Origin of the sequence: Paenibacillus sp. yr247, from assembly GCF_900103825.1 — a bacterium.
In the GTDB taxonomy this organism is placed as follows: domain Bacteria; phylum Bacillota; class Bacilli; order Paenibacillales; family NBRC-103111; genus Paenibacillus_E.
Map to the genome: position 1 here is coordinate 171864 of NZ_FNIF01000005.1, position 57137 is coordinate 229000.

The following is a 57137-nucleotide window of genomic DNA, read 5'->3' on the forward strand; positions in this document are numbered from 1 at the left end:
CCGTTGTTGGCTATGAGCTGCCTGCGCTGCGCGAACAATTTTATTTACAAGCAGCCGGCGGTGTCGATTTAATTAAAGACGATGAGATTTTATTTGAAAATCCATTAACTCCGCTGGAGAAACGGATTGAGGTATGCCTTGGAGCAGCCGCACAAGCCTCCAAGGAAACAGGTCAAAAACTGCTATATGCCGTAAATTTGACCGGCCCCACCTCCAAACTTGCCGCTCAAGCCAAAAAAGCGATCGGAGCCGGAGCTAACGCTTTGCTGTTTAATGTATTAGCCTACGGTTTCGATGTCCTGCATGAATTAAGCTCCGACCCGGAGATTACGATACCAATTATGGCGCATCCAGCCATGGCTGGTGCGACTTATCCGTCACCGCACTACGGGATATCCCCCTCTGTGCTTCTTGGCAAGCTCATGCGCCTGGCTGGTGCAGATTTGGTACTGTTCCCTTCTCCTTACGGTTCTGTCGTGATGCCACGAGAAGAAAACTTGGCTATCAAGCATGTGCTGTTAACGAATGATTTACGTAAAGATTACGCCTTTAACGCTTCAGCCGAGGTGCAATTGAAACTAGCTGCCAGCTTCCCTGTTCCTTCCGCAGGCATTCACCCTGGTCTTGTTCCTCTTATTCTGCGCGATTTTGGCAGAAACGTCATTGTAAATGCAGGCGGAGGAATTCATGGACATCCACTCGGTACGATTGCTGGTGGACAAGCCTTCCGACAGGCGATAGACGCAACCTTACAAGGTATCAACCTTCGAGATTACGCCATTTCACATCCGGAATTACAAACAGCTATTAACACTTGGGGGATTAGAGAATGAGTAAGGAACGCGTTATTTTTTGCGACTTTGACGGTACCATTACCGTGAACGATAACATCGTAGCCATCATGAAGCATTTCAATCCAACCGGTTGGGAAGCTATCGTACAACGAATTGTGGACAAAACCATCTCGATACGTCAAGGAGTCGGAGAGATGTTCTCCCTCCTCCCTACTTCCCGTAAGGATGAGATCATCGAATACGCCATCGGAAACGCTGTGATCCGGGATGGCTTTAAAGAATTTGTGGACTACTGTAAAGAGCATGGCATCAAACTTCTGATTACGAGCGGGGGCATTGATTTCTTTATCTATCCGCTGCTCAAGCCCTTCCCGATTCCAACTGAGCATATTTACTGCAATGCCAGCACATTCGAAGGAAGCGTCATTGAAATTTTATGGCCAAATCGTTGTGACGAGCACTGTGCAACAGACTGTGGGATGTGTAAAACAAGTATTATTCGGTCTTATGATTCAGAGCGTTATGAGCGGATTATCATTGGGGATAGCATTACGGATTTCGAGGGAGCTAAGCTGGTCGATACGATTTTTGCACGCTCACATCTCATCGAAATGTGTGAGCAGCTGAAATATCCTTATCACCCATTCGACAACTTCTTCGATATTATGAAGCAATTGGAGGCTGAACCTGTAACATGAGTATTTTACTAGAAGAGAAACAACGCGCATTCGCGGATTTACGTAATATTAAAGCCAATTTAGCGGCCAGAGGATGGTTTCCTGCGACCAGCGGTAATTTATCCGTTCGTGTAGGGGGCTTCGAGCCTGACGCATTCACATTCGCCATTACCTCCAGTGGTAGAGATAAGTCCGTTCAAACACCAGAAGATTTTCTGCTCGTAAATGAGAAAGGTCAACCCACGGAAGCCACAGGCCTGAAGCCATCGGCAGAAACCTTGATTCATAGTGAAATCTACCGATTGACAGGCGCCGGCGCCATTTTTCATGTACATACCATATTCAATAATTTGATTTCTGAGCTATTTTGGGAACGTAAAAGCATACCCGTAGACGGTGTAGAGCTTATCAAAGCTTTCAACATCTGGGATGAAGAAGCTCACATCGAGATCCCTATTTTGCCAAACTATGCGGAAATCCCTCGGATTGCCGAGCTGGTGGAAGGATCAATAATTCCGCGCATTCCCGGCATCGTGCTGCGTAAACATGGCATTTATGCATGGGGGGCCAATGCTTTTGAAACTAAGCGTCATCTGGAAGCTTTCGAGTTTCTTTTTGAATATGTCTACCGCTCCCATTTGCTTCAAAAAAGCTTATAGCATCTTGCCATCATCGATCGTAAGTCAGGCTCTCCCCATTTGGGTGAGGTCTGGCTTTTTTGGCGAAGGATTGTGAATATTCGTATGCTCTTAATCATTGCGATATGGCAGTCACAATAAAAAAAGTCCTATCTTCCATGAGAGAAGATTAGGACTTTTTTATTCATCTGGATTGTCGAAAGCGCTGTGAATATTCCTTCGCTTGATCGACCGTGGCTACTCGATTTCGGCTCCATTCCAGCAGTATCCGGTCAATATAGCGGAAATGAACTTTCCCCGCAAATACGGCTTCTTTCAAAGCCGTCATGATGAGCTCTTCCTTGTACAAATCCTTATCCAACCAACCGCTGATTGTTTCCAGCTCCATCGGGGTTAAGGGACGCGCAAATTCTTTTTCAAAAGTTGTGAAAATGCTTTTGGCACTCTCATCGGACTGAATTGATGTACGGCTGGCAGTTAACTGAGCCATCTGCTGCTCCGCCACCAGTTTGGCCAATTTTCTGTATAACGGCGTAAGATTATATCGTTCACTGCGAATACCTGTCGTTTCTTCTGTATCCTCATCGATCGCGATGAACTGCTCATGAATCAATTTCTGCAGGCTAGCAATCACCAGATCGGGTGAAGCGGACATGCGGGATTGAATTTCATCGGTGGTTGGAAAGTCATTCTTTTCCTTTTCCAGAAATGAAATCAAATGAATCAGTGTCATCACTTCAATTTCGCTCAAATTTAGAGCAGGGTAATTTTTCAGAAATAGGAGAGGGACCGAAACACTGCCCTCCTGAAAGCCTGCCAATAGGGCAGCCTCGATCTGAAGCTGCTGCGTACTAGACTGTTTACTCATCCGATCCCCTTTCTACCCATGGTCGATAAAATGGTTTACGGATACAAACGATATAGGAGACGCGGGAATGGAATCGTTTCGCGAACATGATCCAGACCACAGATCCATGCAACCGTACGTTCAAGTCCAAGCCCGAAACCAGAATGCGGCACTGTACCGTATTTCCGAAGGTCTAGATACCATTGATATGCTTCTTTCGATAAATCATGCTCCTGGAAACGCTGCTCCATTAATTCCGGATCATCGATTCGCTGACTTCCTCCGATAATTTCTCCATAGCCCTCAGGCGCAATCATATCCGCACAAAGTACGACTTCAGGACGGTTAGGATCTGGTTTCATATAGAAAGCCTTAATTTCTGTTGGCCAATGGGTAATGAACACAGGTGTTTCATATTGTGCAGCAATCGCAGTCTCATGCGGAGCTCCGAAATCCTCGCCCCATTTGAATTCATGCCCGTTCTTTTGTAGAAAATCTACAGCTTGGTCGTATGTAATTCGCGGGAAGCTGCCTTGAATTTTCTCCAGCTTAGATGTATCTCTCTCCAAGGTTTCCAGCTCTTGTGCACAATTTTTGAGTACGGATTGAACGATATAAGATACGAATTGCTCCTGTACCTCCAGGTTCTCGGCATGATCAACGAAAGCCATTTCAGGTTCAATCATCCAGAACTCAATCAAATGTCGGCGTGTCTTCGATTTCTCTGCGCGGAACGTTGGTCCAAAGGAATACACACGGCCAAGCGCCATTGCAGCCGCCTCCATATATAGCTGTCCGCTTTGGGTTAGGAAGGCATCCTCATCAAAGTATTTGGTGTGGAATAAATTCGTTGTTCCTTCACACGAGGAAGGAGTTAAAATCGGTGGATCAACCAAATGGAAGCCACGCTCATTGAAAAATTGCTGTACTGCTTGAATAATTTGGGCGCGAATCACGAGCACCGCACGCTGACGGGGACTACGAATCCAAAGATGACGGTTATCCATCAAGAAATCAACGCCATGCTCCTTCGGTGTAATCGGATATTCTTCCGTCACTTGAATAATTTCAACACCAAGTACATCAAGCTCATAGCCGCCTTTACTGCGAGTATCCTCTTTCACTTTTCCTGTTATGTACAGTGAGCTTTCTTGTGTTAACTTGGATGCGGCTTCCCAAACGTCTTCACTGACATCACTTTTGACCACAACTCCTTGTATATATCCCGAACCGTCTCTTAGTTGTAAAAACTGAATTTTACCGCTGGAACGTTTCTTGTTTAGCCAACAGCCAATCGTAACTGACTCGCCGACATGATGTTTAACTTCGCCTATCGTACATTTCATACTGCTTTTGACCCTCCCTAGAGTTTTCGTTGAAAACTAACTTAATGAATCATATCCTTTGAGATTCCGGAACTCTCCAGCCTACTGAATACTTTTCTATTGTACACTATTTTCATAAAAGAATCAGTCCGTCGATGACCGAATTAGTCTATACGTATCCCGAGCAATCATCCACTCCTCATTGGTTGGGATTACGAGCACTTGTACTTTGGAGCCTTTTGTCGTAATGCGCCGCTCCTGCCCTCTTCCCTTGCGGTTTGCTTCTTCATCGAATTCCACGCCAAGGAAGGTCAAACGCTCGCATACCCTCTTACGAAACAGCTCCGAGTTTTCTCCGACGCCTGCCGTAAAAACGATTGCATCGATGCCATTCATCGCCGCGGCATAAGCGCCGATGTATTTGCGAAGCCGATACTCATACATCTCAAAAGCAAGCGCGGCGTTCTTATCGCCCGCCTCCAGTGCTTCCACGATCTCCCGCATATCGCTGGAAATCCCCGAGATTGCCTGCAGTCCGCTGTGCTTGTTCAGCATGGAGCTGATCTCGCCCAGCGTCAAATCCTCCTTGCCCATTACATAAGGCACGATAGCGGGGTCGATATCGCCGCTGCGCGTGCCCATCATCAACCCTTCGAGCGGGGTCATCCCCATGCTCGTATCCACCGACTTGCCGCCCAGTACGGCAGCGCAGGAAGCTCCGTTACCGATGTGACAGGTAACGAGCTTCAGCTGCTCCAGCGGGCGGCCTAGGAAGGCAGCGGCGCGTTCGCTCACGTAGTTATGCGAAGTGCCGTGAAAGCCATAGCGGCGCACCTTGTGCTTCCGGTACAGCGCCATTGGCACCGGGTAGAGATAGGCTGGCGCCGGCATGGACTGATGGAAGGCGGTGTCGAACACGACGGCCTGCGGCACGCCGGGCATGTTCGCTTCCACCGCCGAGATGCCAAGCATATGCGCCGGGTTATGGAGCGGTGCCAGATCGAAGAGCCGCTTAATCTCCTTCTTCACTTCGTCATTGACGAGGACGGAGTTCTTAAAGGATTCACCGCCGTGAACGACCCGGTGCCCAACGGCGTCAATCTCCGACGTCGACACCAGTACGCCGTGTTCGGGGTGAACAAGCAGCCCGAGCACCTTGCGAATGGCTGTCTTATGTTCGAGAATCTCACTAACCTCATGAACCTCAGCTTTACCTGTCGGTTCATGCGTCAAAATGGCCGTTTCCATTCCGATGCGCTTTATTCGACCTTTTGCGAGAATAGATTCATCTTCCATTTGAAAAAGCTGGTATTTGAGTGACGAGCTCCCGGCATTTATAACGAGAATATTCACAGACGGTCACCGTCCTTGTCGTAGCGGAAGAAGCCTTCTCCCGTTTTTGCGCCCAGATGGCCAGCGCGTACCATTTGTTTCAATAGGAAAGAAGGACGGTATTTAATGTCCCCATAATCACGGAACATGCCTTCCAGCGCATCATGTACGGAATCTAACCCGAAACGGTCGCACATTTCTAAAGGGCCGTATTTGAAATCATACCCGATACGCATCGCGCTATCGATATCTTCTGCGGAAGCCACTCCCTCAGAAAGCGTGTGCAAAGCCTCGTTAATTAACGTGCAAATCAACCTTGTCGTAATGAAGCCAGGCGACTCATTGACCTTAATGCTTTTTTTTTGAATGAGATCATCCACGAATCGTCGCGTCTGTTCGAAGGTTGCATCCGACGTTTTCATCGCACGAATAATTTCTACGAGGTTAATCTTTGCTACGGGATGCAGAAAATGTAGTCCTATCACACGCTGAGGATTCGTTGTGACTGCAGCAATCTCTGTCACACTAAGGGTGGATGTATTTGTTGCTAAAATAATGGATGAATTGCAAATTTGATTCAGCTGGAAAAACACATGCTTTTTGGCATTCAGGTCTTCCGTTATTGTCTCAATCACCATATCGCAAGTAGCCATGTCTTGAAGTGAATCGGCTTTTTTAATTTTGGCTAAAATCAGCTTTTTCTCTGCTTCTGTCAATGCCCACCGTTCTATTTGCTTATCAAGGCTGGCCGTAATCTGCTCAATCGCGCGGTCCAGCTTATCTGTTGTTTTCTCAGCGAGTAAAACTTCCAGGCCGCGGGCTGCGAGCATTTCAGAAATCCCCTGTCCCATCGTTCCCCCGCCGATTACACCAATCGTTTTGAATACCATGCCATGTTTCTCCTTCTCAACTGCTTCGTCCTTTATCATTCTCAAGGGAATCTTCCCTATATCCTCGAAAACCCTATCCTATCATACAATTTTTGCTTCCTAATTTCATTAGTATACACTAAACGTTCTTGAGACTTTCTCAGCTTTGAAACAATTCCGGTATGAATGGAAGACGTTACCTTTTTACTTATCCACAACTAACTTATGGGTATAAATAAATTCGGAGCTAGAATAACAAAAAAACCGCTGGCCTCAAGGCCAACGGTCGTGCTTATGCAGTCTGTGAAAAAGAAGCATCAAACAATTTACGGAATGTATCACCTGAAAGGACTTCTTCTTTCATCAAAATCGCAAGAGAATGTTCGAACACACCCCGCTGCTGCTCTAACAGCTCCTTCGTGCGAATCATGAGCGCATCAAGGATAACGGTATTCTCTTTCATAAGCTGATCTTTCGTAACCATCTCACGGTCGATGATACCAAGGGAAGTAAGACCGGAGTCCATCATATTACGGACCATAGAAAGTGCCTGCTCGAAGTCATTTCGCGAACCAGTACTGCGTCCGCCATAGAACATTTCTTCAGCCGCGGCACCGCCTAAGGAAATCATGATTTGCTGCTCGATATAATCTTTGGTGTATAAATAATGGTCCTTCGGTGGATTATGACGAACATATCCCAGTGCTTTTCCGCGCGGACTAACCGTAACTTGAGAAACGGAGCCAGGGCGTACAATTTCTGCAATAATAGCATGGCCCAATTCATGATAAGCAACGCGTTCTTTCTCTTCTTGCGCCGTTTCTTTATCTGTTCTTTCACCCATCATCACTTTATCAATCGCGGAAGCCAAATGGTGCTGCTCGATAGCCACTTTATCTTCTCTCATCGCATAGATGGCTGCTTCATTCAGAACGCCCTCTAGCTGCGCGCCGGAGAAACCAAACGTTTGATCCGCGATGACATCCAAAGAAACTCCTTCAGACAGCGGTTTATTTTTCACATGAATATCGAGAATGGAGAGACGACCCTTCTTATCCGGCAGGTCCACCTCAATATGACGGTCAAAACGTCCTGGACGCAGTAAAGCACTGTCCAGCATTTCTTTACGATTCGTAGCTGCCATGATCAAAATACGGGGAGCATCGTTCGTATGAATGCCGTCCATTTCTGTTAATAACTGGTTGAGCGTTTGGTCGTATTCTCGTTGTTGACCACCATCACGCTTACCACCGATAACATCAATCTCATCAATAAAAATAATCGCATTATCTTTGCCTTCTTTAACTGCACGTGTTCTAGCTTCCTTAAAAAGGTCACGTACTCGACTAGCACCAACACCAACGTACATTTCAACAAATTCGCTTCCTGAAGCAGCCAAATAAACAGAATTCGTATAATGAGCGGCTGCTTTAGCCATTAACGTTTTCCCTGTTCCCGGAGGCCCTGTGAGCAAAATCCCTTTGAGTGGACGAATACCTAACTTCTTAATTTCTTCATGTTTAATAAGAAAATCAAGGGCTTCTGTCAATTCCTTCTTCGCCCGATCTTGTCCGCCGATTTCATCAAAAGTTAAGAACGAAGGCGTGCGATTCTTGCTCTTACGTTCACCGCCGGCAGAAATGCCTACACCTCCGCGGCCTTTGATCATATAAAACAAGGATACGCCGAATACACTAACAAACAAGATAGGAATCACATTAATGCCTAAAAAGGCTAAAAAGATGAGTAGAACCGGTATAAATCCTATTCCTATTTCTTTATACATTTTACTCATTCGGCCACACTCCTATCTGGGAAGTCCTAGGTAGCATGATGAATTTCGTAGCCTCACCATCCGTCAATCGAATGTATACGTACGATTGATCCATTTCACTGTCAACTTTCATACCTGGCACATCCGCTGCATATTTCTGTAGTGTCGTTGGAATGTCTGCGTAATGCTTTGTTTCCATCGCTTGTGCTACCTCGAATAAAGCTTTGGACCACCACTGATCCAATTTCTCAGACGGTTTGCTCTTTATATCAATACTCACAGAACGTTTACCAATAATAGAAGCGCCATCCTTATGGATATGATCAACAACATTTCTTAAATTTGCGTCTGAATTTAAAGTCAATTCTATGTCAACACTATTATTGTCCAATTTCATCGTCGAGCTTGTCACACCGGGAACCTTGCTAATGATATCAGATAATGGATTCTCCATAGCTAAACTTGTATAGGCGAACCAACCACCGAATAAAACCCCGGCAGAGATAATAACGCTCATCACGACAGGTAAGAGACGCAGCTTCATCAGTCAACGTCCCCCTTTCTATACGTATTTTGTTTCTAACAATGCAATACACATAGTATATCATTTGATATATAAATTAGCTTTATGAAATGAGTGGAAACAAGAAAACTCAGCCTAATGCAGGCTGAGTCGGTAGGTATCCATAAAGCGTCCATCTTTGAATTTGTAATAATCATAGAAATAGCGCGTTCCGCTATCGTCCTTCTTTTTATAAAATACTTCCCAGACATAATCTTGACCTAGCTTTCCAGGCATCACACGCTCTATTTCATAATCTGCACCTTTTTTGAGCATCGTATCTCGCACTTGCGCTTCAGTGAAAGCTTCAGCAGCCATCTCGGCATGCACGTCTTTATCCGAAACCCAAACAATGACACTTTGACCTAATTTGTCTTCTCCATAGACAATTTGAAAAGGCTCATCACCATAGAAAAAATCAACATTGGTTGCTTTCGTCAAAATGCTCTTCTCATACGCAGTCTCAACCGCTTTGCGTTTGCCGTCCCAGTGTTCATTCTGAACATTTAAGTAGAAGCGGCTGAGCACTACACCAAGTGTTAAAATAATAAATACAAAGAATGTTAGTATTCTTGTTCGCTTCGCATTCATAAACGCCGCTCACCTCCCCAAACGAACCTTACTGGCCCCTCTCTTAGCCAATTAACTTATCGAAACATTGTTCAAATTCACGCTTAATTTTCTCTTCATCCAATGTTAAACATTCACCCTTACGGACGATCCAATGTCCATCCACACACACATCCACTACATCTTTTGCACTTGCAGAGTAAACAATATGTGAAACGAAGTCTGTCTTCGGCAGGAAATGCGGTTGATCGATATCCAGTGCAATGAAGTCTGCCTTCATCCCTGGTTGAAGTACGCCTATATTATCTAACCATAATGATTCTGCACCCATTTTTGTTCCCATAAGAAGCGCTTCTGCAGCAGGAACAGCTAGCGGATCGCCAGATACACCTTTGTGAATCAGCGCGGCGAGTCTCATTTCTTCGAACATATCCAAGTTATTATTAGAGGCCGCTCCATCCGTTCCAAGTGACACCTTCACACCAGCACGAAGCAGTTCAGGTACTCGGGCCACACCGCTGGCGAGCTTAAGATTGCTTCCAGGATTATGAGAAATGCGTACGTCATACTGCTTAAGGATGCTAATTTCTTCATCTGTAAGATGAACACCATGCGCTACGAGAGTCGGCCTGCTGAACACACCGAGTTTCTCTAGATGTGCGACAGGGCGAAGTCCATACTGATCCACATTCGCTTGTACTTCACGGCTTGTCTCGGACATGTGTGTGTGAATAGGCAGGTTTAAATCATGGGCAACCTGTACGATACGCTCAATATAATCAGGAGGACATGTATAAGGCGCGTGCGGAGACATCATTGTCGTGATTCTCCCATTCGCCCCACCATGCCAGTTTCTTGCAAACTCGGTGGCATCTTTTAATTTAGCATCCTGTACTTCTGGAGGACAAAGACCAATTACACCACGAGTTAGAACACCGCGCATTCCTGACTCTTCAACAGCTTTAGCCACTTCGTTCATGTGGTCATACATATCTACGACTGTCGTCGTTCCGCCTTTAATCATTTCTAAAATGGAGAGCAGCGTCCCCCATTTTACATCTTGGGCATTAAATTTAGCTTCCATCGGCCACATTTTCTCTTCTAACCAAATTTGGAGCGCCAGATCGTCACCGTATCCGCGCAATAGTGACATAGCCGCATGACCATGTGTATTCACAAGGCCAGGCATGTAAAGCTTGTTCGTGCCGTCAATTACTTCTTCATAATTTTCCTGAGGCTCAGGTACCTGCTCACCGATATATGTAATTTGGTTGCCTTCAATGACCATACAGCCTTTGATAGACGATTTCGCTTCATTATTAGAAATGAAAATGCCGTTCATAATTAATGTTTTTTTCATACTAAAATACCCTCTCTATGCTCATTCTATAGATAATTCCTGCTTAATAAACTTTACATCTTCAAGCATGTAAAATCAAGAAATCTACCATTGTAAAGAAATTGTAAATTGTCACGGAATTTTCGTTGCTTTAAATACAATTATTATGATACTTTTAGCATTGTGAGTTTTTTTCTACACTTTGGTCTGTTTATCTAATAAATTCGATCAAAATCTTGTACATATAGTAAAATATAGGAGGATTCTATGACAACGTTATTCACAAAAAAGAATGAAGTTGATTTCTTGCAGCTTCTCATCCGTGCTGCAGAAAACGCACTAAAAACGGCACAACTGTTTCGCACAGCCATGATGGGTGATAAACCTCCTGTTGACTATGTCAAAGCGATTAACGATTTAGAACATGCAGGCGATTCCATTACACATGAAATTTTTAAAGGTCTGAACAAAGTATTTATTACACCAATTGATCGTGAAGACATTATGGTCCTAGCTTCCAAAGTTGATGATGTAACAGACGGTATTGAAGCTACGATTGCTCGTTTTGATTACCTCTCTGTGTCGCATACGGATTCCTATATGAAAGAATTCTCAGCAGTCATCGTTGACTCTTGCCAACATATGCTGGATGCATTCAAGCTGCTTGCTAAGAAAAAATATATGCAAATCCCTGAGCATACGGTAGCCATTAACTCCCTTGAAAATGACGGAGACCGTTTGATGCGTGAAGGGATACGTCAAATTTTCATTACACGTAAAGACCCGTACGAAGATTTCAAATTGAAAGAAATTTATGAACGCCTGGAAGAAACCACTGACGCTTGTGAAGACGTAGCCAACATCCTTGATAGCGTGGTACTTCGTTATTCATAAGGACATTCATGTCCTTTGCATACGAAGAAAGTTTTCCTTATGGAAGACTCTTAGGAGGAACTCATGTTAACTTATTTGATCATTATTGTTGTACTAGCCTTATTTTTCGATTTCATTAACGGATTTCACGATACAGCCAACGCGATAGCAACTTCTATTTCAACGCGAGCGTTAAGTCCGCGTGTTGCCATCGCCATGGCGGCCACTCTGAACTTCGTTGGAGCCATGGTGTCCTCGAAGGTTGCCAAAACTGTTGGAGGGAGCATAGCCAACCCGGCCAAAATAGAAAATGGTGTTGAAATCGTCATCGCTGCTTTACTTGCTGCCATCATCTGGAACCTGTTAACTTGGTATCTAGCGATTCCCTCATCGTCATCTCATACCCTACTTGGCTCTCTCGCGGGTGCAGTTATCGCAGGCGCCGGCGTACACGCGGTGAACTGGAATGGTTTTACGCAAATTATTATCATATTGATTTTATCGCCGATTATTGCTTTCGTGCTTGGATATCTGATTATGATTTTGATCAAGTATATCATCTTATGGTCGGGGAACACATCAAGATCGAAGCTTAATCGCATGTTCCGTACTTTACAAGTTTTATCAGCAGGATTACTTTCTTACTCCCATGGTGGTAACGATGCTCAAAAAGCTATGGGTATTATCGTATTTGGTCTAGTAGCAGCCGGTGTTCAAACTGATCTGAATGTACCTCTCTGGGTGAAAATCTCTGCCGCTTTGTCCATGGGACTTGGAACATCCATCGGTGGATGGCGAATTATTAAAACGGTATCCAGTAAGATTGTTAAAATCGAACCGATTAACGGCTTCGCCTCGGACTTAACATCATCACTCGTTATTCAATTCTCAACCTATCTGGGTAAACCATTGTCAACAACTCATGTTATTTCTTCCGCGATTATCGGGACAGGCAGTGTCATGCGTTTCCATGAGGTACAATGGGGAACCGTTGGCCGAATGCTGATTACTTGGGTTATTACGATTCCAATCAGCATCGCGCTCGCATTCTCGATCTACTTCGTTTTATTCAGACTTATATTATAATAAATAAAGGCACGACCCGTGATTACCGCGAGTCGTGCCTTTTTCTAGTCCAAATAATAAGCCAAGCTTTGCAGTTCCGTTGTAAAATCGGCATAATGTACACGGACTTCAGGAGGTACCTTAATAATAACGGGAGCAAAATTCAGAATTGCTTCTATACCACAATCTACGAATTGATCGGCAACATTTTGAGCCTCGGTTGCAGGTACCGTTATGATGCCGATACGCACGCCTAATTCAGATAATGCAGTTTTCATCTCCTGCATTGGCTTGACAATCAAATTATTGATTGTCTCTCCTGCTTTGCTAGGCATTGCATCAAATACAGCGACAATTTTCATATCATTCCGTAAGTAGGTATTATAATTGCATAAGGCGCGACCTAAGTTACCAGCTCCAACGAGGGCTACTTGAATGTGACGATCCAGCTTTAGAATCTGTCTAATTTTCTCAATCAAATACGTAATATCGTAGCCTATTCCCTTTTTCCCGAATTCCCCGAAATATGCCAAATCCTTGCGAATCTGAGCCGGATTTAAATCAAGCTTTTGTCCCAAATCCTGTGAAGATACTGTCGACACATTTTTCATCGCCAGTTCGTTTAGATAGCGTAAATAAATGGGCAGCCTCCGAACGACGGCTTCCGATATTTTTTGTGATTTCATCTTTACGCCCCCCCCATCCACTGCTCAATCCTCGGTAACATTTGCTCTGTCGTCATGTGCTCAATCTTCGGTCCAGGCAGTGAATAGAGGAAGTGCTTGCCATAATACGTATCAATTACGCGAGTATCATAGATGATGACAATACCTTTATCGGATGCGCGTCTGACAAGTCGACCAAAGCCTTGCTTAAATCGAATGACAGCCTGCGGCACCGAAAATTTCATAAATGGATTCTCGTTGCGTTTCTTAATATTTTCACACTTTGCTTCAACAAGAGGGTGATTAGGCGGTTGGAACGGCAACCTAATAATCGCTAAGCAGCTTAGCGCATCCCCTGGGATATCGACACCTTCCCAAAACGAACTGGTGCCAAGTAGGACGCACATTTTATTATCTTGGAACATCCGGGTTAACTTGCTGCGATTGCCGCTGTCAATGCCCTGCCCAAGCACAGTAATCCCATGCGGCTTCAAGAAGTCCTTCATGCCCGCATAAATTTGCTTCAACATCCGATTCGATGTGCATAAAATTAACATGCGACCTTTGGTAATTCGCGCGACATCGCTAAGTGACCCTATAAGTGCGTTGATAAAGACGGGGTCACCAGCTCCTTTTATAGTCGGAAAATCCCGAGGAATCACGACCAGAGCTTGCTCTCGGTAATTGAATGGAGATGGCAATTGAACAGTTTTCAGCTTGCCCTTTTCTTCATCCTCTGGAATTACTAGCCCCAATTGATCCGCCGAATATTGAAACGATTTATTAACAGACAATGTCGCTGAGGTCAGGATGATACTGTCCTTAGTTTCAAAGAAATGCTGCTGCAGCAAGCCGCTCACATCCGTCGGTACTGAATTGAGCTGAAGTGACTTCGCTTTGGCATAGGTCCCTGCTTCCATCCAATACACATATCCCTCGTCCGCCATTTTCATGAAAAAGTGCAGGGCATCCCGATGATTATAAAGCTCCTTCACCGTACCATTGAGGTCGGTTACTAAACCTTGAACCCCGAATACTTCCTGCATCTCTTTCACTTCATTTAACAACTTATCAAGCGTTCGAAGCAAATCATTCGCATTCAAATAGATGTTATCTTCCATTATCAGAAGCTCACGCCAATTCTCTGGGAGTGTCTCGGGCTTCATCCGCAGCACGTACTGCGAGTTTTCCGTTTGAGAAGGATCGCTTTGGGAAGACAACAACTCATAGAGCGATTCACTAAGTCGATCCCAATCCTCTTTGATTTTCACAATTTTAGGAAAAATGCTGTCAATGGTTTGGCTCCAAGCGACTGCGCACTCTTGCTGCTCATCGGACTTCTGTAAACGAAACCTCAGCATCGGCAATTGCCCACTGCGATTATCTTTATAGAGCCATTGTAACGAATGATAAAATGCCGAGGCATGAAGCTCAATGCCAAGGTGTTTACTGGCCACTTCTTCAAAGTGATGCGCCTCGTCGATCACAAGGTGCTTATAAGACGGTAAAAGGCGGTTCTCAGCCTTCATATCCGTGAAGAGGAGTGAATGGTTCGTAATGATTACATCGGTCGTGTTGGCATCATTACGGGCGCGATGATAGAAGCATTTTTTGTACCATGGGCACATTCGATTCAAACAAGAATCAGTGTCACTGGCAACCGTATACCAGAACTGTGCACCCTTATTTCCAAAATGCAGCTCCTCTTCATCTCCATGCTCCGTCTCACTAAGCCAGACAACCATCTGCGCTGCTGTAATCGGATCTTCCTTGCCATTCTCATAATCACGAGTTGTCAGCTTAGTCTCGAATTTACGCAAGCACAAATAATGGCTTCTGCCTTTGAGCACCGCGGCTTTGAATGGAACAGGGAAAATCTCCTTCAGCAGCGGAATATCCCGCTCGCGAAGCTGTTCTTGTAAGTTAATCGTATGTGTGGAAACAACCACTTTCTTCTCATATTTGATGCCATAATAAATAGACGGTATCAAATACCCCAGGGATTTACCTGTTCCCGTTCCCGCTTCAATCATCAAATGCTGATCGTCCTCGAGTGACTTTTCAACTTCCCGGATCATCTGCTCCTGTGACTCGCGATCTTCAAAAATCTCGAATTTTTCCTTTAAGGCCGTTTTCAAACCTTGATGAAACTCTTTAAAGGAAGCACCTAAACCCTCAGCATCTGAATCTTTGCGAATATCCTCATCATCGCCCCAATCAGAGACATTGAGAGTAAATTGCCGGAAATAACGATTCGTATCCATATCGACACTGGTAATGGACTCTTTATATAAACATATTTCATCAAGGAACCAGCCTAAATCGCTGTTACCGTTTTCGAAAATATTTTGTAAGCGTTGGACCGTGAGAAGTGATAATCCTAACAAACGTTCCATACAAATAATCCAAATCGCTGCAGTTACTTCCGCATCACTGTCCGCTTGGTGGGGTCTTTCATGATCAATGCCAAATAAACCAGCCACCATGCTAAGTTGGAGACTAGAAATGGAAGGAAATAGGATGCGCAGCATATCCATCGTATCTAGAACACGACCAGAGAAAGGCGGATATCCGGTTTTCGTTAGCCCTTTTTGCAAAAAGGATACATCGAAAGCAGCATGGTGCGCCACAAGCACGCAATCAAACAAAAGCGGAAACATATCCGACATCACTTGGTCTAGGGTGGGAGCATCCTCAATCATCTCTTCCGTAATTCCTGTAAGTGTTGTAATCGAAGAAGGTATACCAATCCCTGGTTTTACCAGAGAAGTATACCTGTCGGTGATTTGAAATTGATCTATAATGACCAGTCCAACCTGGATAATTTCATCCGCTGGCTGACTTCCTGTCGTTTCAAAATCCAAAACTGCAAATTTCATGACGTGTATCTTCAATCCCTTCGTCCTGCACTTCTCCTAGCATACCAAATCTTATTAGGAAAAGGGAATACCTAGTTAGCCGCTTCGGTTTTAGGATTCGTCCAGATTGATCAGCGGCTCCATACAAGAAGGATCGGTATGATACGCTTTTTGAAAATACTCAAAGGCTTTTTCCATGTTCTGATTCTGTACTTGGATGCAGCCCATTGCATTATAGGAAATGGCCTTCATCTTGGAATTGTCGGTCAAGGGGAGAAGGAATTTGAAGTGTTGATACGCTTCTCCAAACTCCCCTTTCCGCAAATGCCCCATTGCTAAATATATCCGTGCCAACAAGAAATCAGGCTGCCTTTGAATCAAAACTTCGAATTCTTTAATCGCTTGATCATACATGTAAAGCTTGTAATATCCCTGGCCCCGCATGAATTCATCCGTCTGCTTCCCGGATAAATCGAGATCCATCAGTTCCTTATGAAGGGTTTGAGTGCTGATCGGCACGGCCCCATAAAACTTTCCCAGCTTCTCCTCAAAAAGCAGCCACGCCTCGATGAACTCATCGCTCATCGTTTTCAAAACCTGTAATTGTTCGTCGAGTTCCGCTTTTTTCTCCACATCACTATTCGGATATTCCTTTTGGATTTCTTCCAAAACCTCGTTCATTGTGGAAAATAAATGCTTAAACATTTGGCATCCCACCTTTGCTTCGAAAGCTTATCCTCATTCTTTGTAAACAGCGCCGATTTCATGCATGGAAATCCCCTCTTAAAGGATGGTGGAATGCTCTTCCTCTTTGAGTAGTTGAGCGACTTTATTATTAGCACCCATAATGGCAATCGTTGGGTGATGCTTCCTAGCCTCTTCATCGCTCATCATCGCATAAGAGACAATAATGACAGTATCGCCGGTTTGTACTAACCGAGCCGCGGCTCCATTCAAACAAATGACACCTGAACCGCGCGGCCCAGGAATAATATAGGTTTCGAGCCGTGCGCCATTGTTGTTGTTCACAATTTGTACTTTCTCATTAGGTAACATATCAACCAGATCAATCAAATCTTCATCAATCGTGATACTCCCAATATAGTTCAAATTCGCTTCCGTTACAGTAGCGCGGTGAATTTTGGCTTTCATCATCGTGCGAAACATTGACGTCACATCCTTACTTGTAAAATGAGATTATCGATCAAACGTGTCTTGCCGAATTTAACTGCCAAAGCAATGATCATAGAATCGGTATGATGGCTATTTTCAAAAGGTTCTAAAGTCGGATAAGACAGTACCTCTACATAGTCAATCACGGCTAATGGTGCAGTCGTAATATGCCGGCTTACCACGCTTTCAAGCTCCTGCGGGGTGAAATTTGTATGGGATTCCACAAATGCCTTGGCTTGCTTTAAGGATTGAGATAAGACTAACGCTTGTTTACGCTCTTCCTCTGAAAGATACACATTGCGAGAGCTCATTGCGAGCCCGTCTGTTTCGCGTAATATCGGACAAGGAATGATCTCGATGTTCAGATTGAGATCTTGCACCATCTGCTCAATGACAGCAACCTGTTGGGCATCCTTAAGACCAAAAAAGGCCTGATCTGGCTGCACAATATGAAACAGCTTGCTAACGACAGTGGCAACCCCATCAAAATGCCCGGGGCGAGATGCCCCGCAAAGTCTGGAGGTAAGACCTGTCACACTAACGGTAGTTCGCGTCGGTGACGGATACATTTCACTTACAGTTGGCATAAACACTAGGTCAACTCCTGAAGCTTCCGCTAGTTGTAAGTCTCTCTCCGTATTTCGCGGATACCGCTCAAAATCCTCGCCGGGTCCAAACTGTAGCGGATTAACAAATATACTTAACACGACAAGTCCGCTCTGTGCCCGTGCTTTGCGCAGCAAACTGGCGTGACCTTCATGCAAATAGCCCATTGTGGGCACAAACCCTACAGTCTGCTCATTCTTTCGTCGGTAGTCTCTTATGCGAGAACGTAAATCGGCAATTGAATGAATCACTTCCATTGTCTGGATCGCTTCCATAGCCGCCTCTACTCCTTATCGCCGTACAAGTATTGAACAACATCGTTGTCCATATGAAACGTATTTTCTGGCGCAGGGAAAGCCCGCGCTTTCACTTCTTTCACATATTCGCCAATACCTGCACGAATAGTTTCCCCTATATTCGCGTAAGATTTTACAAACTTTCTGGGTGCACTGCCAGAACCATACTGGAGAAGATCATGATAAACAAGCACCTGTCCATCGCAATGGACACCTGAACCAATCCCAATCGTCGGGATCGACAGCTGCTTTGTTATCCATTCAGCCAGCTCGTCTGTCACTAACTCTAAGACCAAGGCAAAAGCTCCGGCCTCCTCAATAGCTTTAGCGTCACTTAGCAGTTTCTCTGCTTGTTCTGAACTGCGTCCCTGAACGCGGAATCCACCAAGCTGATGCACGGATTGCGGTGTAAGACCCAAATGTCCGACTACCGGCACACCTGCCCCCGTGATCGCTTTTACGGTTGCCGCGATTTCAGCACCACCTTCAAGCTTAACCGCCTTAGCTCCACCCTCTTGCATTAAACGAGCGACACCTTTTAATGTTGTGTCCAAGCTTCCATGGTACGTCAAAAAAGGCATATCAGCTACGATAAACGTATTTCCCGCTCCACGCACAGCAGCTCGCGTATGATAAACCATATCATCCAGCGTAACAGGTAAGGTTGAATCGTAGCCGAGTACCACATTCCCCAAGGAATCTCCTACGAGTATGACATCGATACCGGCCTCTTCTGACAATCGGGCTGAGGGATAATCATAAGCGGTTACCATCGTAATTGGCACGCCATCTTGCTTCATTTTTCTCATTTTGGCTGTCGTTAGCGCCTTACGTTGTTCCATTGTATCCCTGCTTTCCTTATATAAAATAAAAAACCTTTTAGCTAAGAGCTAAAAGGATCGCATGCAGAAAGAATCCAATGATCCTTCTGTCTCGGTCCCGTAAGGCTCAGAGCAGAATCCAACATCTTGTTTCAAGTCCTATGTTTACTTACTTCACTTAGTCAAAACTGCAAGTGCGGTTCCCTTAAGGATACCGCCTCGCCTTTCTATTATACCAAAAGTCGCTTCCATTTGATACCTTTACTTTACTTCAGTTCAATATCACCGGAATAGATCTTAATCTTCTCCCCAGCATTCGTAATCACGGTTAAAGCCCCTGAATCATCCAAGGAATCAGCAATGCCTTCGATTACTCCTGTAGGTGTATGCGTCCGAATAGGACGCTTTAAGGTAACACTCAGCGCTTCCCATAACAGACGAATTGGAGAAAAGCCTTTCTCTATATAAAGGGTATAAAGCTCTTCGAATTCTAAGAGAAAGGCTTGTACCAATTGTTCTCTAGGAATGTCAGTACCAGACTCAATCGCCAATGAAGTCGCGATCTCTCTAAGCTCCTCTGGATAATCCTCCATCTTAAGATTTACACTAATGCCAATACCTGCAATTACATACTTTAACCGCTCATCTTCCCCACTGCTTTCCAACAAAATGCCGCTTACCTTCTTGCCGTTGATTAAAAGATCATTTGGCCACTTGATGCCAATGTCAACACGGCACACCTTTTGTATAGAGCGACACAACGCCACAGCACTGAGCAATGTTAATTGGGGCATGAAATAAACGGGAATACGCGGTGTCAAAACCAGGCTCATCCAGATCCCTTTACCGGCCGGAGAATGCCACGTGCGCCCCATTCTGCCTCTTCCAGCCCTTTGTGCCTCTGCTAGCACGATAGTGCCTTCAGGAGCCCCTGATGCAACGAGAGCGTGCGCAATCGTCTGCGTGGAGTCAACTTCTCCATACACATGTACTTTTTGACCAAGCACCTTGGTTCTCAAACCTTTTAACAGTTCGTTCACTTGCCATTTAACCGGCTTACTAAGCAGTCGATAACCTTTTCGCGGCGCAGCTTCAAATTCATAGCCAGCCGCTCGAAGCTCTTCGATATGCTTCCAAATAGCGGTGCGGCTAACGTTTAGCCTGCGGCTTATTTCCTCACCAGATACGTAGGCTTCCGGCGATTCTTGGAACAACTCTAAAATACGTTCGTTCATATGATTTCACTCCAAAGTTACAGACATAAAAAGCCGCGCTAACGCTGCTACTTCGCAGCACGCGCGGTATGTAAAAGAGACTCTCGCTCGTTCGGAATTTCACCGAGCGCGGTTCGTTCGAGCAGTTGCTGAAGCAGAGTGCCCATCCGCGGGCCCGGCTTCAGGCTAAGTTCCTCTGCCAGATCCTTCCCTGATATGGCTAGTTCTTTCAGGCTGAAGCAGGGAACCTTGCTCAGCCATTCGTCGCCGTGGCGCACCAGCTCGGGCGCCACAGCTTGAAGGAAGCACGCAAGCTCGCCGCGTTGCTGCAGGTTTTGCGGCAGCACGCGCAGCAGCCGCAGCAGAGCGCGGGCAGCGGATTCTCCGCTGCGCACCGCGCCAAGCTTCCAGACCCGCTCCAGCGGAGCCGGGTCTACAGAGGCGGCATGCGGAGCGCCGCCCTTATACTGCGCGGCCACAACCTCGCGCAGGGCCAGCACTGCCACAACCGCGTCGCTATCTGCGCGGGAGAAGGTCAGCTCTTGGAGCGCCGTGCGGACCGTGTCCGCTGGCATCTCCAGAAGCATCAGCAGCAAGGACCAGCGGTCATGCTGCCCTTCCAGCGCGCTGACGGTGTCCAGCGCGTCATCCCAAGCGAGCCAACGCTCAAAAGGCAGCGGCAGCTGCTTTTTGAGGTGCGCCGTGAGGCGGCTCGCCATCAGTAACCGCACAGCCCGTGCGGGGGCTGGGCCTTCGACCATGCGCTGCAGCTCGCTGCGCACGCGCTCCATGGCGATATGGCGCAGGAGCGGAGCTTGCGCAAGCAGCGCCTGCCACGTACTTTGCTCAACCAGCAAATCGTAGGTCGAGGCAAAACGAATACAACGAAGCATGCGCAGCGCATCTTCGCCGAATCGCTCCTCAGCCGTACCTACGCAGCGGAGTACACCCGATGCCAGATCCTTCTGCCCGGCAAAAGGATCCAATACAACTCCCGCCCCGTCCATTGCCATGGCGTTCATCGTAAAATCGCGCCGCTTCAAATCCTCTGTCAAATCCGATATGTATTCGACGGAAGCTGGGCGGCGAAAGCCCTCATACTCCGCCTCCTTGCGGAATGTTGTCACCTCATATGTCCCCTGCGGCAGGATGACAGTGACGGTTCCGTGCTGCAGACCTGTCGGCGCCGTCCGCGGGAAGCACGACATCACCTGCTCCGGCAAAGCGGAAGTAGCAATGTCGAAGTCCTTGATAGGACGCCCAAGCACGGCGTCACGAACACAACCTCCAACAAGATAGGCCTCATACCCTGCTTTTGTAAGCTGTGAGAGCACATACGATGCTCCTCGATCCATAACTTTTATTTCCTTAGCATCCGACATTAGACTCCTAACCAGCTACCTCCTTTACTGACAGGTAGATGCTGTAAAACGATGAGATTCCGGAAGTTCCCTTCCCAGTACACGATAATAAATTTCCTCATATTGAACGGTTGTAATATCATTACAAAACGTAAACCGGGCACGATTCAAACAATTTTGTACAAATTGTTCGTACAGCACTGGATTGCTGAGCAGATGAACTGCATATTCCGCCATTTTATCCGTATCACCTACATCTGCTAGATAACCAGTTTCACCATGTGTGATAAGCTCAGGAATACCGCCGGCATTTGACCCAATCGTTGGCACACCGCAAGCCATAGCTTCAAGCGCAACTAACCCGAAGCTTTCTTTTTCCGATGGAAGAAGCATGACATCAGCAAGTGAAATGACTTGAGCTACATCATCTTGTTTCCCGCAGAATGTCACTTTTTCTGTAAGGCCAAGTTCCCTTACTTTCGAAACCATTTTAGATAAATCCGGACCTTCCCCTACAAACAGGAGGCGAGACGGAATCCTCTTACTCACTTTAGCAAAGATATCGATAACATCCTGCACACGTTTGACTGGTCTGAAGTTCGAAATATGAATAAGAATCTTCTCTTCCGGCCTTGCAAACTCTCCTCTGAGCTTCGTAATATCACGCGGGTAATAAACCCGTTTATCGACAAAGTTATAGGTTAAATCAATGTCACGGTCAATATCCAATGATTCCCTTGTTTCTTTAATTAAATCCTTCGAAACCGCTGTAACCGCATCGCTTTCATTAATCGCATAGCGAATTAAGTCCGAAATCGATTGATCCTGTCCCAGAACGGTTATGTCTGTCCCGTGAAGTGTTGTGACCACCTTCAGCTTAGTTCCCACCATCTGTTTAGCAAGCAGCGCGCATACAGCATGAGGGATCGCATAGTGAACATGCAGTAAGTCCAGCTCCTCCATCTTGGCGACCTGTGCCAGTTTACTGGCGAGAGAAAGATCGTATGGCGGATAACGGAATACATAATATTGACTAACTTCCACTTCATGATAAAAAATATTTTTATGAAACTTCCCCAAACGAAAGGGCATGCTATGTGTAATAAAATGAACCTCGTGTCCTTTTTCGGCAAGCATCTTGCCAAGTTCGGTAGCAACTACGCCTGAGCCGCCTAAAGTCGGATAACAGGTGATTCCAATTTTTAGTTTGTCGTTCATCATACACCTCTTTTCCCGATCAATCGAATCGTTCTACCATGAATGGCAGCTTGGAAACGAAACCTTCAGCATAAGTTAACATACGCTTTTGCCCCATGAGTCGATCACGAGCCTCCACGCGTTCTACATATCCTTGATTTAATGGCGTCGAAACCGTCCCTTGCCCTGTTATAAACTGCGAGCGGTAAGCGCTCAGTGCAGCTAATTTTTTATCATAATAATCAGTTACATTCACCATGAGATCAGCTTCGTAGACATCATTTATGAAATAAAAGTACATTTGCTCTACATTTACAGGTTCTGATTCTGATAAATACTTGCGTAATTTCGCATTAAAAACGGCTTCTTGGACTAGGCCCGAACAAGCGATATGGTCAGGATGGCGATCCTGCCAGTAAGGAGCAAATACCATTCTAGGCTTATACTTCCTGATTTCTAGTGTAATTCGTTCAATGTTGGTCTGAGTGACGTATAAACCACGATCTGGTAAGCCAAGATTTGTCCGGACAGTCAAGCCCAAAATTTTTGCAGCTTGCTCGGCCTCTTCGATCCTTGTTTCCACCGTGCCATTGGAAGACATCTCGGCATATGTTAAATCACAAATTCCAACCCTTAACCCAAGATCAGTATGTTTGGCAATGGTTGCTCCCATCCCAATCTCGGCATCATCTGCATGTGCGCCAAAAATAAGAATATCTAAAGATTCTCTCATCTTATTCAATACCCGGCTTATATTTATGTACCAGTTCTCGCCAAGCAAAATCACCGCGATCAAGCGCTCTAACGAGCAGTTCAGCTGTAGCTACATTTGTAGCACAAGGAATTCCTTGAACATCACATAACCGCAGGAGGGCAATAATGTCCGGCTCATGAGGCTGGGCCATTAAAGGATCTCGGAGGAAGATCATAAAATCAATCTCATTCTCAGCCACTAGTGCGCCGATTTGCTGATCCCCTCCGAGAGGACCTGACATAAACCGATGTACGCTTAATTTCGTGCTATCCATAATCCGCTGACCTGTCGTGCCTGTTCCATACAGCTTATGACCCTGGAATACATGTTCATAAGCGGTAACAAAATTCACCATTTCGTCTTTCTTACGATCATGGGCAATTAGCGCAATCTTTAACATCCTATGTTCCACTCCCTTAGGGCTCTTTAATCTATAAAATGCTCGAATCCGTAAATCATTCCGCTATATGTCATCACTTTACGTACAGCAATCGCAACACCCGGCATATAGGCTGCCCGATCATAAGAATCATGTCTTATCTTGAGCGCTTGGCCTTGCTCAGCCATGATCACTTCCTGCTGAGCAAAAATACCAGGCAGACGGACACTATGTATTCTAAATCCATTGTAATACCCGCCGCGCGAGCCTTCAATTGTTTCTTCTTCTTTCGGATTACCTTGACGCAGCTCTTCTCTAACTTCAGAGATAAGCTCGGCTGTTTTCACCGATGTTCCTGAAGGAGCATCTAGCTTTTGATCGCCATGGTACTCGATGATTTCCAAATGAGGGAAATATTTGGACGCTTGCGCTGCAAATTTCATCATTAGAATTGCACCAATCGAGAAATTAGGAGCAATTAGTCCGCCAATCCCGCTATCTTGACACTGCTTGTCCAATTCAGCAATAGCTTGAGGCGTAAAGCCTGTTGTTCCCATTACTGGGCGGATTCCTAAGCTAATAGCTAAGTTTGTATGTGAAACCGCTGTTTGCGGGCCTGTAAAATCGACTAAAACATCGGGCTTTGATGCTATAAGGGCCCGCTCCAAATCATTGCTCATGTTGATTCCGCAATCTTCAAAGCCTACCATTCTTCCCAAATCAATTGGGCCAGAGGACCGGTCCACCCCCGCCACCAATTCCATATCGGACTCCGTGAGTACGGTCTTCACGACCTCTCGCCCCATTCTTCCACTTGCTCCAATGACTGCTACTCGAATTTTACGATCCATGGTGGGCGTATCTCCTTTTTTGTATGTTTCAAACCTTATATTTCATCTTTTGTCGGTAGAGCACCGCATGCTGCTTCGCCAACTCGTGGTTAGGGTCTAAACGAACCGCTTCCATTACGGTTTGATAGGCTCTTGCATAATCCTTCCGAAAGGCAAAAGCTTCGCTTAGAATAAGATACGCTTCAAGAGCGAGCGGATCAAGTGTAATGGCTTCTTTTAGTAAGAAAATCGCCCGTTCCGCATGCTCAGATTCCACACTTAGCTGTTTGTGTGCTTTTTCGACCAATTCTCTGGCATGCAGCACCTGCAAATGATAGCGATAAACTTCATTTTCTTTTTCCAACTCAAGTGCTTTTGAAGCATGCTCAATCGCATTTAGCAGCTTATTACTTCTTGCAAATGTTATCGATAGTTTGTAGTGGTAGGCAGCATTGTTTGGTTCTGCAGCTATCGCTTTTTCAAACCATTCAATGGCTTTTTCAAAATCATGACCAAGTATGGATTCGTACGCTTTCTGTATTTGAATTTCTCCATTCATCTGCCCATCCTCCTTTTAGCCGAAAGCGAGTCTCCCGTTATTGGGGATGGTATAGTTTATGAAGCTTATGGAGTTTCGGTGTTTATTTTGGTCCAGCGACCCGCGTCGCGCGTGTTGAATTTATGCATGATTTTATCGTGCGCCTCGGTCAAATCAATACCCAAAGAGTTCGCGAAACAGATCGTGATGAACAGAATATCGCCTAACTCCAGCTCGATCGAATTGTCTGCTTCCGTGCTTTTTTTCGGCTTTTCACCGTAGGTGTGGTTCACCTCTCGGGCTAATTCACCTACTTCTTCCGACATTCGAGCCAGCATAGATAAAGGACTGAAATATCCTTCCTTAAACTGGGAAATATAAGTATCAACCTCTTGCTGTATATCTTTAAGACTTCGCTGTGACATGTTCACCCTTCTTTCCATCATCTTCACCAAAGCTATCATTACTATGTTAAACTAAACAAGAAAAGTTGACAAATTTTTTCGGCTGATATAAAAGTAAATTTGCAACTTAACTTGCTTTGCGTCAACCATGACAAACACGCTCGTATTTATGGGCGGCGTAACCGTGTAACTTGGCTAACCCATCAAGTGTTTGGAGGAAAAGAAATGATTTTTAAGGAACGATTTGCTGATCGATTTACGAATGTACTTGCGATTATGATCGGCACAGCTATTTATGCGTTTGGTTTACATTATTTCGTTATTTCCAATGAGTTAATGGAGGGCGGTGTTACAGGTATCTCCTTGCTGCTCAAATACGTTCTGAACGTACCTCCTTCAGTATCTACCTTACTGATTAATATCCCCTTATTTTATCTCGGTTGGAAATTTTTTGGCAAAGGACCTATGCTGTACACGATGTTCGGCGTAGTCTCGTTGTCCTTCTATCTATGGGTAATGGAGCTGCTCATTCGCAAAGAATGGCTGGTCCCTTTTCATACTACACAGGATTACTTCCTGGCCACGCTCTATGCAGGGATTACGCTCGGGACTGGACTTGGACTTGTATTCCGTTTTGGTGGGACTACGGGTGGCTCCGACATCTTGGCCCGTATTGGAAATAAAAAAAGAGGCTGGAGTGTCGGACAAGTTATCCTTATAATTGATGTTATTGTCATCGGCTCTTCGTTTCTCTATTTACCGAAAGAAAAGGTCTTATACTCACTCGTTGCCGTCTTCGTTACCTCTCGGATCATCGATTACATCTCCGAGGGCGCATACGCGGCCAAGGCATTTACCATTATAAGTGATCAAGCAGGTCCGTTAGCTCAGTCCATTACGAAAGAACTAGACAGAGGTGTGACCTTATTCCCAGCCAGGGGCGCCTACTCTGGCAACAATAAGGAAGTTGTTTATTGTGTCGTTTACCGTCACGAAACTAGAAGACTCCACGAGCTCATTCATTCCATTGATCCCCGCGCATTTATTATTATTGGTGAAGTACATGATGTTATTGGTGAAGGATTCAAAACACAGTAAACCAAAAAGTGGGTTGAGCAGCTCTTGAAGCCTGCTCAACCCACTTTTATCTTTCACCTATGTTCGCTTTCTTTCGCTTGCTTAACAGGAACAAAATGTCGTCCAGATTGGTACATTCTCCAGCCCGCAAAAGATAAAACACTTACAATAATGAGTCCAATACCTAACGACCAGATGATCGGCTGCCTAGGATCCGTTATTGGCACGAAAGCAATAGCATCTTTGTTCTTCAGAAATAAGTCATCCAAAATGTGATTTAGATTCTCTATTCCTGATTCCAATTGACGAGTAGACATAGGCTTACTATTCAAATTATTTCGGAGAAAAACAAGAAGAGAATCTAGTTTCTCAACCGAAGCAGCATCTCGACTAATCAGCAAAGAAGGATGTATGATGGCTATATGCTGCGACAGCTTCCCGAAATTAGCCAGCGCCTCCTGCTGTTTATCGGCTTTGATATCCTGATTCAGCACGTTTGTATCATTTTGTATTACTTTATAGTATTGCAGCCACATGGGCTGGTTCTTATGTGTAAGTGCATCTGTGGCAAGGCGAATTTTGGCTACCGCGATCTGCCCCTCTTCCGGTGAAAAGGCAACGGCATTATAAACCCTTTTCGCTTGTGTTATCGATTCCGTTAAAGCATTTAACCCCTCGACCGATGTAATTCCCTCGAAATGAATCTTAGGAATTTGATCGGAAATTTGCATCAATTTATTTCGCGCCTCCGTCACTTGGCCATCCATTGTTTGCTTATACATATCATCAGCAATTTGATTCAGAAATTCTATTCGCTGTACTTGATCTGGATCTATTGGCTTTGCAGCTTGTCCGTTTGTATTGGTATTAGCTCCGCAAGCTGAACTTATACTAACAACGGCTGCCAGCACAAGTGTGGTCGTGAGCCGTTTCATACCGGAATAAATCAACATGGGACATCCCCTCCTTCACCATCATCATATGGAGGTTCGTCCCAATTTAGACCAGCAGCTATGCGATTATGGGTTTCTTTTCTGACGGATGAAAAGGAATATTACAGCAGTTAATATCCCAACAACACTTAATCCTATCGTGAACAATTCGATGTTAAATAAATAATTGTCCACGAGGACATCCGGCAATCTCGGGAATATTCCTCTTTCATAATCCATGAAATCGTTCCAGAACGTCCACACTGCGACAAGCGTGATAGCAGTAAGCTTATATCTATACCACCTTGCAAATAACAGCGCTTCCAAAGCCATTGCCAAATGAGAACAAGTTAACATCCATCCATCCCATCCGACTGGAACTCCTTGCCAAGCACCTGCCCATATCATCGTAACCGCCCAGATCCCATATTTAAAAGAGGTGATCAGTGCGAATGCTTGAATGAAGCCGCGAATAGCACGATAAAGCTTACTATGTTGTTTATCCGAGGAACGCTCCATTAGCAAGAAGCCCACCGATAAAGTGAAAAATAAACTGGCTGTTGGACTATCTGGTACAAAATATACGTACCAAAGAGGTTTTTCCGCAATCGTATCGACCATTTGTGCCCAGTACCACTCGTAGCCATAAATTGTTCCTAGAAGGTTAGATATGAAAAGTAACCACAACATCTTTTTGCTTAATAGAAAATCCTTGCTCCAAAAATAAGAAACAGACAACCCTTGCTGCAAGTAAGCTCCTCCTCTATGGCTTATAAAAAAACCTGACCGCTCTCGCGATCAGGTTCCCCTTTTTATTGGGCTTTTTGTTTGGATAACCATTCAGCAAGTTTATTAATATCAGCATCTGTTAAGCCTTTATCAATGTTAGCTTGGTACTGTTTACCCATATTACCCTTACCATTTTTGATAATACCCAGAATCTCATCTTGAGAATGCTTGTCACCGACACCTAGCAAAGCTGGGACGCCAGAAGCAGGCATTCCTTTGAGTCCAGCACCGTGACAAGATAAGCAAGTTGCTTTCTTGAAGATCTCAGCGCCTGGATCATCCGCTGCAACGATAGCTGCAGGTTTTTTCGTATCTTTCGCAGCGCCGCCACCAGCAGCTGCGCCTTTTTTCGCGTGCAATTCTTCCTCACGCTTGATGTGCTCAGGAATAATGTTTTTCTCTTTCAACTCAACTTGGTAATGAGACCAAGATGTATACGTCAAGTACGTACAAGCGATCAAAGATAAAATCATCAAACTAGAAGCGATTGGTCTTCTATAGAAGCGACGCTCCTTACCAGTGTCCAGGAATGGAGCAAGAAGTAAGCCCCCAAACAGTAAACCAGGTACAACAACTGCTCCCAGAACAACATAATCACCGGATGTATATGGATATTTCAATAATTGATACATGAACAAAAAGTACCAATCTGGCATCGGAATGAATGCTGTGTTCTTAGGATCCGCAGGATAACCTAGCGGAGCTGGATCCGACATGACCAGTACTAGCATACCGACCAATACGACTACTCCAACCATCCATTCTTTTAACAAGAAGTTAGGTATGAACGCTTCTGATTTTCCCGGATAAGCAGAATAATCTTTAGGAATCAGTCGTTGCTCTTGTGATTTCTTAATTACGCGGGAATCTCCCACATAAACAATTTTTTCGTCAGACTTATGACCATGCGCCACGCATTGACCCTCCTTTCAATTATAGCGGTCCGGAAATACCTTGTTTGCGAATCATGAAGAAATGTCCGGCAAGCAAAGCGAGCAGAACGCCCGGCAGGAAGAATACATGAATGGCGAAGAAACGAGTCAATGTTTGTGCGCCAACTATATTTCCACCTTGCAGCAATGTCTCAATGTACGGTCCCGCGAACGGTACGGACGCTGCAATCTTCATACCTACTTGCGTAGCGAAATACGCTTTGTTATCCCATGGAAGCAGGTATCCGGTAAAACCAAGACCTAACATAACGAAGAAAATCAACATGCCTACAACCCAGTTCATTTCACGTGGTGCCTTATAAGAACCTGTGAAGAACACGCGCAGGGTATGTAAGAACATCATAACGATAACTAAGCTGGCTCCCCAGTGGTGCATACCTCTAACGATAACACCGAAAGCCACTTTATGTTGTAAGTAATCAACGCTGGCATAAGCGTTGATAATATCAGGTGTGTAGTACATTGTTAAGAACATACCTGACAAAATCTGAATGACTGTAATGAAAAACGTCAATCCGCCGAAGCAATATACGAAAGCGGAAAAATGATGAGCAGGGTTAACGTGCTCTGGAACCTCGTGGTCTGCTACATCCCTCCACATTGGCGTAATATCAAGACGTTCGTCAATCCAGTTGTATACGTTTTTAAACATCTGATGCTGACGCCTCCTTATACTCTTGTGTTAGCATGTAGTTGTCCCACATAAACGAAACCATTCTCTACTTTGGTTGTATATTCATCCAACGGTTTTGGAGCTACAGCAAGATTCTTACCGTCTTGCGTATAGTGAGCACCATGACAAGGACAGAAATACTGGTCTTTGTAAGCAGGGTTATCGTTCCAGTTGACTGTACATCCAAGGTGCTTACAGGTTGGATTTAACGCAAAGAGCTTGCCGCCGCTGTCTTTGGAAATCCATGCCACAAGTTCTGCATCGCTTTCGTACCAGCCATCTACCTGGTGGACTTGGAACGTAAACGATTGTGGTACATTTGTAATTTTGCTTTCTTCAACTACTTTAACCCAATCCGATGCTTTCTTCTTTTGGAGGACAGGATCTACAGCAAACCGTATCATCGGTATAATAATACCGGCCCCCATGAATCCTCCAGCGCCACCAAGGGTGTAAGAAAGAAATTGTCGACGAGACATTTCGCGTTTGGTCCCGGGTTTCTTCCCATGCTGCTCTTCATTGTGATTGTTATGATCACTCATTCTCAGGTCTACCCTCCTACATTGGCCGATGTCCAAACCCTCTCGGACATCAGTAACCTCTATCACGTGTCGTTCGACATTACACTACATAACTAGGACATTACTAATAATAGCCTACGACTACTAGGTCGTCAAGAATCCATAACTCCTTTTAGTCGATTGAAATCTTGGCCTTTGAACAAATTTTAACGAAATTGTCACAACTTTTTTGGGTAACCATAGAGCTCCATTACTCCCCTTATCCTGCACAATTTTTTTTCCAATAATACGCTTAACAGTTAAAGTTAATCGCTCTGCTGCCATAACTGTAGTACTTGCTTGGAAATATTTGATTTGATCTGATCAGATTGGCTCGTCCACTGCTCCAAATCGACATTAATTAACAAATCTGTTTGATCTGTTTTCCATAGAGCAGCTTCTGTATGTAGGGTAAGTACGATCACGTAACGAAACCCCATCCTTTTTAAATGAAGCGAGATGGCATGTAACTGCTCTCTCATATCTACACCCGTTATATAATGAAGCGCTGGGTACGTCACTACTCTGCCTTTGAATGGAATCTCAATAGTTTCCAGAGCATCTCTAAGCTGTTCTAAGGCCACTGTTACTTGGGTAGGGTCTTCAAACCCAGTTAACCCCGTTAATGGAAGCAAGCAAGTATCTAAATATGGTTTTAAATCTGGCCAATCATTAGCTGGGATATCATTAAACTTCAACGGATTGTTCCTCCCCTATCATTTGCCAAAAAATCGTTTGCTATGTAACGTCATAAAGCTCTTCTTGTACTTTAATCCGTCCTAACCTGACTGTCAATTGATAAACCGGTTTGTCCGCGCAGAGCCTTAAGCGCTTCCTCCAGATCCTTCTTCTTCACCACTAGATAAGGGCTCTCCCATTCGCCGTTCAGATGAATGTATTGAACAGTTGCCGGTTTCAAGTCACGGTAGGATTTCGTCAATGTCCGAAGTTCATCAGCTGGAATATCTGTTTTGATGGAACTTCCTATGATATCAAGCACACCTCCCCAAGCGGTTATTCCGTTCAATGTTGTTAACTCATCAAGTAATTGATTAAGTACAAGCTGCTCTCTTTGATTTCGCTCCATATCGGAGGATTCTGCTGTGCCCAAATTAGATTTGCGGTAACGGATAAAATCTAATACCTGCTTGCCATTCAACTGCTGTTTTCCTTTGTTTAAATGAATATTCGTTCCGTCGCTTTCGTCCTGATAGAGCATATCCATATCGACTTCTAAGGTCATCCCGCCTAATTCATCGATTAGCTTTCGAAAGCCATCAAAATTAATAACGACCATATTATCAATGGGAACTTGATAGACTTTACTGAACAAGCTCTTCGTTTCATAAAGGGCTGTGTATTTATTTTTATTATAATAGTACGCGTAGAAATAATTCGCTTTGTGGGATGTGTCTAATCCTGACTTTTCAGCTTCAATTTCCAGGTCTCTTGGAATGGATACCACAGTTCCTTGATGTGTTTGTGGATTAACACGAAAAAGCATCATTACATCCGTATTCAGTGACCCTTCATTTCCTTCTCTTTCATCTATAGCAGTTAAGAGGAAGGTTAGCGGTTTTTCAATCTGATTTACTGTCTGTGATACAGGGACTTTGCTTCCAATTATATTGGGTGCTGCTGTTGCTTCAGGGGCAGCTATAAGATCCAACGTCTGGTGCCATTTATTTGTTAGGTAAGCTGCATACAACGATGCCGATCCCACTATCATTCCTGTAATCAGAAGTACGGCTGTCAAGGCTTTTCGTCTTCCTAGAAATTTCATAATCTTTTTCATTTGTATCTCCTTCTGTTTAGTATCATACTCTTTTAAATGGACGCGAGGGGTGATGAATTAGTTCTTTTTCAATTAGGCCAAGCAACAAAAAAAGACACGTGAATGAGATTCACATGTCTTTCCTATACGTTCCTATATTAGCCGCTAACTACGTTATTAACCCAAAGATTGCAAGGTTTTAAGCTCTGATGTAAGAGCCAAGAACGTCGTTTGATCTCCCTTGGCTAAAGCACGGTCAATCTCTTTATAGAGATTTTCTTCTTTATATTTGCGAATGGCATTGTCCCAAACCATTTCCGCGAAAAGTGCGAGCAGCGCGTTGTTAGATACATTCATTTTTCCCATGAGACCTACCTCCAAATGTTGTCCGCGGTTTGTCAGGAGCTTCTTTTTCGCAAAAACATGTAAGTCTGTATCTTGGTGTATGCCAACCCCTGTGTATGCTCCTACTTCATCATATTCACTCCGTACATCATCGCTTCCTTCAAAAGCCCGATTCATCAGGAATGTGTCTTTACCTACAACCACCTCTTTATTTGGTGTCTCCTCTGAACTGTGCACTTTCTTTATCCAGAAAGAGGACGACCTTGTCTTCTTCAGCGACAAATGTTCCTTGAATCACTTTCGTTCCGAGCTTCGTGACTTGAATTACGGTTCCATTCTCCTGATCTTCCCCAATCCGGATCAACCCCAAATGCATCATCATTTGCAAAATGCGTTGTTCCACAATGGATTCAGAACTATCATAATAAAATGGTTTAACTAATTTACAAAGCACGTCTCCCAGAGATGCCATGGTTACCCATTGTCCGCCTAAACGATCAACCCACCCAGCGATGCTTTGGACATTTGGAATCGGATTTTTATAAAGCCGAAGCCAGAACTTATAGACATCTGCTAGGTTCTCTTTCTTTCCTTCCAGCAAGCGTGTTTTTCCATCTTCCGTTAGACGAAGTGTTTGTGAATGCTCACTAATCAGTTGACGGTAATAGCAGTAATCATAGATGAATGAAAATCGGTTCGGATACTCTTTAAACATGCGACCATACCCGAATCGCCATGTCCCTTTGGGTACCATTTCTTCTTGAACTGATAATCGATCAAGAACTTGTTGGAGCTGCCTTTTGTACATGGCGCCTTCCGCAGTCAGCGGTAACTCCTGCTGCTGAGAGATGAACGTCAAGAAATGAAAGATGTCATCAACAATTAGTAATTGCTCATCTCGGTATACACTGGGCTCATTTGTTAGTCTCAGAGATTGTTTAAACTGGTTTGTTAGAACATCACTAAATCTACGCTTCAAATCATGGGGGACATGAAACAAAAACTTCGTTTGCTGCGAATATCCGTTAAACAACCAACCAAGCTTCTTAAATTTAATAACCATATCCCGAGGATTCCATTCGCCCGATTCCTCCTTCTGGAATCGTGATTGCTGAACTCTAGCGATTAATTCTTCGATGCTGAAAGCATTACGAGGATCGAAGAGCAGAGAATTCAAGAATCGAATGTCCTCCATATTCAAGCTTTGAATGTGCTTCTCGAAAATCTCTCTGCGCAGCGCTGCACTCAAAATTGATTGAATCAATTCATTCTTCGAATGACCATTGCATTGGCACTCGTAGGTATGAGCAATTCGACCTAATTCATGGATATCGGTGTAGCTGAGCATGTCCGCTAGGTTCATTTCCATCCTACATCCCCCAATTGGTGAAGCTTTCAGCTCCGTGGTTTCTAGTAACCATTATGGGATTTTTTCCCGAAAATATTCCAAACGAAACAAAAAAACATGACTCTTTGATTGAGCCATGCTGATGTCTAACGATTATTCAGTTTTGGTTTCTAAGTGAGTTAAACAATTATATAACTGAAGCTCCCAACCTGCTCCTTGACGAAGTAGAATTGTCAGAGATGTATTTTGAAGAAATTCTTCACTGTCAATCCGTAGAACTCTGAGTACCTGAACGATAAAACCACCATGAGATATCAATAATATTTTCCGATTCGGATAGGTCTGTATTAAATCAGATTCTAGCCCTGACCAACGTTTCCATAGATCGTCATCCGACTCCTGACCTAGATTCTGAAGCTTCCAATCAGTCCCCCATCGCTCCTCCCGCTCAGCAGCAGTAGTTCCCTCGACCTGTCCATATTTACGCTCCCGCAGCCTTTTATCTGTCCGTAAAAAGGGGATTCCTGAAAGCTCCGAAACAATTTGCGCTGTTTCCCTGGCTCTCTTCAGATCACTACTTATAATACCGTCCCAACCTTCTTTCGCTAATCTCAGACCTAGTAACCTAGCTTGCTCTCTACCTTCTTCGGTTAAATCAGTATCCAGCTGCCCTTGCAGCTTACCTAGACGATTCCATTCTGTACTACCATGCCGGATAAATCCGATCGTTGTCATTTCTTTGCCCCTCCATCATCCATTAAAATGAAAAATGCTCCTTCAGGAGCATTATGCTTTCGTTCGTGATAACCAATTCATAATAATAATTGTTGCGATTAGACCTAGTATCGAAACAACCAATAAATAGTGCGGATATGAATGAATGGGGCCTACGTGGAATCGTAAAGGCTCCATGAAACTAGGATTCAGACTCGCTACCGCATCTACCATCTTGTGACCATTCATAGATTCAGTGTTACTGGACTTCAAGGCTTGTGGCGCTTGTAGATCAAACAAGGAGTTATCCGCAGAAGCTAATGTTGATTGTGGCGTTCCGTCGTATACGATAGCAAACAAGAAGCTGAACACGAATAAGGCTAAACAAAAAGCAATGACAGCTGTAAGATTCCTCCTGAATGTGTAAGAGATCGCATACATACGCTCAGAAACTGGAATGCGCCATGACTCATTTTCATAAATCCGATTCATAACCTTGTTAGAGACCATCGGCTCATAATCAGGCAACCCGCTCTCGATCGCCGCAGTACGAATGAGTATCGTACTTTCTTCCCATATTTGAAACTCTTCTGTACATTCGGCACAAGTCGCTATATGCTCATCCACCGCGGTACGTCGCAGGTCATCATTCGGCAGATCCCAATATACTCCAAATAATTCCTGGATCTCACTACACTTCATCGCTCTTTCATCCCTTCGATTCTTCGAATATCGGTTCACTGAAATAAGGATCCAGCTGTAATTTAACGGACGCCCTAGCCCTAAATAGAAGAGACTTTACCGAACTTACAGTCTGACCTAATATGTTTGCGATTTCCTGATAATCCATTTGATCATACTCTCTGAGTATCAAAGCTGATCTTTGTTTCTCTGGCAAACTATTAATCGCATCACGAACCATGGATACTTTCTCGTTTCGCAGCATAGCTTGCTCTGGCATTGCATCAAAAGAGGCATGCGGTGTCAATCCGCTTTGTTCCAACGAGACTTGAACACTTTTATTTTTGCGCAGCTCACTCAGAACGGTATTCCGGGCAATTGTATACAACCAGGTGGAAAAGGATGCCTCAATTTCACGAAAAGAATGCAAACTGCGGTACGCTTTATAGAAAGTTTCGTTACACAGATCTTCAGCAATGGCTTCCATCTGAGTACTTTTTAGCATATGAAAAATAAATGCAAGGATTTTACGCTCGTAACGACGCATAAGTTCATTGTAAATTTGAACATTTCCATCCTTGATTTCTCTGATCAATTGGGAATCGGTCATTACGTGGCGACCCTCCTAGCGTTCCCGGGTACCACTCCAACTGTTCATACATGTTGTACTGCGGTTGGAGTGAAAAGTTGCGGTTATTTGTAAAAGAATTGTGAATTTATATTCAAATAAAATAAGAGCCTATTAAACTTTCTTGATTCATCACGAAATTCCTGCTCCATTCGACAAATTGTTGGAAAAAATTCAATTTTGCCGTTCGTCGGATACACACAACAGCTTGTCTTTCCATTATATATGAAAATCAGAAAAATATGGTACATATGCACAAAAAAAAACCGCCAAATTGGCGGTTGCACTTATGGTGCGATTATCGGATAGGAGTGGAGAGAAACCATACTGTACTTTTATTATATGTATACGGTTTCATTCTGTCAACGACTATTTTGAAAACGTTTACCAACTCGATATTATTTACTAGTAATGGATTGTAATTGATGCCTGTTTGCTTGCTTAATCAAATTGTTTATTGAATGAGGTTTAATAAATGGGCTGCCTGCATTGATCCTTGGAATTTGCATGGAATCTGTTTGTACCGAGGTTATACCCGCTTTGGTTGTAAAACCATACTTAATTCCAGCCTCATGAAGATACGTAATCGTATTATCATCATAGCTTCCGAATGGGTATGCATAGGAATCAACGAGTTTAGAGCCATTCACATCTCTAATCTTAGAGACGCATGCTATTGTATCCTTGATGATTCTTTGTTTGAGTTCATCGTCCGTTTCAGTTACTCCGTTATTCGTTATTTTGTTGTTCAATAGAGGCTTGCCATCTCTCATTGCATGCATTTGATCCGAATGACATTGAATATCAATGCCTGAGTACTCTTTTTTCATCCTCTTAATTTCTTCTCTGGTCAAAGATGGCAACGGTGTCCCCGTCGGGTTGTCCAAATCTTTGGTGATAACGAAATTTACTGCAGGTATTCGCATTTTTTTGAGTATGGGATAAGCATTCGTATAAAAGCTTTCATAGCCATCATCAAAAGTTACAAGTACCGCATTATCGGGAATATTCGTCCCATCCGACATAAAGCTTTTGAACTGATCCATGGTGATGAACTGATACCCTTGCCGTTGCATGGCTTCCAATTGCCTCTCAAACAATTTTGTTGAGATGGTTACTGAGCCCTGCACTTGATCATCAACATGGTGATAAACTAGCACGGCAACTTCCTTCGAATAAATGACATTGTTAGCACTTACAAAGGAAGGAAGAAAATTAACAAAAACGATTAAAACAATCAGCATGCTTTTCAACATCATCCAAATCTTCATCAAGTTCGCCCCACATAGAAGTAAGTATAATATATAAGAACAGATGTCATTATAGCACGAAGTTTTTTTTTTGAGAATCCGTTTATAAAAATAAAAAACAAGCTGATTTCTTACCTCTTTTGAGCGTCCAAAAGAGCAGAAATCAGCTTATTCTCGCACATAATCAGGCGTTATACATGAACCGTATACTGTTGACCAAGCAGCTCAGCTGCTCGATCGGCGTCTTCTTGGTTTCGGAAGGATAGACGCAATACACCAGGTACATCTTCACGGCTTTCAATAATTTGGATATTGCTCAAATTAATCCTAGCGTTACCGAGTGAAGAAGTAATGTGGCCAATAATACCGGGATGATCAGGAATATCAACATAAATATCGAATAAGGATGTGATCATACCTTTTCTCCGCTCTGGCAGTTGACCTCGGAACTCACTAGCCACACGAAATTGTTCGGCAATTCCCTCGCCGTCACCATTCTCCAACAACTTGATAAAGTGCGAAATTTCAAGATTCCAATCATTAAGGAGCTTGAGCAGCACTTGTCGATTGTTAACAAGAATATCTCGCCAAATCATCGGTTCGCTGGATGCAATACGTGTAATATCTCGGAATCCGCCAGCGGCCAGGTTTTGATACAACGGATTCGTTTCGTTATAGCCTCTTACTTGATTAACTAAAGCAACAGCAATGATATGCGGTAAATGACTGATCGCACCTACGATGTCATCGTGTTCGCGGGCACCAACTTGAACAATCTGAGCCTTCGTTGTCCGGAGCAGCTCCGTTAGACGGTCAACCTCAGCTTTAGGCGTCCCCTCCGCAGGTGTCAAGACATAGAATGCATTTTCAAATAGATGTGAGGAAGCTGCCTCAACCCCATGACGTTCAGAGCCTGCCATTGGATGACCGCCAATAAAGTAGACGCCATCCTTAACAAAGGTTGCTGCACTTTCGGTGATTGAAGCCTTGGTACTACCGACATCTGTGATGATACAACCATCTTTCAGTGGGAGCTGCACCAGCTGCTGGACATACTCCTCTAACATGCCAACAGGCACACAAAGAAAAATGTAGTCCGCTCCTTCTACCGCTTCCGCCATACTAGTTGTAGCCGCGTCAACGACATTCCGTTTAAGAAGCTTCTCAACTGATTTCGGATTCGGCGAGTGACCGACGACTGTAAATTCTGGTTTTCCTTTATAGCATAAGGCGAGTGATCCACCGATCAGCCCTACACCGAATATCGCAATTTTAGTCATGAAATCAACCTTTATGATTTAAATTAGGCCTGAACTGCAACCTCAGCGAGCACTTGCGTTAGAGCGGCAATGAATTTCTCATTCTGTTCGCGCGAGCCGATTGTAACGCGAAGCGATGTTGGGAAGCCCAACATATGACCTCCTCGAATGATGATACCTCGGCGCAGCAAACCATTAAATACATCCACTGCTGGACGACCTACATGAACCATGATGAAGTTACCGTGTGCTGGAAATGCTTTAAGACCCATCTTGTTAAACTGATCTGTTAAATATTGCAAGCCAGCTGTGTTCGCTTCTCGGCAGCTTTGGATGAAATCTTGATCTTTGATTGCAGCAAGCGCAGCGGCTTGGGCAAATCTGGTTGTGTTAAAAGGTTCGCGCACTTGATTAATCGATCGAATAACATCGGGATGTCCGATTCCGTAACCAATTCGCAGCGAAGCCAACCCATAAATCTTAGAAAATGTACGCAAAGCAATCACATTACGATATTGCCCAATTAGTTCAATGCTATCCGGGAATTCACCCGTCGTGTTGTATTCGCAATAAGCTTCATCAAGAACGACTAGTACGTGGTCTGGAACTTTGGCTAAAAACGCTTTAATTTCCGTATCCGTATTCATCGTGCCCGTAGGGTTATTTGGATTACAAATCCAAACAATTTTCGTTCGGTCTGTAATGGCAGCTAGCATACCTTCCAGATCGTGCGTGCCTTCTTTCAAAGGAACTTCAATGGACACTGCCCCTTCAATTTCACAGTTATGTTTATATTGGGGGAACGTGTGTGAAGCCATGACAGATTCGTCACCTTGAACGAGGAAAGCCCTCGCCAGCATCAGTATAACCTCATCTGAGCCTGCGCCAAAAATAAGTTGATTATTCGCTACTCCAAGGGATTCAGCAACAGCTTCTGTCAACTGAACAGCTCCCCCATCTGGATACAAGCTGATGTTGGAAATTTCGGCCTCAATTGCTGCTCTCACTTTGGGTGAGGAGCCAAAAGGGTTTTCGTTGGATGCCAACTTTATAACTTTAGTCAAACCTAGCTCACGTTTTACTTCTTCAATAGGTTTACCCGGTTGATAAACCGGTAAGTGCACAATCGTTTGTTTCGGTTTCATGGTAGTCACCTCATCAATTAAATGTTCGACCCTTTTAATTCTCCCACAAAGTTACGAATTTGCAATAGTCCTTCCGGGTGCGCAGCATCGACTTCAAAATGATGCAATGCGTTCTCAATCGTACGTACAATGGCACTACCGACAACGACTCCATCGCATAGCTTCTCAAAGCGCTGAACTTGCTCGCGATTTGAAATTCCGAAGCCAACGACAATAGGCACATTCGCGGCGTCCCGCACAGTAGCAAGAAAATCTTCAATGCCGCCGAAAAACTCAGCGCGTTCACCAGTAACGCCCAAAGATGACACACAATAGACGAAACCGCGAGCTCCAGCTGCAATCCGCTTAACACGCTCATTGGATGTTGGCACAACTAGCGGGATAAGATGTATACCGAAAGCTTCAGCTATCGCTCTCGTCTCACTGTCTTCTTCTAACGGAAGATCAGGGATAATGATACCGCTGATTTCATTATCTTGCATCGTTTTGAAAATGCGCTCAAGCCCAATTTGCAAAACCGGATTATAATACGTAAAAAGAATGAAAGGCAGCTTAGAACCACGACTTCTCGCCTGATGTGCAACTTCAATGACATCAAAGATAGAAATTTTACGCTGCAGCGCTCGCTCAGAGGAACGTTGAATAACAGGACCGTCGGCTAACGGATCAGAGTAAGGAACACCTAACTCAATCAAGTCGGCACCTGCGCGTTCCATCTCCAGAATAAGTTCAAGGGATGCTTCGAGGGAAGGATCGCCGATAGTCAAGAAAGGAATCATTGCTGTTTCCCTGCGCTCTTTGAGCTCGGCAAATCGCCTATCAATACGATTCATCGCTTATTCCCTCCCTTTGTCGAGATAGCTCATAATGGATTCAACATCTTTATCACCACGTCCGGATAGATTCACGATAATTATCTCATCCTTGGACATGTTAGGAGCTAGTTTAACCGTTTGTGCAATGGCATGAGCACTCTCTAGGGCAGGAATTATACCTTCCGTTCGGCTCAGCAATTGAAGAGCATCTAGCGCTTCCTGGTCCGTGATCGGATAATACGTAGCACGCTCGATATCTTTTAGGTAGGAATGCTCCGGTCCAATGCCGGGGTAATCTAATCCTGCAGAAATGGAGTGAGCCGGCAGCACTTGACCGTACTCGTCCTGTAACAGGTAGCTCAGTGAGCCTTGGAAAACACCAGGTGTCCCCATGGTCATAGTCGCAGCATGCTCCTCGGTATGAATACCGCGGCCAGCCGCTTCCACGCCGATGAGTTTGACCGTTTCATCTTGGACGAACGGATAGAAAATACCCATGGCATTACTGCCTCCTCCAACGCAAGCGATAACGGCATCAGGCAATCTGCCTTCGGTTTCAAGAATCTGTTCCCGAGACTCATCACCAATAACGCGTTGAAAATCACGTACCATCATCGGATAAGGATGTGGTCCTGTAACGGACCCCAAGATATAGTAAGTATCCTGAACGTTGCTAACCCAGTAACGGAGCGTTTCGTTACAAGCGTCTTTCAGTGTACGGGTACCCGACGTAACGGGAATGACGTCAGAACCGAGCAATTTCATGCGGAAAACGTTTAATTGTTGACGCTTCGTGTCTTCCTCGCCCATGAAAACTTTACACTCAAATCCCATCAGCGCCGCTACTGTAGCTGATGCAACACCATGCTGTCCGGCCCCAGTCTCTGCAATAATCTTCTTCTTCCCCATCCGTTTCGCGAGAACCGCTTGTCCAATGGTGTTATTGATTTTATGAGCGCCCGTATGGTTCAAATCCTCACGCTTCAAATAAATTTTGGCTCCGCCCAGCAGTTCAGTTAGTCGCTCTGCATAATAGAGTGGAGTTGGCCTGCCTGAATATTGCTTTTGCAGATAGCGCACCTCAGCAATAAATTCAGGGTCATCTTTATATTGGTTATAAGCTTCTTCAAGCTCAGTTAGTGCGTTCATCAATGTCTCTGGTACATATCGGCCGCCGAACTTGCCGAATCTGCCATGCTGGTCAGGTACTTGCATCACTTTCGGGTCACCCTTTCCACAAATGCGGTAATTTTCGCAATATCTTTGACGCCTTCGGTCTCCACGCCGCTAGAAACATCCACTCCGTCAGGATTGTACGCTGTCACTAATCGATCAACATTATTAGGCTGCAGTCCGCCTGCTACCAGCAGTCCCACACCTGCCGAACGAGCCCATTCCTGATAAACAGGAATACGGTCCCATGCAAAGGTTGTCCCTGATCCTCCTCCATACACCGGGTCAAAGGTATCAAGCAACACTGCATCAATTGTCCCTATATAGGGGTCAAGCTGGGAAGATAAGTCTGCAAGAGTTGGCACCTTGTTCTCCGATTTGGAAATGGATACGGATTTAAACACTTTTACCTGGAAATGTTCACGAACCCACCGACAAAAATCAGGTGTCTCCTGACTATGTAATTGAACAACGTCAAGTGGAGCCACCGCTAGAATTTGTGCTAATTGTTCCTCGCTCGGATTGACGAATACACCTACAGTCAGAGGGATGGGCACGCCATTAGCCGCTTCTGATTTCAGGTAAGCAATCAGCTCACTGGCCCTCTCCGGGGTGACTTGTCGCTTGCTCGGTGCAAAAACAAAACCGATATGAGCTATCGGCAAATGTACGATTGATTTTAACACTTCAACGCTTTGAAGTCCACAAATTTTTACCGTTGGAACCATCCCCGCAGCCATTCATTTCGCCTCTTTCTACTTCAACTGATTCGTTGTTTGTACCCGTTTACCCATCAAATCATGAACGGCCTGCTCAACAACAGGCTGACGCATGAAATGCTCGCCAATTAAGACAGCCTGGGAGCCGATTTGCTGTAAATAAGCCATATCTTGGGCAGTTGAGATGCCACTTTCACTGACGACAGTTTTCCCAGCGGGAATGAATTGAATCAGTTCTTCGGTTGTGCCTAAGTCAGTTGCAAATGTTTTCAAATTCCTATTGTTGACGCCAATTATTTGGGTGTCCAGTTCAAGTGCGCGTTCCAGCTCTTTACGATCATGCACCTCAACAAGTGCATCCAGCCCAAGATCGCTAGCCAATGTCAAATACTGCTTCATTTGGTCTGTCGTCAAAATCGCAGCAATCAGCAAAATAGCATCTGCACCAATCAAACGGGCTTCATAAATTTGTTTCGGATCAATCGTGAAATCTTTCCGCAGCAATGGCACATTAACCGCTTTACGAACAGCCATCAAGTACTCATTACTGCCTTGAAAATACTGCACATCCGTCAAAACTGAAATGCAATCGGCCCCAGCTCTTTCATAGGATTCCGCCAAACGCACCGGCTCAAAATCCTCACGAATCAATCCTTTGGACGGAGAAGCTTTCTTCACTTCTGCGATAAGACCCATAGCACGGTTTTTCCGAGTCGTCAGCGCCTGTTCAAAGCCTAAACAAGGAGGAAGCTCTGAGATTAGCTTCTCTGCCTCTTTGATCGAAAAACTGCTCATCGCTTCAACCTCAGCCAACTTGGTGGCAACAATTTTATCAAGAAACATAGCATAATTCTCCTGTATATTGGATTAAATCATTCAATTTCTGTTCCGCTCGCCCTGAATCAATCACATCAGCCGCAAGCTTCACACCCTGTTGTAGTGTTCCAACATGGCCTGTCACATAGAAGCAGGCTGCTGCATTCGCAAGCACGATATCGCGATGAGACCCCTTTTCACCTGCAAAAATATGACGAATGATCTCAGCGTTTAGCGCTGCATCTCCACCGCCTACATCCTTAATGCTATGTGCGCGTAAGCCAAGATCATCTGGTGTAATTTTATAAGTACTGATAGTATCACCTTTTAGTTCCGTTACTTTGGTAGGTGCCGAAATACTAAACTCGTCCAAACCATCCTCGCTTGCTACAACCAATGCTCGTTTCAGTCCTAGCGCTTGCAGCGCTTGAGCGAGCAACTCTGTCTTAGAGCTGTCGAACACACCTAGTACTTGACGATCAGCGCCTGCTGGATTCGTTAAGGGACCAAGCAAGTTGAACACCGTTCGGAAGCCCAGCTCACGACGAGGCGCAGCTACATGCTTCATCGATTGATGATAAGTTTGAGCGAACATGAAGCAAATGCCTGTCTTGTCCAAGCACTTCGCTGCTTGCTCGCCGCTTAACGTAATCTTCACGCCAAGAGCTTCCAGGACATCAGCGCTGCCGCTTTTGCTAGACATCGCCCGATTGCCATGCTTCGCTACGCGAATCCCTCCAGCTGATGCTACAATCGCTGCCGTTGTAGAGATATTGAACGTCTCTGCCCCATCTCCACCTGTTCCGCAAGTATCCAACAGATCGTTCTGCTGAACCTCGACTTGAAGGGCCTTATTGCGCATCGTCTCTGCAAAGCCTGTAATCTCCTCCAGCGTCTCGCCTTTGATCCGAAGCGCTGTGAGCAGGCTGCCGATTTGAGATGGTGTAGCAGCACCATCCATGATTTCCGACATCACACCACGTGCTTCCTCACGGGACAAATGACTACCGTTAATGACTTTACCGAGCGCTTGCTGTATATAATTAAGTCCACTCATGACTTCAATCCTCCTCATACTTTTTCCCCTTAAGAGTTAACAAAATAATCTTTGTTAATATCACTTACCGGTCTAGGCTCAGGGCTGAACATGGCCTCTGCCATCCGAATCGATTTGAGCAAAGCTGTCGCTTTATTCACCGTCTCCTGGTACTCACTTTCAGGAACAGAGTCCCATACAATACCGGCACCGGCTTGCACATAGGCTTTGCCTTTTTTGAAAATGATCGTGCGGATTGTGATACAAGTGTCCAAGTTCCCCGAAAATCCTAGGTAACCAATCGCTCCCGCGTAGGCACCGCGAGACTCCGGCTCCAGCTCAGCAATAATCTCCATAGCCCTCAGCTTCGGTGCTCCAGACACTGTCCCTGCAGGCATACAAGAAAGAAGGGCATCGAAGAAATCTTTGTCCTTCGCAATTTTACCCGAAACATTAGAAACGATATGCATGACGTGAGAATAGCGTTCGATGTCCATAAACGTATCGCACTTCACTGTTCCGAATTCCGATACACGCCCGATATCATTGCGGCCTAAGTCAACCAACATCAAGTGTTCAGCACGTTCTTTCTCATCCGCGAGCAGCTCTTTCTCCAAAGCCAGATCTTCTTCAGGCGTCTTCCCTCTTGGCCTTGTACCGGCAATTGGGCGCGTCTCTACTTTCTCCTCCTCGACTCGGACCAACAGCTCTGGCGATGTGCCGACAACGACTTCATCATCCATTTTAAGCACATACATATAAGGAGAAGGATTCATTGTACGAAGCACTCGATACACTTGCAATGGTGAAACACTCGTTTCCATCTCAAAACGTTGTGACAATACAACCTGGAAAATATCTCCCGCACGAATGTATTCCTTGGCTTTATTCACATTGGCAATGTACTTCTCCTTCGTGATGTTTGACCGTATATCGCCGAGATCAGGTTCAGTCACAATCGGATTGTGAGTCATCGTTTCGGTACCGAGAGGACGCTTGATCTTCTCGATTGTTGCATCAATTTTCTCACAAGTCGCATGATACGCTTTGACAATGTCAGCATCCGTTGCAAAAGGCTGTACATGCACATTGGCAATCACTTTGATCTGCTGTTTGAAATGATCGAAAACAATGACTTGATCGCAGAACATGAATTGAATGTCATTCATTTGTAAATCATCAATTTGATGAGAAGGGAGCTTCTCGTAGTATTGCAGCAAATCGTATCCAAAGAATCCGACAGCCCCGCCTGTAAACCGCGGCAAGTCCGCAAGCTGAGGACTTGAGTAGGAACGTAGATAGGCTTTCAACACATCGATTGGCTTCTCGTCAGAAACCTTATTCTCGGTCTGTGTTTCAACCAAAGTTTTCCCATGCTTCGCCTTAATCATCAAGAAGGGATCGCTGCCGATGAAGGAGTATCGGGCCCATTTCACGCCGCCCTCAACACTTTCTAAGAGGAAGGCGCGCGGTTCTTGGTAAAGATGTTGAAATACTCGTATCGGAGTTTCGGTATCTGCTAATAAATGACGTACGACTGGAATGAGGTTATAATTTTTGGCCAAACGAATCACTTCTTGAATTTCAGGTGAATACATGGAAACATCCCCTCTCAGCTTGTGAGCGTCTCGTAATTACGGAGCTCAAAACTCTATTCGAATAACAAAAAAACCTCTACCGGGGGTAGAGGTTGACTTTAGTTATAGTAGAAGATCAGGGAGAATAATGAAAAAAGCAGCTATGGCTGTGTATGAACAAACAAACGCCCTCCAAAAGAGTCGTACTCATCGTCACACAAACCAATATTACCTATTCTCAGCTCATCTGGGCTCAGCTCTACTCGACTAAAATCTGCTCTACTTACCTAAACTCATCTAACTCCACTATACTACCGCGTTGCTTCATTTGTCAATTTAACAATATCAGGCCGTAGTGCCTTAGCTTCCTTCAAGTAGATATGGTTGATCTCCGATTGGCTTTTGGTTGTGTTGATTTGTACCATTAATCGGATACATTTGGGCAAAGCGTTCTCAACCGGAACCTCTAGGGAACACATCAAAGGGACTAGCTCCCAACCGACCATCGTGCGAATCGCTCGAGCCGGGAATGTTGCCGTAATATCCTCTGTCACCGTAATGAAAACCGAACAAATATCTTCCGGGCGAAAATCATTGACCTCAACAATGGTCGCAAGCAGTTCACCTGTAGCGGTTAAAATCTCCTGTTCCTCATTGTGTTCAACCGTCGTCGCTCCACGAATTCCCCTTAAGAACATCGGCTAACTCTCCCCTTTTAAAAGCTCGACAATTTGTCTGACTTGCTCCACCGTAACATCCTTACGGATTTCTACTTTGCCGATTTCCGTCGGGATGATGTAGACCATTGTGCCTTCTTTGAATTTCTTATCATGCATCATAGCGCTCATAATACTATCCGTATCCAGATGAGACGGAATGCTGACAGGCAATCCGTATTTCTGGAACAAACCTTTCGTTACCGAATAAATGTCTTCGACATATCCAAACTGCTGAGCAAGCTTTGCAGCTCCTACCATTCCAATCGCAATGGCTTCACCATGCATCAGTTCGCCATAACCAGCGACCGCTTCCAAGGCGTGACCTATCGTATGGCCGAGATTCAAAATCGCACGCAAATCATGTTCGCGCTCATCTTGAGATACGACGATGGACTTTACTTTACAGCCTATATATAACGCATAACTAAGCGCTTCCGGATCTAATGCAAGCAGCTTCTCCGCGTTGTCGTCGCACCACTGCGTGAAGGCAGCGTCCCAGATCAAGCCGTGCTTGATCACTTCTGAGAGGCCCGCCTTTACTTGGCGGGGCGGCAGTGTCAAAAGCAAGTCGATGTCGAAGAGAACGAGCTCGGGCTGATGGAATGCCCCGATGATGTTCTTCGCCATCGGATGATTGACCGCAACCTTGCCGCCGACAGAGCTGTCGTGGGCAAGGATGGTTGTCGGGATCTGCGCGAAGCGGATCCCGCGCATGAAGCTCGCCGCAGCGAAGCCGGCGAGATCGCCGACCACGCCTCCTCCGAGGGCGACGATCGCTGAACTGCGATCGAGACCCGCCTGGAGGGCGGCGGTCACAATTCCCTCGAGCTGCGCGAGGGATTTGGAAGTTTCGCCTGCGGGCACGACGCAGGCTGTGGCGGCGAAGCCGCCCTTACGGAGCAGCGTCATGACGCGCTCCAGGTGCAGCGGAGCCACCGCGTCGTCGGTGACGACGAGCAGCGGCGACTTGCGGCTGAGCTTCGCACGGTCGAACAGGACCGTGATATTGTTAAGAATGCCTTGGCCAATATATATGGGATAAGACCGTTCTCCAAGCTCTACGGTGAGCTCTCTCATATTAATAGCTCTCCACTTGGGCTAAGAAGTTGGTTAAGTTCGCACGAATTTCCTCGATAGAGTCGCCGCCGAATTTCTCCAAAAAAGCATTCGCTACTTCCCATGCAATTACGTTTTCCATAATCACGCCTGCCGCTGGAACTGCGCAAGTGTCAGAACGCTCAACTTGAGCCGTGAATACTTCCTTCGTATCAATATCAACGCTTTGCAGTGGTTTATAGAGTGTCGAAATTGGTTTCATGACACCGCGTACGATAATTTGCTCGCCCGTTGTCATCCCGCCTTCGAAGCCGCCTGCGCGATTCGTTCTGCGACTAAAGCCATCTTCTTTCGTGTATAGAATTTCGTCATGAACATTGGATCCTCTGCGCTTGGCAGCTTCGAATCCAATTCCGAATTCCACACCTTTGAAAGCTTGAATGGAAAGAACCGCTTGCGCAATTTTACCATCCAATTTGCGATCCCATTGAACGTGGCTGCCTAGACCTACAGGTACGCCTTCAATGATAACTTCAACAATACCACCCAGTGTATCGCCATCTTCTTTGGCTACATCGATCGCGGCGATCATTTTGGCTTCAGCCTCTTTATCAACCACGCGTACCGGAGATTCCTCTGTAATGCGAATAAGTTCATCGACTGGAAGCTCTTGTCGCTCTACTTCTACATCACCAATACGAATGACTTGTCCTGCTACTTTAATGCCGAACTCAGCCAACAATTGGCGCGCTACAGCTCCCGTTGCAACACGCATCGTTGTTTCACGTGCACTTGAACGCTCTAGAATGTTACGCAAATCTTTTTGATTATATTTGAGGCCGCCATTTAAATCCGCATGTCCCGGACGAGGACGATTTACGCGACGTTTGCCTTCGTTATCCTCTTCTACAGGCTCAATGCCCATAACTGTTGTCCAATGCTTCCAATCATTATTTACAACAACAAGTGCTATCGGAGCCCCCGTTGTTTTACCATGGCGCACACCGCCTGCAATTGTCGCTGTATCTTTCTCAATTTGCATTCGACGACCACGACCGTAGCCCTTTTGACGTCTTTGTAATTGAAAGTTCAGATCTTCAAAGTTTAGGGTTACATTACTTGGAAACCCTTCAATAATCGCAGTGAGCTGCGGGCCGTGCGTTTCACCTGCCGTTAAGTATCTCACAATCCATGACCCCCTAAAAGTTTTGCGAAGCAAAACTAGCTTCGTAAGTATTCGATTTGAGTATTGCGAAGCAAACTGACTTCATAAGCATTCACATTGAATTTACGGAGAAAACTGGTTTCGTAAGAGATACGTTCTCCTGTTTCTACCTTGCATTTTTATTAATACTTTAGCGCTTTGACGCGCGATTATCTTTTGTCATTATAGTATAGGTACTCGGGTTTGGCAACAGTTCCAACGCAAAAACACGCTTCGCATGTAAGGTACAATCCCTTAGCGTAAGCGTGTCAATATTTAATCAAGAGCAAAGGTTAACCGTGCATAGGCTGCTTTTGGACGACTCTTGGGAGTTCTGCCATCTGCGGATCATTCATCAGACCCATGATTTGTGACGAATCGACTCCCAAAATTTGCGCACATTCCTGAATGGAGATCATTCCCCTGCGATAAGCGGTAATCACTTTGCGTTTGTCCATAATAGCCTCCTAAACTTTTGCTACATCTTAGTATTGGAAGATATGGAATTTCTTATACACCCTTTTTACGATAAAAGAAAGTATCCGCTGTTTCTAAGTCATATTGCCCTGGGGAGAAAATTTGCTCCGTGGAGCCAACAAACAATAATCCTCCTGGTTTCAGTGCTTTGGAAAATTTCTGGTAAAGGATATGTTTCGCTTCCTCTGTAAAGTAAATGATGACATTGCGGCAAACGATAAGATCAAATCCCGTATCAAATGTATCGACAAGCAAGTTCTGCTTCTGATATTTAATCGATTTCTTCAGGTCATCCTTAATATGATACATCATTTGTTCTTGTCGGAAATATTTCTTCGCATATTTTTCTGGGACGTCTCGCAAAGACCGATCGAGGTATATTGCTTTCCGTGCTTTTTCCAAGGCACCATCATCAATATCTGTCGCGAGTAAATGAACATCATTCAGCGCCCCTTGCTCGGCCAAAATCATTGCTAGTGTATAGGGCTCTTCCCCCGTTGAACAAGCGGCACTCCACACTTTCAAGCGTCGGTTCTTTATCAACATCTCGGGTATAAACTTCTGCTCAACGAGCTCCCAGCGATTCGGATTTCGCCAAAACTCAGAGACATTAATCGTCATTCGATCCAAAAATTCATAAAATAGCTCTTTATTCTTCATCATGGCATCAAAAAAAGCGACAAATGTATGATAACCGCGTTTCATTCGCAGTGTTGTGAGACGTCTTTTCATTTGTGCTTCTTTATAAAGGGCAAGATCAATGGACGTATGCTCTTTCACTTTTTTTATAAACAACAAAAAATCTTGATCCTCCATGCTGTCCACCCACCTTGGTCTTTTTCTAGTAACATACATTCTGTAAGCAAATGCCAATATCCTTCAATAAACGACAAAAAAAGAACCCGCATCCGTAAAGATGTCAGGTTCTTTAAGCTTAATCCAACTAGATCCATTGCTGAATGACTTTACTGTATTCAAAAAGCTCGTTTGACTTAAAGAAATTGCTAATTTCACGCTCAGCGCTTTCAGGTGAATCCGAACCATGAATGAGATTTAAATTCGTATGTACGGCGAAGTCACCACGGATTGTACCTGGAGCAGCCTCAAGAGAATTCGTTTTCCCTATCATTGTGCGGGATAAAGGAATGACTTGATCCCCTTGCCATACCATAGCGAAAACAGGCCCGGATGTAATAAATGTCACTAGTTTTTCGTAAAAATCTTTTCCTTTATGTTCCTCATAATGAAACTCGGCTTGCTCTCTCGATACCATTGTTAGCTTACTGCCAATTAATTGAAAGCCCTTCTGTTCAAATCGTTTTACAATTTCACCTACAAGACCCCGTTGCACGCCATCTGGTTTAACCATCAAGAATGTTTTTTCCATGTAAGGACTTCCTCCTTAGAGTTTTCGCTAGAAGACTTGCATCTTAAGCATATACTTAATAATGTTCAACCTATGTATTCCCCACTAGTTTACACTCTTTGGTAACATTTCTCAAATTGAAGCCCGACTCCTTAATAAGATCGATTGCCAATAAAATGTGCAATTTCAATGAGATCTTTCTTGGCTTGAATATTAGGCAGTTTGTCCAAAGAAGCAATTGCCTTATCAATATACTTTTGAGATAGTGCATCAGCTCTGCTTATGCCTTCACTGCCTCGGATCATATCCAAAAAACGACTAACATCGGTCTGTCCATCTAACTGATGTATACGCTCTAATTCAGACAAAATAAGCGACTTCAAGGATGGGTCCTGCATCGCTAACAAAACAGGTATCGTAATGTTGCCTTGTTTCACATCGCTGCCCGGCGGTTTGCCGATTTGCTTTTCGGTACCGATTAAATCGAGAATATCATCCCGGATTTGAAACGCCATTCCTACGTTATAACCAAAAGCATACAGCTTGCTGCTGATCCAATCAGGCGCATCTGCTGCCATGGCTCCTAATTGACAGGAAATGGCGATGAGTAGTGCCGTTTTACGTCTAATTCTTAACAAGTAATCACGAATCGTTTGCTCGGAATGAAAAAAGAAACGAATTTGTTCCATTTCTCCGATGGACATTTCCACAATGGCTTTAGACATAATTTGGTGTACCGCGGGCTTGTGAATCTGAGTAATGACGCCTAAGGCCTTGGCAAAAATATAATCCCCCGTGAACATGGCAATGCGGTTGTCCCATTTGGAGCGCACCGTCAATTGTCCCCGTCTTGTGTTTGCATCATCGATCACATCATCATGGACAAGCGACGCCATATGAATAAGCTCCAGCGGTACCGCGACGCGTTTCATGGTTTGAAGCTGATACTCTCCAAACTCACCGGAAAGCAGAACAAAGACAGGCCGAATTCGCTTCCCTCCCGCTTTCAGTAAGTGCATAGAAGTTTCTCTAAGCATCGCATGATCGGAATACACGCTCTCTTCGAGCTCTTTTTCAATTGCGGCTATATCCTTTTTCTTTCTTGTATAAATATCCATTAGATTTTTCATTCAGTCACCCGTGCCACTTTATTCTCTGACCATAAAGCGATGCTTACCGGCTTCGGCAGGAAACCAAGCTCATAGCAGTACTTGTAATACAAAGCAAGTCCTTCCCATTGTTCCGTTCCAAAATCATAACATAACGTATGAAAATAATGAGTCCAATACTCAGGTGTTCCGCCTACCGTTGCTTGCGCCTCATGGATCATTTCTTCCGGATTTTTATGTGCTTTAGCTTTACTGGCCATGAAGGCCTCAAACACTGCTGCTACAAGGTCCGGATATTTCTCTGCGGTCTCTTTGCGAATCGCCCACACGGCAAAAGACATCCATTGTCCTGTCCATTTGGCCCATTCTTGCCCAAGATCCGTAATCATATACTTCTTATTACGCCAGCTCTCTTTGATCGCATCATCGCCAATAAGTAACGCCCCGTCTGCATTTTCCATCATCTGTTCGATATTGGGCATAGCATACTCATAGGTTGGTTTCCCATTATAAAACTTTTCGAGAATGATTTTGAGTAAATTCACTGATGTAGCCGAGGTTGTTGGTAATACGATACGGCTATTCGCAATTTCACGTAACGGCTTATCATGGAACAACAGTATCGAATTCACTTCCCCATAAGCGCTAACCGAAAGATCGGGGTACAACATGTAATCCGCAAAGGATTCTCCGTAAGCAAAGGAAGAAATAGGGCCCATATCAATGTTTCCAGCAGCCATAGCTTGATTAAGGGAGGTTGGGACCTGTTCGATTATGTCCACCTCTGCGCTGTTCATTAGTTCGGGAAAGTAATAGTAAATCGGCCAAACGTTCGTATAATTAATACGGCCAATTCGTATTTTAGGGCCTAAGTTGCTCATTGTTATCTCCCCATCTTCGGTACAAGGAATGTTCAATATCCATACTATCCAGCACTTTACCCACCAAAAAATCGACCATCTCATCGATAGAGCGCGGACGATTATAAAAACCCGGCATCGCCGGAAGCAAGCGTACGCCCATTTTCGATAAGGTTAGCATATTTTCCAAATGTATGGCATGTAATGGCGTTTCCCTTGGAACCAGGATTAATTTTCTTCCTTCTTTGAGCATGACATCCGCTGTTCGCTCTAGTAAATTATCCGATGAGCCATGAGCGATTCCAGATAAAGTGCCCATCGAGCAAGGTATGACAACCATCCCCTTTGTGCGAAAAGATCCACTGGCCACAGTCGCGCCAATATCAGCAATTGGATGATAATCAAAGGAACCTGCGCGGCCGCCAAAATGCTCCTGCAGCATCTCTTTGCGCTTGCTTACATGCCAATCCAATTCATCGTGCAGCACTCTCCAACCTGCCTCTGTAACGATCAGGTGCACACTTAAGCCCTGGTCCAGCAGCACCTGGCACAACCGCACGCCATAGATTGCTCCACTAGCACCGGTGATACCTACTACCCAATTGCCGCTCATGAATGCTGCCTCACAAGCACATCAAGCAAGGTGAAGGCAAACATAACTAAACTTAATACACCGTTCATGGTGAAAAAAGCTGTATTCAATTTGGACAAGTCCTGCGGCGAGACAAGTCGATGTTCTTTATACAAAATAATATAAGCGATAACGAGACCGACTAAATAAAACCAACTTAAATGTGTGATAAAAAACAAAGCCACTAAACCTACTGCTGTGAGAACATGCAGGATACGAGCGGTATTCAGGGCAGCCTTGATTCCGAATCGGCTTGGCAAGGAATGAAGGCCTTCATTGCGATCAAACTCAGCATCTTGACAAGCATAAATCAGATCAAACCCAGCGCTCCAACAAACAACAGTCAAATAAAAAATAATTGATGGCCATGTGAATTGACCTGTTACGGCAATCCACCCACCAAGCGGGGCTAAACCTAATGTTAAACCTAATACAAAGTGGCATGTCCATGTAAACCTTTTGGTATACGAGTAAAAGACAAGAAAAAACACTGCAATAGGCAGCAGTTTCATCGACAAAGAGCTTAGATTAGATGTTGCCCAGAAAAGCAAAGCAAACGAAATAATAATATATATAATTACCTGTTGAATAGATATAAGTCCCGCCGGTATTGCTCGATTTTCCGTTCGCGGATTTTTCTTATCAATCGCTTTATCAATTACACGGTTCAAGGCCATCGCGGCTGTTCTTGCCCCAACCATGGCAAGAGTGATCCAACCAATCTGGGCCCAACTAGGCAAATGTCCATTTAATACGACTGATCCTAGAATCGCTCCCATGAAGGCAAACGGTAACGCAAATACACTGTGTTCAAATTTAATCATTTCCAAAAATATTTTTAATTTAGTAAACATATGCTGATTACACTCCTGATTTCGTATTCCCCTTGGTACCCATATGCAAGGCTGCAACCCCACCTGTTAATGGGTAAGCCTGTACACTTTCTAAACCTTGGTTTGTAAAGATGGTAGCTAATTGTTTATGATCGGGAAAATGGATTAATGATTCCGGCAGCCATTTGTACTGCTCATATTTCTTTGCGATCAGCTTTCCTAAAAAGGGCAGCACACGCTGGAAATAAAAATAATAGATTGACTTGAATGGTTGCCATGTTGGCTTGGATAGCTCCAAAGACACAACTAGCCCTCCTGGCTTAACGACACGTTGCATTTCACGGATGACCTGCTCCAAATCGGGAACATTACGAAGGGCAAACCCGATCGTGGCGTAATCAAACGTATTGTCGTCAAACGGAAGACTCATCGCATTGCCTCGGATAAGCTCAATCTGCTGCTCCAAGTGGAGTTGCTTGATTTTCTCTGCGCCATAGTCTAGCATGTTTTGGCTAAAATCAAGTCCAACCATCTTACCGCTACCACTAGCCTGAGCTAAGCTGATCGTCCAGTCGCATGTGCCGCAGCACAAATCAATCGCTGTATCACCCGGCTGCACATTCATTTTTTTCATGGTGAATTTGCGCCATGCTTTATGCCTGCGGAAGCTTAAAATATTGTTCATAAGATCATATTTGGGGGCAATACTTTCAAAGACCGAGTGAACGAACTCTTCTTTGGTTTTGGTTGTTTTCGTTTTGCTATTTGTTTTTGTCATATTCATCTGTCACATCACCTCAAATTTCTTCCAGCACTTTGGGCTGCTTCGCCAAGAATCGAAGGAACGGCTCCCCAATGTGAAACAGCTCGCTTATTAGTTTATCTGATTCAAGCTGTTGTACTTTAGACTGTAATTGCTTCGTATGAGAATCAAGCATCTGATAAAGCTGCGAAGTTATATTATATTTATGTATGAGTCCGCGAACCTTGGCTTGATCTGATTCCTCCACATGAAGCTGCTTTCGTTCTTCCTTCGTTCCATGCTGCAGAATGTGCCAGAATCCCCAGCTACCTCTGAAATTGACCACCGATTCGATGCGGAAAATCTCCTCAAAGATAACCTCACACTTTGCATAACTCCTCAGAATATCTGGCCAAGCTTGGTCATATACCTCAGACATAAACTCGGAGAAAGACAAAAAAAGCTGAGATTTAATTTCCACTGTTTGGTGGATGTAATCTTCTGCCGTCAATTTCAATTGCTTCATTTTCATATACACATTCATCTTGAGCCGATTGACTTCGCAAATCGCATCCGACAACTGCTTAATCATTTCAATCTGGCCCGCCTGAGCAAGAAGATTATAAAAGCGGGAACTAAAATAATCCCCTGCAAGAACCTTTAACTGCCTTGACCTTGCCGCCTTTTTCTCTTTGATATCATTGGAAGCCGAGACCAAATCATGGGTATCGAGCCCAAGTTGTACAAGCGAAGTAGCAAGCGTATACAACTCGCTTGAAGAACTTAATTTACTGTTTCCGTTCAAAAAAGCAAACAACAGACGTGTGCGAAGCTCCGGAAAATCGGGCAAGTCTGTGTGAATTTGGATCATATCATACTCAGTATACTGCTTAGCGATCTCTTGGATCCGATAAGAATTCATGCAAAAGCCTCCGTAACCGTGTGCCAAATATCTTTTGTGTTCATCTATGCTTCAATTCAAGTCATTATATCATAACACGTAAACAGAAGCACATTTAATTATAAGGGATATCTTTGCTGCCATTTAGAGGTGTACGTAATACGAAAGCGGTTTTGTAATTGCTGCTCAAGTTGAATGAGGCTGAGTTCGCTCGCATTCTTCTCCATATCCTTCCCATATTCACGTTCCGCAACCATGGCGAGTACAAGCTGTGTTGAGGCTGACTCTGTAACCCCAGAATAATCAATCACACGAACCCAGACCTGATTCACATTTTTTGTTTTCATAATCATAGTTTGCGCGATCATATACAAATCCCTATAGACTGATACCGAATCAGCATTTTTCGGCAAACTCAAATCAATTGACATTCGGGAGTTGCTTAGCTCAACTTTTCGAATCCGAAGTTGAAGGGGGATTTGTACAAGTAAATCTACCAAATTATTCTCCGTGAGCTGCCCTGCACGATTGCTTGACCAATTATAAGGCGAGTTTATGCCCGTGGATCGATCCATTTTCGGAAGCACAGACAGACAGATGGCCATTACAATTGATATACCTAAAGTCATCATGATGCGCATCGACCATTTCATTACGAAAGCACCTCCTACGCGTTTGCAAGAGCAACAGACTTCGAGCATTGGCATTTTACAAGCCCTATACACCATTGTACATAAAAAAAAAGCAAGCTATGCCTGCTTTGTAAATTATAAATTATTCTTCGGTATCAACCGTACCGTACTTGGTCATAATTAGCGCCTTTCCTCTAACTTTCACTGCGGATGTATGCTCCGTGAACTGAGCAATCATGACTTCGCCCTTGTCCAATTTTTCCGTATGATGAAAGCGAGTGTCTTGACCTCGGGTTAAGCCAATGACATGAACACCATTATCTTTGGCTTTAATAACGAAATATTCATTACCGTTCGTATTCGAATTATTCATTTTATTCGTTTGTTCCATTTCCCATCCTCCATTCTTGCCTAAACTACAATCCCCTACCTAATGATGCCAAAAAAAGCATCGGGAAGTCAACTAACCTTAGACAGATATTTCATTAGGCGCTGTATTCTTTCCTTTTTGATAAAAATTCTTGAACTTGGCAGGAAGTACGCTATTAGAACCTAATCGAATCAGGAAATCAGACAGCTTGA

At 44.6% G+C, this 57137-nt stretch carries 64 protein-coding genes (2 of these 64 cut by a window edge); 6 read left to right on the top strand and 58 right to left on the bottom strand.

The features are described from left to right. The 3 genes in view from BLT91_RS13180 to mtnB are tightly spaced (each overlapping or abutting the next) and all read left to right on the top strand, a layout consistent with a single transcriptional unit that may run on beyond the window. Positions 1–833, top strand: the 3' portion of a protein-coding gene (locus tag BLT91_RS13180) for a 2,3-diketo-5-methylthiopentyl-1-phosphate enolase (RefSeq protein WP_090821549.1). It extends 436 nt beyond the left edge of the window; only the last 833 of its 1269 coding nucleotides appear in the window; its start codon lies beyond the left edge, outside the window; its stop codon occupies positions 831–833. After that, complete coding sequence (locus tag BLT91_RS13185) at positions 830–1492, top strand: 2-hydroxy-3-keto-5-methylthiopentenyl-1-phosphate phosphatase (protein WP_090821551.1); 663 nt, start codon at positions 830–832, stop codon at positions 1490–1492. Before BLT91_RS13180 ends, BLT91_RS13185 begins: the two co-directional genes overlap by 4 nt. Beyond that, positions 1489–2130, top strand: a complete 642-nt coding sequence (gene mtnB / locus BLT91_RS13190) for a methylthioribulose 1-phosphate dehydratase (RefSeq protein WP_090821553.1) — start codon at positions 1489–1491, stop codon at positions 2128–2130. Before BLT91_RS13185 ends, mtnB begins: the two co-directional genes overlap by 4 nt. A gap of 163 nt (positions 2131–2293) precedes the next feature. Here mtnB and BLT91_RS13195 read toward each other — a convergent pair whose 3' ends face one another. From BLT91_RS13195 to BLT91_RS13230, 8 genes are all read right to left on the bottom strand, one after another. After that, positions 2294–2977, bottom strand: a complete 684-nt coding sequence (locus BLT91_RS13195) for a DnaD domain protein (protein ID WP_090821555.1) — start codon at positions 2975–2977, stop codon at positions 2294–2296. A gap of 35 nt (positions 2978–3012) precedes the next feature. Beyond that, entirely contained in the window at positions 3013–4302 is a 1290-nt protein-coding gene (asnS, locus tag BLT91_RS13200; protein ID WP_090821557.1) for an asparagine--tRNA ligase, read from the bottom strand. Between the two features lie 123 nt (positions 4303–4425). Next, positions 4426–5634, bottom strand: coding sequence for an acetate/propionate family kinase (locus BLT91_RS13205; RefSeq protein WP_090821558.1), 1209 nt, complete (start codon positions 5632–5634; stop codon positions 4426–4428). Next, positions 5631–6503, bottom strand: coding sequence for a 3-hydroxyacyl-CoA dehydrogenase family protein (locus BLT91_RS13210; protein WP_090821777.1), 873 nt, complete (start codon positions 6501–6503; stop codon positions 5631–5633). The genes BLT91_RS13205 and BLT91_RS13210 overlap by 4 nt, the downstream gene beginning before the upstream one ends. Positions 6504–6774: 271 nt before the next feature. Continuing rightward, positions 6775–8277 (bottom strand): AAA family ATPase, encoded by a 1503-nt coding sequence (locus BLT91_RS13215; RefSeq protein WP_090821561.1) that lies wholly within the window; start codon positions 8275–8277, stop codon positions 6775–6777. Beyond that, positions 8270–8800, bottom strand: coding sequence for a hypothetical protein (locus BLT91_RS13220; protein WP_090821563.1), 531 nt, complete (start codon positions 8798–8800; stop codon positions 8270–8272). Before BLT91_RS13220 ends, BLT91_RS13215 begins: the two co-directional genes overlap by 8 nt. Before the next feature lie 114 nt (positions 8801–8914). Next, entirely contained in the window at positions 8915–9409 is a 495-nt protein-coding gene (locus BLT91_RS13225; protein WP_090821565.1) for a cell wall elongation regulator TseB-like domain-containing protein, read from the bottom strand. A 43-nt stretch (positions 9410–9452) separates the two neighbouring features. Continuing rightward, complete coding sequence (locus BLT91_RS13230; RefSeq protein ID WP_090821568.1) at positions 9453–10748, bottom strand: amidohydrolase; 1296 nt, start codon at positions 10746–10748, stop codon at positions 9453–9455. Between the two features lie 246 nt (positions 10749–10994). Between BLT91_RS13230 and BLT91_RS13235 the strand changes: the two genes are divergently transcribed. Together BLT91_RS13235 and BLT91_RS13240 are read left to right on the top strand one after the other, a co-directional pair. Continuing rightward, a complete protein-coding gene (locus BLT91_RS13235) occupies positions 10995–11621 on the top strand; it encodes a DUF47 domain-containing protein (protein WP_090821570.1) in 627 nt (208 codons plus the stop codon). Positions 11622–11684: 63 nt separating this feature from the next. Continuing rightward, complete coding sequence (locus tag BLT91_RS13240; RefSeq protein ID WP_090821572.1) at positions 11685–12686, top strand: inorganic phosphate transporter; 1002 nt, start codon at positions 11685–11687, stop codon at positions 12684–12686. Between the two features lie 44 nt (positions 12687–12730). Here the strand turns inward: BLT91_RS13240 and BLT91_RS13245 are convergent, their stop codons facing one another. From BLT91_RS13245 to BLT91_RS13310, 14 genes are all read right to left on the bottom strand, one after another. Further along, positions 12731–13351 (bottom strand): redox-sensing transcriptional repressor Rex, encoded by a 621-nt coding sequence (locus BLT91_RS13245; protein ID WP_090821574.1) that lies wholly within the window; start codon positions 13349–13351, stop codon positions 12731–12733. A 2-nt stretch (positions 13352–13353) separates the two neighbouring features. Beyond that, on the bottom strand, positions 13354–16209 hold the full coding sequence (dinG, locus tag BLT91_RS13250) for an ATP-dependent DNA helicase DinG (protein ID WP_090821576.1): 2856 nt from the start codon (positions 16207–16209) through the stop codon (positions 13354–13356). A gap of 90 nt (positions 16210–16299) precedes the next feature. Beyond that, a complete protein-coding gene (locus tag BLT91_RS13255) occupies positions 16300–16893 on the bottom strand; it encodes a tetratricopeptide repeat protein (protein WP_090821579.1) in 594 nt (197 codons plus the stop codon). Positions 16894–16971: 78 nt separating this feature from the next. Next, the gene (gene panD / locus BLT91_RS13260; protein ID WP_090821581.1) at positions 16972–17355 is read right to left on the bottom strand and encodes an aspartate 1-decarboxylase; all 384 of its coding nucleotides are present in this window, start codon (positions 17353–17355) and stop codon (positions 16972–16974) included. Positions 17356–17360: 5 nt separating this feature from the next. Next, the gene (panC, locus tag BLT91_RS13265; protein WP_090821779.1) at positions 17361–18224 is read right to left on the bottom strand and encodes a pantoate--beta-alanine ligase; all 864 of its coding nucleotides are present in this window, start codon (positions 18222–18224) and stop codon (positions 17361–17363) included. Between the two features lie 26 nt (positions 18225–18250). Further along, positions 18251–19105: a 3-methyl-2-oxobutanoate hydroxymethyltransferase gene (gene panB, locus BLT91_RS13270; protein ID WP_090821584.1), complete on the bottom strand. Its 855-nt coding sequence runs from the start codon at positions 19103–19105 to the stop codon at positions 18251–18253. Positions 19106–19350: 245 nt separating this feature from the next. After that, a complete protein-coding gene (locus BLT91_RS13275) occupies positions 19351–20319 on the bottom strand; it encodes a biotin--[acetyl-CoA-carboxylase] ligase (RefSeq protein ID WP_090821586.1) in 969 nt (322 codons plus the stop codon). A 47-nt stretch (positions 20320–20366) separates the two neighbouring features. Further along, complete coding sequence (locus BLT91_RS13280) at positions 20367–21680, bottom strand: CCA tRNA nucleotidyltransferase (RefSeq protein WP_090821587.1); 1314 nt, start codon at positions 21678–21680, stop codon at positions 20367–20369. 24 nt (positions 21681–21704) lie between these two features. After that, a complete protein-coding gene (bshA, locus tag BLT91_RS13285; protein WP_090821589.1) occupies positions 21705–22877 on the bottom strand; it encodes an N-acetyl-alpha-D-glucosaminyl L-malate synthase BshA in 1173 nt (390 codons plus the stop codon). A 19-nt stretch (positions 22878–22896) separates the two neighbouring features. Then, entirely contained in the window at positions 22897–23589 is a 693-nt protein-coding gene (bshB1, locus tag BLT91_RS13290) for a bacillithiol biosynthesis deacetylase BshB1 (RefSeq protein ID WP_090821591.1), read from the bottom strand. Between the two features lies 1 nt (position 23590). After that, positions 23591–24010 carry a methylglyoxal synthase gene (locus BLT91_RS13295; protein WP_090821593.1) on the bottom strand — a complete coding sequence of 140 codons (420 nt, stop codon included), beginning with the start codon at positions 24008–24010 and terminating at the stop codon, positions 23591–23593. Positions 24011–24036: 26 nt separating this feature from the next. Then, entirely contained in the window at positions 24037–24840 is an 804-nt protein-coding gene (dapB, locus tag BLT91_RS13300; protein WP_090821595.1) for a 4-hydroxy-tetrahydrodipicolinate reductase, read from the bottom strand. Between the two features lie 28 nt (positions 24841–24868). Next, a complete protein-coding gene (locus tag BLT91_RS13305; RefSeq protein ID WP_090821597.1) occupies positions 24869–25378 on the bottom strand; it encodes a tetratricopeptide repeat protein in 510 nt (169 codons plus the stop codon). A gap of 65 nt (positions 25379–25443) precedes the next feature. Then, positions 25444–25782 (bottom strand): nucleotide pyrophosphohydrolase, encoded by a 339-nt coding sequence (locus BLT91_RS13310; RefSeq protein ID WP_090821599.1) that lies wholly within the window; start codon positions 25780–25782, stop codon positions 25444–25446. A 204-nt stretch (positions 25783–25986) separates the two neighbouring features. Between BLT91_RS13310 and BLT91_RS13315 the strand changes: the two genes are divergently transcribed. Continuing rightward, entirely contained in the window at positions 25987–26859 is an 873-nt protein-coding gene (locus tag BLT91_RS13315; RefSeq protein WP_090821601.1) for a YitT family protein, read from the top strand. A 53-nt stretch (positions 26860–26912) separates the two neighbouring features. Here the strand turns inward: BLT91_RS13315 and BLT91_RS13320 are convergent, their stop codons facing one another. The 36 genes from BLT91_RS13320 to BLT91_RS13490 all read right to left on the bottom strand — a co-directional run. Continuing rightward, positions 26913–27791, bottom strand: coding sequence for a sporulation protein YpjB (locus tag BLT91_RS13320; protein ID WP_090821603.1), 879 nt, complete (start codon positions 27789–27791; stop codon positions 26913–26915). A gap of 66 nt (positions 27792–27857) precedes the next feature. Next, a complete protein-coding gene (locus tag BLT91_RS13325) occupies positions 27858–28520 on the bottom strand; it encodes a DUF1405 domain-containing protein (RefSeq protein WP_254776924.1) in 663 nt (220 codons plus the stop codon). A gap of 62 nt (positions 28521–28582) precedes the next feature. Further along, positions 28583–29473: a menaquinol-cytochrome c reductase cytochrome b/c subunit gene (locus BLT91_RS13330; RefSeq protein WP_090821605.1), complete on the bottom strand. Its 891-nt coding sequence runs from the start codon at positions 29471–29473 to the stop codon at positions 28583–28585. Positions 29474–29492: 19 nt separating this feature from the next. After that, on the bottom strand, positions 29493–30164 hold the full coding sequence (gene qcrB, locus BLT91_RS13335) for a menaquinol-cytochrome c reductase cytochrome b subunit (RefSeq protein ID WP_090821607.1): 672 nt from the start codon (positions 30162–30164) through the stop codon (positions 29493–29495). Between the two features lie 17 nt (positions 30165–30181). After that, positions 30182–30727, bottom strand: coding sequence for a QcrA and Rieske domain-containing protein (locus tag BLT91_RS13340; RefSeq protein ID WP_090821609.1), 546 nt, complete (start codon positions 30725–30727; stop codon positions 30182–30184). 284 nt (positions 30728–31011) lie between these two features. Beyond that, on the bottom strand, positions 31012–31443 hold the full coding sequence (locus BLT91_RS13345; RefSeq protein WP_090821611.1) for a DUF2487 family protein: 432 nt from the start codon (positions 31441–31443) through the stop codon (positions 31012–31014). Between the two features lie 71 nt (positions 31444–31514). Beyond that, entirely contained in the window at positions 31515–32540 is a 1026-nt protein-coding gene (locus BLT91_RS13350) for an LCP family protein (protein WP_090821613.1), read from the bottom strand. A 156-nt stretch (positions 32541–32696) separates the two neighbouring features. Then, positions 32697–32885, bottom strand: a complete 189-nt coding sequence (locus BLT91_RS13355; RefSeq protein WP_090821783.1) for an IDEAL domain-containing protein — start codon at positions 32883–32885, stop codon at positions 32697–32699. 187 nt (positions 32886–33072) lie between these two features. Continuing rightward, a complete protein-coding gene (locus BLT91_RS13360; RefSeq protein ID WP_090821785.1) occupies positions 33073–34227 on the bottom strand; it encodes a hypothetical protein in 1155 nt (384 codons plus the stop codon). A 138-nt stretch (positions 34228–34365) separates the two neighbouring features. Beyond that, the gene (locus tag BLT91_RS13365) at positions 34366–34947 is read right to left on the bottom strand and encodes a histidine phosphatase family protein (RefSeq protein ID WP_090821615.1); all 582 of its coding nucleotides are present in this window, start codon (positions 34945–34947) and stop codon (positions 34366–34368) included. Positions 34948–34998: 51 nt separating this feature from the next. Then, complete coding sequence (locus BLT91_RS13370; RefSeq protein WP_090821617.1) at positions 34999–35628, bottom strand: anti-sigma factor family protein; 630 nt, start codon at positions 35626–35628, stop codon at positions 34999–35001. A 7-nt stretch (positions 35629–35635) separates the two neighbouring features. Continuing rightward, positions 35636–36217 carry an RNA polymerase sigma factor gene (locus BLT91_RS13375; RefSeq protein ID WP_090821620.1) on the bottom strand — a complete coding sequence of 194 codons (582 nt, stop codon included), beginning with the start codon at positions 36215–36217 and terminating at the stop codon, positions 35636–35638. 416 nt (positions 36218–36633) lie between these two features. After that, entirely contained in the window at positions 36634–37506 is an 873-nt protein-coding gene (locus tag BLT91_RS13380; protein WP_090821622.1) for a polysaccharide deacetylase family protein, read from the bottom strand. A gap of 170 nt (positions 37507–37676) precedes the next feature. Next, positions 37677–38765: a prephenate dehydrogenase gene (locus tag BLT91_RS13385; RefSeq protein WP_090821624.1), complete on the bottom strand. Its 1089-nt coding sequence runs from the start codon at positions 38763–38765 to the stop codon at positions 37677–37679. 23 nt (positions 38766–38788) lie between these two features. Then, positions 38789–39889 carry a histidinol-phosphate transaminase gene (hisC, locus tag BLT91_RS13390; protein ID WP_090821626.1) on the bottom strand — a complete coding sequence of 367 codons (1101 nt, stop codon included), beginning with the start codon at positions 39887–39889 and terminating at the stop codon, positions 38789–38791. Positions 39890–39906: 17 nt separating this feature from the next. Continuing rightward, a complete protein-coding gene (trpA, locus tag BLT91_RS13395; protein WP_090821628.1) occupies positions 39907–40722 on the bottom strand; it encodes a tryptophan synthase subunit alpha in 816 nt (271 codons plus the stop codon). Positions 40723–40725: 3 nt separating this feature from the next. Beyond that, positions 40726–41922: a tryptophan synthase subunit beta gene (gene trpB / locus BLT91_RS13400; protein ID WP_175532285.1), complete on the bottom strand. Its 1197-nt coding sequence runs from the start codon at positions 41920–41922 to the stop codon at positions 40726–40728. Continuing rightward, a complete protein-coding gene (locus tag BLT91_RS13405; protein WP_090821787.1) occupies positions 41919–42605 on the bottom strand; it encodes a phosphoribosylanthranilate isomerase in 687 nt (228 codons plus the stop codon). Before BLT91_RS13405 ends, trpB begins: the two co-directional genes overlap by 4 nt. 27 nt (positions 42606–42632) lie before the next feature. Further along, entirely contained in the window at positions 42633–43439 is an 807-nt protein-coding gene (gene trpC / locus BLT91_RS13410; RefSeq protein WP_090821632.1) for an indole-3-glycerol phosphate synthase TrpC, read from the bottom strand. Then, positions 43429–44469: an anthranilate phosphoribosyltransferase gene (gene trpD / locus BLT91_RS13415; RefSeq protein WP_090821634.1), complete on the bottom strand. Its 1041-nt coding sequence runs from the start codon at positions 44467–44469 to the stop codon at positions 43429–43431. Before trpD ends, trpC begins: the two co-directional genes overlap by 11 nt. A 29-nt stretch (positions 44470–44498) precedes the next feature. Continuing rightward, a complete protein-coding gene (gene trpE, locus BLT91_RS13420) occupies positions 44499–46046 on the bottom strand; it encodes an anthranilate synthase component I (protein ID WP_090821636.1) in 1548 nt (515 codons plus the stop codon). 290 nt (positions 46047–46336) lie between these two features. Then, positions 46337–46723, bottom strand: coding sequence for a chorismate mutase (gene aroH, locus BLT91_RS13425; RefSeq protein WP_090821638.1), 387 nt, complete (start codon positions 46721–46723; stop codon positions 46337–46339). A gap of 3 nt (positions 46724–46726) precedes the next feature. After that, complete coding sequence (gene aroB / locus BLT91_RS13430) at positions 46727–47821, bottom strand: 3-dehydroquinate synthase (protein WP_090821640.1); 1095 nt, start codon at positions 47819–47821, stop codon at positions 46727–46729. A 1-nt stretch (position 47822) separates the two neighbouring features. Next, complete coding sequence (gene aroC / locus BLT91_RS13435; protein ID WP_090821642.1) at positions 47823–48986, bottom strand: chorismate synthase; 1164 nt, start codon at positions 48984–48986, stop codon at positions 47823–47825. 311 nt (positions 48987–49297) lie between these two features. Then, positions 49298–49462: a hypothetical protein gene (locus BLT91_RS31580; protein WP_167053794.1), complete on the bottom strand. Its 165-nt coding sequence runs from the start codon at positions 49460–49462 to the stop codon at positions 49298–49300. A 52-nt stretch (positions 49463–49514) separates the two neighbouring features. After that, positions 49515–50297 carry a CheR family methyltransferase gene (locus BLT91_RS13440; protein WP_090821644.1) on the bottom strand — a complete coding sequence of 261 codons (783 nt, stop codon included), beginning with the start codon at positions 50295–50297 and terminating at the stop codon, positions 49515–49517. A gap of 127 nt (positions 50298–50424) precedes the next feature. Next, positions 50425–50868: a nucleoside-diphosphate kinase gene (gene ndk / locus BLT91_RS13445; RefSeq protein ID WP_090821646.1), complete on the bottom strand. Its 444-nt coding sequence runs from the start codon at positions 50866–50868 to the stop codon at positions 50425–50427. 131 nt (positions 50869–50999) lie between these two features. Continuing rightward, positions 51000–51977: a polyprenyl synthetase family protein gene (locus BLT91_RS13450; protein ID WP_090821648.1), complete on the bottom strand. Its 978-nt coding sequence runs from the start codon at positions 51975–51977 to the stop codon at positions 51000–51002. Continuing rightward, positions 51974–52837, bottom strand: coding sequence for a menaquinone biosynthetic enzyme MqnA/MqnD family protein (locus tag BLT91_RS13455; RefSeq protein ID WP_090821650.1), 864 nt, complete (start codon positions 52835–52837; stop codon positions 51974–51976). The genes BLT91_RS13450 and BLT91_RS13455 overlap by 4 nt, the downstream gene beginning before the upstream one ends. Further along, positions 52818–53429: a UbiX family flavin prenyltransferase gene (locus tag BLT91_RS13460; RefSeq protein WP_090821652.1), complete on the bottom strand. Its 612-nt coding sequence runs from the start codon at positions 53427–53429 to the stop codon at positions 52818–52820. The genes BLT91_RS13455 and BLT91_RS13460 overlap by 20 nt, the downstream gene beginning before the upstream one ends. Continuing rightward, positions 53426–54301, bottom strand: a complete 876-nt coding sequence (locus BLT91_RS13465) for a UbiA-like polyprenyltransferase (RefSeq protein WP_090821654.1) — start codon at positions 54299–54301, stop codon at positions 53426–53428. Before BLT91_RS13465 ends, BLT91_RS13460 begins: the two co-directional genes overlap by 4 nt. Before the next feature lie 7 nt (positions 54302–54308). Beyond that, positions 54309–55058, bottom strand: a complete 750-nt coding sequence (locus BLT91_RS13470) for a demethylmenaquinone methyltransferase (RefSeq protein WP_090821788.1) — start codon at positions 55056–55058, stop codon at positions 54309–54311. A gap of 19 nt (positions 55059–55077) precedes the next feature. Then, positions 55078–55944, bottom strand: coding sequence for a heptaprenyl diphosphate synthase component 1 (locus BLT91_RS13475; RefSeq protein WP_090821656.1), 867 nt, complete (start codon positions 55942–55944; stop codon positions 55078–55080). 98 nt (positions 55945–56042) lie between these two features. Continuing rightward, the gene (locus BLT91_RS13480; protein ID WP_090821658.1) at positions 56043–56576 is read right to left on the bottom strand and encodes a hypothetical protein; all 534 of its coding nucleotides are present in this window, start codon (positions 56574–56576) and stop codon (positions 56043–56045) included. Between the two features lie 121 nt (positions 56577–56697). Beyond that, positions 56698–56946, bottom strand: coding sequence for a trp RNA-binding attenuation protein MtrB (gene mtrB / locus BLT91_RS13485; protein WP_175532286.1), 249 nt, complete (start codon positions 56944–56946; stop codon positions 56698–56700). A 78-nt stretch (positions 56947–57024) separates the two neighbouring features. Further along, positions 57025–57137, bottom strand: the final stretch of a protein-coding gene (locus BLT91_RS13490; protein WP_254776925.1) for a phosphatase PAP2 family protein. It continues 814 nt past the right edge of the window; only the last 113 of its 927 coding nucleotides appear in the window; its start codon lies off the right edge, out of view; its stop codon occupies positions 57025–57027.

Excerpts from the sequence above, each read along its gene's own strand:
- BLT91_RS13185 (WP_090821551.1), top strand. The coding sequence starts at position 830 with ATGAGTAAGGAACGCGTTATTTTTTGCGACTTTGACGGTACCATTACC.
- mtnB (WP_090821553.1), top strand. The coding sequence starts at position 1,489 with ATGAGTATTTTACTAGAAGAGAAACAACGCGCATTCGCGGATTTACGT.
- BLT91_RS13195 (WP_090821555.1), bottom strand. The coding sequence starts at position 2,977 with ATGAGTAAACAGTCTAGTACGCAGCAGCTTCAGATCGAGGCTGCCCTA.
- asnS (WP_090821557.1), bottom strand. The coding sequence starts at position 4,302 with ATGAAATGTACGATAGGCGAAGTTAAACATCATGTCGGCGAGTCAGTT.
- BLT91_RS13210 (WP_090821777.1), bottom strand. The coding sequence starts at position 6,503 with ATGGTATTCAAAACGATTGGTGTAATCGGCGGGGGAACGATGGGACAG.
- BLT91_RS13215 (WP_090821561.1), bottom strand. The coding sequence starts at position 8,277 with ATGAGTAAAATGTATAAAGAAATAGGAATAGGATTTATACCGGTTCTA.
- BLT91_RS13220 (WP_090821563.1), bottom strand. The coding sequence starts at position 8,800 with ATGAAGCTGCGTCTCTTACCTGTCGTGATGAGCGTTATTATCTCTGCC.
- BLT91_RS13225 (WP_090821565.1), bottom strand. The coding sequence starts at position 9,409 with ATGAATGCGAAGCGAACAAGAATACTAACATTCTTTGTATTTATTATT.
- BLT91_RS13230 (WP_090821568.1), bottom strand. The coding sequence starts at position 10,748 with ATGAAAAAAACATTAATTATGAACGGCATTTTCATTTCTAATAATGAA.
- BLT91_RS13235 (WP_090821570.1), top strand. The coding sequence starts at position 10,995 with ATGACAACGTTATTCACAAAAAAGAATGAAGTTGATTTCTTGCAGCTT.
- BLT91_RS13240 (WP_090821572.1), top strand. The coding sequence starts at position 11,685 with ATGTTAACTTATTTGATCATTATTGTTGTACTAGCCTTATTTTTCGAT.
- BLT91_RS13245 (WP_090821574.1), bottom strand. The coding sequence starts at position 13,351 with ATGAAATCACAAAAAATATCGGAAGCCGTCGTTCGGAGGCTGCCCATT.
- dinG (WP_090821576.1), bottom strand. The coding sequence starts at position 16,209 with ATGAAATTTGCAGTTTTGGATTTTGAAACGACAGGAAGTCAGCCAGCG.
- BLT91_RS13255 (WP_090821579.1), bottom strand. The coding sequence starts at position 16,893 with ATGTTTAAGCATTTATTTTCCACAATGAACGAGGTTTTGGAAGAAATC.
- panD (WP_090821581.1), bottom strand. The coding sequence starts at position 17,355 with ATGTTTCGCACGATGATGAAAGCCAAAATTCACCGCGCTACTGTAACG.
- panC (WP_090821779.1), bottom strand. The coding sequence starts at position 18,224 with ATGGAAGTGATTCATTCAATTGCCGATTTACGTTCTCGCATAAGAGAC.
- panB (WP_090821584.1), bottom strand. The coding sequence starts at position 19,105 with ATGGAACAACGTAAGGCGCTAACGACAGCCAAAATGAGAAAAATGAAG.
- BLT91_RS13275 (WP_090821586.1), bottom strand. The coding sequence starts at position 20,319 with ATGAACGAACGTATTTTAGAGTTGTTCCAAGAATCGCCGGAAGCCTAC.
- BLT91_RS13280 (WP_090821587.1), bottom strand. The coding sequence starts at position 21,680 with ATGTCGGATGCTAAGGAAATAAAAGTTATGGATCGAGGAGCATCGTAT.
- bshA (WP_090821589.1), bottom strand. The coding sequence starts at position 22,877 with ATGAACGACAAACTAAAAATTGGAATCACCTGTTATCCGACTTTAGGC.
- bshB1 (WP_090821591.1), bottom strand. The coding sequence starts at position 23,589 with ATGAGAGAATCTTTAGATATTCTTATTTTTGGCGCACATGCAGATGAT.
- BLT91_RS13295 (WP_090821593.1), bottom strand. The coding sequence starts at position 24,010 with ATGTTAAAGATTGCGCTAATTGCCCATGATCGTAAGAAAGACGAAATG.
- dapB (WP_090821595.1), bottom strand. The coding sequence starts at position 24,840 with ATGGATCGTAAAATTCGAGTAGCAGTCATTGGAGCAAGTGGAAGAATG.
- BLT91_RS13305 (WP_090821597.1), bottom strand. The coding sequence starts at position 25,378 with ATGAATGGAGAAATTCAAATACAGAAAGCGTACGAATCCATACTTGGT.
- BLT91_RS13310 (WP_090821599.1), bottom strand. The coding sequence starts at position 25,782 with ATGTCACAGCGAAGTCTTAAAGATATACAGCAAGAGGTTGATACTTAT.
- BLT91_RS13315 (WP_090821601.1), top strand. The coding sequence starts at position 25,987 with ATGATTTTTAAGGAACGATTTGCTGATCGATTTACGAATGTACTTGCG.
- BLT91_RS13320 (WP_090821603.1), bottom strand. The coding sequence starts at position 27,791 with ATGTTGATTTATTCCGGTATGAAACGGCTCACGACCACACTTGTGCTG.
- qcrB (WP_090821607.1), bottom strand. The coding sequence starts at position 30,164 with ATGTTTAAAAACGTATACAACTGGATTGACGAACGTCTTGATATTACG.
- BLT91_RS13340 (WP_090821609.1), bottom strand. The coding sequence starts at position 30,727 with ATGAGTGATCATAACAATCACAATGAAGAGCAGCATGGGAAGAAACCC.
- BLT91_RS13350 (WP_090821613.1), bottom strand. The coding sequence starts at position 32,540 with ATGAAAAAGATTATGAAATTTCTAGGAAGACGAAAAGCCTTGACAGCC.
- BLT91_RS13355 (WP_090821783.1), bottom strand. The coding sequence starts at position 32,885 with ATGGGAAAAATGAATGTATCTAACAACGCGCTGCTCGCACTTTTCGCG.
- BLT91_RS13360 (WP_090821785.1), bottom strand. The coding sequence starts at position 34,227 with ATGAACCTAGCGGACATGCTCAGCTACACCGATATCCATGAATTAGGT.
- BLT91_RS13365 (WP_090821615.1), bottom strand. The coding sequence starts at position 34,947 with ATGACAACGATCGGATTTATCCGGCATGGTAGTACAGAATGGAATCGT.
- BLT91_RS13370 (WP_090821617.1), bottom strand. The coding sequence starts at position 35,628 with ATGAAGTGTAGTGAGATCCAGGAATTATTTGGAGTATATTGGGATCTG.
- BLT91_RS13375 (WP_090821620.1), bottom strand. The coding sequence starts at position 36,217 with ATGACCGATTCCCAATTGATCAGAGAAATCAAGGATGGAAATGTTCAA.
- BLT91_RS13380 (WP_090821622.1), bottom strand. The coding sequence starts at position 37,506 with ATGAAGATTTGGATGATGTTGAAAAGCATGCTGATTGTTTTAATCGTT.
- BLT91_RS13385 (WP_090821624.1), bottom strand. The coding sequence starts at position 38,765 with ATGACTAAAATTGCGATATTCGGTGTAGGGCTGATCGGTGGATCACTC.
- hisC (WP_090821626.1), bottom strand. The coding sequence starts at position 39,889 with ATGAAACCGAAACAAACGATTGTGCACTTACCGGTTTATCAACCGGGT.
- trpA (WP_090821628.1), bottom strand. The coding sequence starts at position 40,722 with ATGAATCGTATTGATAGGCGATTTGCCGAGCTCAAAGAGCGCAGGGAA.
- BLT91_RS13405 (WP_090821787.1), bottom strand. The coding sequence starts at position 42,605 with ATGGTTCCAACGGTAAAAATTTGTGGACTTCAAAGCGTTGAAGTGTTA.
- trpC (WP_090821632.1), bottom strand. The coding sequence starts at position 43,439 with ATGTTTCTTGATAAAATTGTTGCCACCAAGTTGGCTGAGGTTGAAGCG.
- trpD (WP_090821634.1), bottom strand. The coding sequence starts at position 44,469 with ATGAGTGGACTTAATTATATACAGCAAGCGCTCGGTAAAGTCATTAAC.
- trpE (WP_090821636.1), bottom strand. The coding sequence starts at position 46,046 with ATGTATTCACCTGAAATTCAAGAAGTGATTCGTTTGGCCAAAAATTAT.
- aroH (WP_090821638.1), bottom strand. The coding sequence starts at position 46,723 with ATGTTCTTAAGGGGAATTCGTGGAGCGACGACGGTTGAACACAATGAG.
- aroB (WP_090821640.1), bottom strand. The coding sequence starts at position 47,821 with ATGAGAGAGCTCACCGTAGAGCTTGGAGAACGGTCTTATCCCATATAT.
- BLT91_RS31580 (WP_167053794.1), bottom strand. The coding sequence starts at position 49,462 with ATGGACAAACGCAAAGTGATTACCGCTTATCGCAGGGGAATGATCTCC.
- BLT91_RS13440 (WP_090821644.1), bottom strand. The coding sequence starts at position 50,297 with ATGGAGGATCAAGATTTTTTGTTGTTTATAAAAAAAGTGAAAGAGCAT.
- ndk (WP_090821646.1), bottom strand. The coding sequence starts at position 50,868 with ATGGAAAAAACATTCTTGATGGTTAAACCAGATGGCGTGCAACGGGGT.
- BLT91_RS13450 (WP_090821648.1), bottom strand. The coding sequence starts at position 51,977 with ATGAAAAATCTAATGGATATTTATACAAGAAAGAAAAAGGATATAGCC.
- BLT91_RS13455 (WP_090821650.1), bottom strand. The coding sequence starts at position 52,837 with ATGAGCAACTTAGGCCCTAAAATACGAATTGGCCGTATTAATTATACG.
- BLT91_RS13460 (WP_090821652.1), bottom strand. The coding sequence starts at position 53,429 with ATGAGCGGCAATTGGGTAGTAGGTATCACCGGTGCTAGTGGAGCAATC.
- BLT91_RS13465 (WP_090821654.1), bottom strand. The coding sequence starts at position 54,301 with ATGTTTACTAAATTAAAAATATTTTTGGAAATGATTAAATTTGAACAC.
- BLT91_RS13470 (WP_090821788.1), bottom strand. The coding sequence starts at position 55,058 with ATGACAAAAACAAATAGCAAAACGAAAACAACCAAAACCAAAGAAGAG.
- BLT91_RS13475 (WP_090821656.1), bottom strand. The coding sequence starts at position 55,944 with ATGAATTCTTATCGGATCCAAGAGATCGCTAAGCAGTATACTGAGTAT.
- BLT91_RS13480 (WP_090821658.1), bottom strand. The coding sequence starts at position 56,576 with ATGAAATGGTCGATGCGCATCATGATGACTTTAGGTATATCAATTGTA.
- mtrB (WP_175532286.1), bottom strand. The coding sequence starts at position 56,946 with ATGGAACAAACGAATAAAATGAATAATTCGAATACGAACGGTAATGAA.